48 protein-coding genes and 3 pseudogenes (1 of these 51 running past the window's edge) are annotated in these 57,671 nt (G+C 59.6%); 22 read left to right on the forward strand and 29 right to left on the reverse strand.

What is annotated here, in order from left to right; translation table 11 throughout:
• The 9 genes from QN222_RS17875 to QN222_RS17915 all read right to left on the reverse strand — a co-directional run.
• On the reverse strand, positions 1–171 hold a 171-nt coding region (locus QN222_RS17875; protein ID WP_283965337.1), incomplete at its 3' end, for a phosphoadenosine phosphosulfate reductase family protein.
• Positions 172–176: 5 nt separating this feature from the next.
• Entirely contained in the window at positions 177–938 is a 762-nt protein-coding gene (locus QN222_RS17880; protein WP_283965326.1) for a sulfotransferase, read from the reverse strand.
• A 223-nt stretch (positions 939–1,161) separates the two neighbouring features.
• The gene (locus tag QN222_RS17885; RefSeq protein WP_283965327.1) at positions 1,162–1,950 is read right to left on the reverse strand and encodes an ABC transporter permease; all 789 of its coding nucleotides are present in this window, start codon (positions 1,948–1,950) and stop codon (positions 1,162–1,164) included.
• A gap of 3 nt (positions 1,951–1,953) precedes the next feature.
• Complete coding sequence (nodI, locus tag QN222_RS17890) at positions 1,954–2,865, reverse strand: nodulation factor ABC transporter ATP-binding protein NodI (RefSeq protein ID WP_283965328.1); 912 nt, start codon at positions 2,863–2,865, stop codon at positions 1,954–1,956.
• Positions 2,866–2,869: 4 nt separating this feature from the next.
• Positions 2,870–4,579 (reverse strand): nodulation protein NodU, encoded by a 1,710-nt coding sequence (gene nodU, locus QN222_RS17895; RefSeq protein ID WP_283965329.1) that lies wholly within the window; start codon positions 4,577–4,579, stop codon positions 2,870–2,872.
• Positions 4,580–4,611: 32 nt separating this feature from the next.
• A complete protein-coding gene (gene nodS / locus QN222_RS17900; RefSeq protein WP_283965330.1) occupies positions 4,612–5,226 on the reverse strand; it encodes a nodulation methyltransferase NodS in 615 nt (204 codons plus the stop codon).
• A gap of 38 nt (positions 5,227–5,264) precedes the next feature.
• Positions 5,265–6,602 carry a chitooligosaccharide synthase NodC gene (nodC, locus tag QN222_RS17905; protein ID WP_336621033.1) on the reverse strand — a complete coding sequence of 446 codons (1,338 nt, stop codon included), beginning with the start codon at positions 6,600–6,602 and terminating at the stop codon, positions 5,265–5,267.
• Positions 6,603–6,615: 13 nt separating this feature from the next.
• Complete coding sequence (gene nodB, locus QN222_RS17910) at positions 6,616–7,275, reverse strand: chitooligosaccharide deacetylase NodB (protein WP_283965331.1); 660 nt, start codon at positions 7,273–7,275, stop codon at positions 6,616–6,618.
• Positions 7,272–7,862 carry a NodA family N-acyltransferase gene (locus QN222_RS17915; protein WP_283965332.1) on the reverse strand — a complete coding sequence of 197 codons (591 nt, stop codon included), beginning with the start codon at positions 7,860–7,862 and terminating at the stop codon, positions 7,272–7,274. The genes nodB and QN222_RS17915 overlap by 4 nt, the downstream gene beginning before the upstream one ends.
• 981 nt (positions 7,863–8,843) lie before the next feature.
• Between QN222_RS17915 and QN222_RS17920 the strand changes: the two genes are divergently transcribed.
• Positions 8,844–9,095, forward strand: a complete 252-nt coding sequence (locus QN222_RS17920; protein ID WP_283965333.1) for an acyl carrier protein — start codon at positions 8,844–8,846, stop codon at positions 9,093–9,095.
• Between the two features lie 8 nt (positions 9,096–9,103).
• Entirely contained in the window at positions 9,104–10,315 is a 1,212-nt protein-coding gene (locus tag QN222_RS17925) for a beta-ketoacyl-[acyl-carrier-protein] synthase family protein (RefSeq protein WP_283965334.1), read from the forward strand.
• 548 nt (positions 10,316–10,863) lie between these two features.
• Here QN222_RS17925 and QN222_RS17930 read toward each other — a convergent pair.
• Positions 10,864–11,436, reverse strand: a pseudogene (locus QN222_RS17930) (NodA family N-acyltransferase).
• A 311-nt stretch (positions 11,437–11,747) separates the two neighbouring features.
• Here QN222_RS17930 and nodD2 point away from each other — a divergent pair.
• The gene (gene nodD2 / locus QN222_RS17935; RefSeq protein WP_283965335.1) at positions 11,748–12,695 is read left to right on the forward strand and encodes a transcriptional regulator NodD2; all 948 of its coding nucleotides are present in this window, start codon (positions 11,748–11,750) and stop codon (positions 12,693–12,695) included.
• Between the two features lie 60 nt (positions 12,696–12,755).
• Here nodD2 and QN222_RS17940 read toward each other — a convergent pair whose 3' ends face one another.
• The 6 genes and pseudogenes from QN222_RS17940 to QN222_RS17965 form a co-directional block, all read right to left on the reverse strand.
• Complete coding sequence (locus QN222_RS17940; RefSeq protein ID WP_283965336.1) at positions 12,756–13,784, reverse strand: LLM class flavin-dependent oxidoreductase; 1,029 nt, start codon at positions 13,782–13,784, stop codon at positions 12,756–12,758.
• 256 nt (positions 13,785–14,040) lie between these two features.
• On the reverse strand, positions 14,041–15,174 hold the full coding sequence (gene hisC / locus QN222_RS17945; RefSeq protein WP_283965545.1) for a histidinol-phosphate transaminase: 1,134 nt from the start codon (positions 15,172–15,174) through the stop codon (positions 14,041–14,043).
• Between the two features lie 230 nt (positions 15,175–15,404).
• Positions 15,405–16,463: a LacI family DNA-binding transcriptional regulator gene (locus QN222_RS17950; protein WP_283965551.1), complete on the reverse strand. Its 1,059-nt coding sequence runs from the start codon at positions 16,461–16,463 to the stop codon at positions 15,405–15,407.
• A 742-nt stretch (positions 16,464–17,205) separates the two neighbouring features.
• Positions 17,206–18,246 (reverse strand): LysR family transcriptional regulator, encoded by a 1,041-nt coding sequence (locus tag QN222_RS17955; protein ID WP_283965546.1) that lies wholly within the window; start codon positions 18,244–18,246, stop codon positions 17,206–17,208.
• 62 nt (positions 18,247–18,308) lie between these two features.
• A pseudogene (locus tag QN222_RS17960) lies at positions 18,309–18,570 on the reverse strand (acyltransferase); the annotation flags it as partial.
• A gap of 412 nt (positions 18,571–18,982) precedes the next feature.
• Positions 18,983–19,477: a DUF2867 domain-containing protein gene (locus QN222_RS17965; RefSeq protein WP_283965547.1), complete on the reverse strand. Its 495-nt coding sequence runs from the start codon at positions 19,475–19,477 to the stop codon at positions 18,983–18,985.
• Positions 19,478–20,118: 641 nt separating this feature from the next.
• On the opposite strand from QN222_RS17965, the gene repC reads away from it, so the two are divergent.
• Positions 20,119–21,387, forward strand: a complete 1,269-nt coding sequence (gene repC, locus QN222_RS17970) for a plasmid replication protein RepC (protein WP_283965552.1) — start codon at positions 20,119–20,121, stop codon at positions 21,385–21,387.
• An 895-nt stretch (positions 21,388–22,282) separates the two neighbouring features.
• Here the strand turns inward: repC and QN222_RS17975 are convergent.
• On the reverse strand, positions 22,283–22,933 hold the full coding sequence (locus QN222_RS17975; RefSeq protein ID WP_283965548.1) for a hypothetical protein: 651 nt from the start codon (positions 22,931–22,933) through the stop codon (positions 22,283–22,285).
• A gap of 81 nt (positions 22,934–23,014) precedes the next feature.
• Here QN222_RS17975 and QN222_RS17980 point away from each other — a divergent pair, with 81 nt between their 5' ends.
• From QN222_RS17980 to QN222_RS17995, 4 genes and pseudogenes are all read left to right on the forward strand, one after another.
• A complete protein-coding gene (locus QN222_RS17980; RefSeq protein WP_284005517.1) occupies positions 23,015–23,614 on the forward strand; it encodes a DUF3991 and toprim domain-containing protein in 600 nt (199 codons plus the stop codon).
• Positions 23,615–23,687: 73 nt separating this feature from the next.
• Positions 23,688–24,293, forward strand: coding sequence for a DUF1419 domain-containing protein (locus QN222_RS17985; protein ID WP_283965550.1), 606 nt, complete (start codon positions 23,688–23,690; stop codon positions 24,291–24,293).
• Positions 24,294–24,305: 12 nt separating this feature from the next.
• Positions 24,306–24,706, forward strand: a pseudogene (locus QN222_RS17990) (DUF3085 domain-containing protein).
• Positions 24,707–24,829: 123 nt separating this feature from the next.
• The gene (locus tag QN222_RS17995) at positions 24,830–29,929 is read left to right on the forward strand and encodes a helicase-related protein (protein WP_284005518.1); all 5,100 of its coding nucleotides are present in this window, start codon (positions 24,830–24,832) and stop codon (positions 29,927–29,929) included.
• A 267-nt stretch (positions 29,930–30,196) separates the two neighbouring features.
• Here QN222_RS17995 and QN222_RS18000 read toward each other — a convergent pair whose 3' ends face one another.
• Positions 30,197–31,900, reverse strand: coding sequence for a phospholipase D-like domain-containing protein (locus QN222_RS18000; protein WP_283965301.1), 1,704 nt, complete (start codon positions 31,898–31,900; stop codon positions 30,197–30,199).
• A 397-nt stretch (positions 31,901–32,297) separates the two neighbouring features.
• Here QN222_RS18000 and QN222_RS18005 point away from each other — a divergent pair, with 397 nt between their 5' ends.
• The 7 genes from QN222_RS18005 to QN222_RS18035 all read left to right on the forward strand — a co-directional run bounded on the left by QN222_RS18005 (position 32,298) and on the right by QN222_RS18035 (position 39,568).
• A complete protein-coding gene (locus QN222_RS18005; protein WP_284005519.1) occupies positions 32,298–34,070 on the forward strand; it encodes a ParB/RepB/Spo0J family partition protein in 1,773 nt (590 codons plus the stop codon).
• 92 nt (positions 34,071–34,162) lie between these two features.
• Positions 34,163–34,624 (forward strand): hypothetical protein, encoded by a 462-nt coding sequence (locus QN222_RS18010; protein WP_283965303.1) that lies wholly within the window; start codon positions 34,163–34,165, stop codon positions 34,622–34,624.
• The gene (locus QN222_RS18015) at positions 34,621–35,505 is read left to right on the forward strand and encodes a hypothetical protein (RefSeq protein ID WP_283965304.1); all 885 of its coding nucleotides are present in this window, start codon (positions 34,621–34,623) and stop codon (positions 35,503–35,505) included. The genes QN222_RS18010 and QN222_RS18015 overlap by 4 nt, the downstream gene beginning before the upstream one ends.
• An 838-nt stretch (positions 35,506–36,343) precedes the next feature.
• Positions 36,344–36,931 carry a hypothetical protein gene (locus QN222_RS18020; protein ID WP_283965305.1) on the forward strand — a complete coding sequence of 196 codons (588 nt, stop codon included), beginning with the start codon at positions 36,344–36,346 and terminating at the stop codon, positions 36,929–36,931.
• Positions 36,932–37,219: 288 nt separating this feature from the next.
• On the forward strand, positions 37,220–38,143 hold the full coding sequence (locus tag QN222_RS18025; RefSeq protein WP_283965310.1) for a zincin-like metallopeptidase domain-containing protein: 924 nt from the start codon (positions 37,220–37,222) through the stop codon (positions 38,141–38,143).
• 629 nt (positions 38,144–38,772) lie between these two features.
• Positions 38,773–39,081, forward strand: coding sequence for a DUF736 domain-containing protein (locus QN222_RS18030; protein ID WP_283965306.1), 309 nt, complete (start codon positions 38,773–38,775; stop codon positions 39,079–39,081).
• Positions 39,082–39,403: 322 nt separating this feature from the next.
• On the forward strand, positions 39,404–39,568 hold the full coding sequence (locus QN222_RS18035) for a hypothetical protein (RefSeq protein WP_283965307.1): 165 nt from the start codon (positions 39,404–39,406) through the stop codon (positions 39,566–39,568).
• A gap of 436 nt (positions 39,569–40,004) precedes the next feature.
• On the opposite strand, the gene QN222_RS18040 is transcribed toward QN222_RS18035, so the two are convergent.
• The gene (locus QN222_RS18040; RefSeq protein WP_283965308.1) at positions 40,005–40,298 is read right to left on the reverse strand and encodes a WGR domain-containing protein; all 294 of its coding nucleotides are present in this window, start codon (positions 40,296–40,298) and stop codon (positions 40,005–40,007) included.
• Positions 40,299–40,676: 378 nt separating this feature from the next.
• Positions 40,677–40,955: an HU family DNA-binding protein gene (locus QN222_RS18045; RefSeq protein ID WP_283965311.1), complete on the reverse strand. Its 279-nt coding sequence runs from the start codon at positions 40,953–40,955 to the stop codon at positions 40,677–40,679.
• 260 nt (positions 40,956–41,215) lie between these two features.
• On the opposite strand from QN222_RS18045, the gene QN222_RS18050 reads away from it, so the two are divergent.
• Positions 41,216–41,443 carry a hypothetical protein gene (locus QN222_RS18050; RefSeq protein ID WP_283068065.1) on the forward strand — a complete coding sequence of 76 codons (228 nt, stop codon included), beginning with the start codon at positions 41,216–41,218 and terminating at the stop codon, positions 41,441–41,443.
• A gap of 4 nt (positions 41,444–41,447) precedes the next feature.
• Here the strand turns inward: QN222_RS18050 and traG are convergent, their stop codons facing one another.
• From traG to traC, 3 genes are read right to left on the reverse strand one after another with little or no spacing between them, the layout of a single operon-like run.
• Positions 41,448–43,364: a Ti-type conjugative transfer system protein TraG gene (gene traG, locus QN222_RS18055; protein WP_284005520.1), complete on the reverse strand. Its 1,917-nt coding sequence runs from the start codon at positions 43,362–43,364 to the stop codon at positions 41,448–41,450.
• Complete coding sequence (gene traD, locus QN222_RS18060; RefSeq protein ID WP_283966076.1) at positions 43,357–43,572, reverse strand: type IV conjugative transfer system coupling protein TraD; 216 nt, start codon at positions 43,570–43,572, stop codon at positions 43,357–43,359. The genes traG and traD overlap by 8 nt, the downstream gene beginning before the upstream one ends.
• Before the next feature lie 4 nt (positions 43,573–43,576).
• The gene (traC, locus tag QN222_RS18065) at positions 43,577–43,870 is read right to left on the reverse strand and encodes a conjugal transfer protein TraC (protein ID WP_283966077.1); all 294 of its coding nucleotides are present in this window, start codon (positions 43,868–43,870) and stop codon (positions 43,577–43,579) included.
• A 258-nt stretch (positions 43,871–44,128) separates the two neighbouring features.
• Here traC and traA point away from each other — a divergent pair, with 258 nt between their 5' ends.
• Genes traA through QN222_RS18085 form a run of 4 tightly spaced genes read left to right on the forward strand, consistent with a single transcriptional unit; the run spans position 44,129 to position 49,781 of the window.
• Complete coding sequence (traA, locus tag QN222_RS18070) at positions 44,129–47,440, forward strand: Ti-type conjugative transfer relaxase TraA (protein WP_283965805.1); 3,312 nt, start codon at positions 44,129–44,131, stop codon at positions 47,438–47,440.
• Positions 47,437–48,003 (forward strand): conjugative transfer signal peptidase TraF, encoded by a 567-nt coding sequence (gene traF, locus QN222_RS18075; RefSeq protein WP_283965801.1) that lies wholly within the window; start codon positions 47,437–47,439, stop codon positions 48,001–48,003. Before traA ends, traF begins: the two co-directional genes overlap by 4 nt.
• Entirely contained in the window at positions 47,993–49,156 is a 1,164-nt protein-coding gene (locus QN222_RS18080) for a conjugal transfer protein TraB (RefSeq protein WP_283965802.1), read from the forward strand. The genes traF and QN222_RS18080 overlap by 11 nt, the downstream gene beginning before the upstream one ends.
• Positions 49,157–49,172: 16 nt before the next feature.
• Positions 49,173–49,781: a TraH family protein gene (locus tag QN222_RS18085; RefSeq protein WP_283965803.1), complete on the forward strand. Its 609-nt coding sequence runs from the start codon at positions 49,173–49,175 to the stop codon at positions 49,779–49,781.
• A 498-nt stretch (positions 49,782–50,279) separates the two neighbouring features.
• Here QN222_RS18085 and QN222_RS18090 read toward each other — a convergent pair whose 3' ends face one another.
• The gene (locus QN222_RS18090) at positions 50,280–50,984 is read right to left on the reverse strand and encodes an autoinducer binding domain-containing protein (protein WP_283965804.1); all 705 of its coding nucleotides are present in this window, start codon (positions 50,982–50,984) and stop codon (positions 50,280–50,282) included.
• A gap of 965 nt (positions 50,985–51,949) precedes the next feature.
• On the opposite strand from QN222_RS18090, the gene QN222_RS18095 reads away from it, so the two are divergent.
• Entirely contained in the window at positions 51,950–53,203 is a 1,254-nt protein-coding gene (locus tag QN222_RS18095) for an ATP-binding protein (protein WP_283963102.1), read from the forward strand.
• Positions 53,204–53,347: 144 nt separating this feature from the next.
• Here the strand turns inward: QN222_RS18095 and QN222_RS18100 are convergent, their stop codons facing one another.
• A complete protein-coding gene (locus QN222_RS18100; RefSeq protein ID WP_283963139.1) occupies positions 53,348–53,596 on the reverse strand; it encodes a helix-turn-helix transcriptional regulator in 249 nt (82 codons plus the stop codon).
• A gap of 200 nt (positions 53,597–53,796) precedes the next feature.
• Here QN222_RS18100 and QN222_RS18105 point away from each other — a divergent pair, with 200 nt between their 5' ends.
• Positions 53,797–54,117: a transcriptional repressor TraM gene (locus QN222_RS18105; protein WP_283963103.1), complete on the forward strand. Its 321-nt coding sequence runs from the start codon at positions 53,797–53,799 to the stop codon at positions 54,115–54,117.
• Positions 54,118–54,120: 3 nt separating this feature from the next.
• On the opposite strand, the gene QN222_RS18110 is transcribed toward QN222_RS18105, so the two are convergent.
• From QN222_RS18110 to trbG, 4 genes are all read right to left on the reverse strand, one after another.
• Entirely contained in the window at positions 54,121–54,825 is a 705-nt protein-coding gene (locus tag QN222_RS18110) for an autoinducer binding domain-containing protein (RefSeq protein ID WP_283963104.1), read from the reverse strand.
• 338 nt (positions 54,826–55,163) lie between these two features.
• Positions 55,164–56,465, reverse strand: a complete 1,302-nt coding sequence (gene trbI / locus QN222_RS18115) for an IncP-type conjugal transfer protein TrbI (RefSeq protein ID WP_283963105.1) — start codon at positions 56,463–56,465, stop codon at positions 55,164–55,166.
• Positions 56,466–56,476: 11 nt separating this feature from the next.
• Positions 56,477–56,914, reverse strand: a complete 438-nt coding sequence (gene trbH, locus QN222_RS18120) for a conjugal transfer protein TrbH (protein WP_283963106.1) — start codon at positions 56,912–56,914, stop codon at positions 56,477–56,479.
• Between the two features lie 2 nt (positions 56,915–56,916).
• On the reverse strand, positions 56,917–57,671 hold the 3' portion of the coding sequence (gene trbG, locus QN222_RS18125) for a P-type conjugative transfer protein TrbG (protein ID WP_283963107.1). Its footprint extends 58 nt past the window's final position; 755 of the gene's 813 nt are visible here — the last part of the coding sequence; the start codon falls outside the window, past its right edge — the gene reads right to left on this strand; its stop codon occupies positions 56,917–56,919.

The raw sequence follows: 57,671 nt of genomic DNA on the forward strand, positions 1-57,671 counted from the left end.
GAAAGGGAAAGGTGGCTTGGATGGAAAAAACGCTTTCATCGCCAGATGCAACAAGACGGAAGAGTCTTTTCCGATGGAATAAAGTACAACCGGATTTGAGAACGTCGCAACAACTTCGCGAATGGCGTGAACTGCTTCAGCTTCAAGTCGCCGAAGATGGGAAAGAGACATATCAATTATCTCTGCGGGACTATAGCGTCATCAAGCTGGAAGAACCTCGCGTAAGGTCCGCCTGCGAAGTGACGCCGCAACTCTTCGAAATTCTCTACTGTTTCGTCCAGTGGCCGCATTTCCAGGCGCTGAAGGGTAGCGCGGCCAGAAAGTTGAAGCGCCTGAACGCCCAAAAATTGCAAAGCGGTTTCCAAGCATGCTGCGGGTTCAAGAAGAAGCCTCTCGTACTCGATCTCAAGCAAGCTGGTCGAAGCATAGGAGTGCGCGACTCGCGTGCGGAAATCATCGGCGGCCTTGAAGTAGTCCTCGCAGGAGGCGATCGGCAATTTTACGCGTGGCGGCGGAGCCGTATCGTCATCCGAGCTAAACTTGAGCCATTGCCGGCTTTGTCTTGCCTGCACCAGCGAGCGCAGCGACTCCAATGTGTTTCTGCGAGACAAGAAGATGACCTTGAGCCCCGGCCAACGCGCCAGCTCGTCAAAAAAGCCTGGACGTTCCTGAAACTGAGGTTCGTTGATTTTGCACCCGACATGCGTGAGCTTCTTGTCGCTCCGTCTAGGGAAGCGCAAATATGCGAGATCGAGGAGTTCGCGATCGCTATGTAACAGGCGATCCTTATCGGGCCAATTGGCATCATACGTGTTGAGCAACTCACCGTTGCTCAACACGTTCGGATGCTCATTTAGCAACTCTTCGAGGTAGTGCGTTCCAGTCCTTGGCATCCCAAGGATCGCAAATGGCGCAGGCGCTGGTGCGGAGTGGGTCATCGCATGTGTTCCCAACAGAAAATAGTTCACGAAGGATTGGGGGGCGTCACCAGTGCAGGAAACTGCGGTCGCTTAAGATCGGCGCGCGTTCGCCGGTCTCAACCCCCCGATGACTCGTTAGGCAGTTTCCAGAGATGGTCGAGCACGCTTATCTTCAGACACCGGCGCGCCCAGTTCGCGAGACAGCATCGCGTTCCTCCTTCTCGTCTGGTGGTGAATAGCGTCAAGACATCAGACGCCGCCGAAACAATGCCGCCGACAGGAAGAACGGCAATACCGCGTAGATGCAAAGCGCGCCGATATGCAGGCCGATGCTGCCTGCCGGTCGGCCAAGCATCGCCGGACGAATAAGGTCGATTGCATGTGCCAGCGGCAATAAGCGCGCCGCCTCTTGAAACGTGCCGGGGAGTTGATCTATCGGAAACACCGCGCCAGAAAGGAAGAGCATGGGCGTGAGAACGAGCGTCTGGTAGAACACGAAATAGTCGTAGCTCGGCGCAAGCGCCGTGACGATCATTGCGAGACTCGCGAAGGCGAAGCCCGTAAGCGCGATGACTGGCAGCGCATAGAGAATGGACGGCCACGCCGCATAGCCGAGAATGGCCGCAACAATCATGATTCCCGTACCGGCTAGAAAAGCCTTGGTGGCTGCCCACGCCAACTCCCCGAGGACAATGTCGCCTAGTGTAAGCTTGGTGTAGAGGATTGCTTCCCAGGTACGCTGAGCGTGCATGCGCGCGAAAGCTGCGTAAATAGTTTCGAATGTCGCAGCGGTCATCGCACTTGTCGCGACCATGCCGCCTGCCAAAAACGCCACATACGAAGTACCGTCGACGCGCCCCACCACCATACCGAGACCAAAACCGAGTCCGAACAGGTAGATCATTGGATCGGCGAGGTTCCCGAGAAGGGAAGCAAGCGCGACTTTCTTCCATGCCAGATAGTTGCGGCGCCACACTGCGATCCAGTTCCAAGCATTGGCGGGCAGAGCCGCCGCACAATCTTCACCCATCGGTCACTCCATCTCGCGCCCGGTCAGCCGCAAAAACACATCCTCAAGATTCGGCGGACGCTGCAGGACACGCAGACCTGCGCGCTCGCGCAGCCGCACGCGCACCTGCTCCGGATCGGGCGCGTAGCAAAAGAGCGTTTCGCCGCTCACTTCGATGCGATGGGCATATGGTCTAATCAGCGATTGCAGTTCATGCGGGTCGCCGCCGTAAATCTCGATGACCTCGCACCCGATCAGTTCATCGATCAGCGCATGAGGGCGACCTTCGGCGATGTTTCGACCTCTTTCGAGCACGCACAGCCGATCGCACAACCGCTCAGCCTCTTCCATGAAATGAGTGGTCAAGATAATCGTCTTGCCGCGCGCCAACAGGGAACGCAGGCGCTCCCAGATCAGGTGGCGCGCGTGCGGATCCAGGCCAGTGGTAGGCTCGTCCATTACGAGCAGCTGCGGGTCGTTGATCAACGCACGCGCCAGGGTCAGGCGCCGCTTCATACCGCCGGACAATTCGGAGACACGTGCATGCGCCTTGCTCTCAAGTCGGGCGAACTCGAGAAGCGACGGTATGACCGCTTCGACTTCGCGTGCGCTCATGCCAAAGTAGCGCCCGAATACCAGCAGGTTCTCGCGGACCGTGAACTCAAGGTCAAGGTTGTCGAATTGAGGGACCACGCCGATGCGCTCGCGCGCCAAGCGAGCGCGTTCCGGCACTGGCACACCAAGGACCGTGATCTTGCCCGCATCGGGCGATGTCATGCCCAGGACCATACGCGCAATCGTGCTTTTGCCCGCGCCGTTCGGTCCCAGCAAGCCGAAACATTCCCCCGCCGCAACGTTGAACGACAGTCCATCGACAACGATCCGGTCGTCATATGCCTTGCTTACGCTGGTAAGGTCGATTGCCACCTTGGACATGCGTTCATCTACCCGTGAAGGCGCTGGCGACTGACTTTTGGTGAATTGCCTGCGTTTTCGTCAACAGCAGGCCGTCGCACCATATGTGTTCAATGCGTCCCCACTCGCAGGCTGCCGCTGCATCCGGGAAGAAGCCACGTCCATGGTAATTGGCACTCGTGTTGCAAAGCAGCGGAATACCCGTGAGTTTTTCATATTCGACGAGTAGCTCGGCGACTTTGTGCTGAGAGTTCCTGGATATCGTTTGCAGTCGCGCAGATCCGTCAAGATGTACGACAGCGGGGATTTTGTCCCGCCATTCCATCCGTGTCTGATGATCGAACAACATGTATGGATCGGGCGTTCCGGGGCTGAATATATCCGGCGCGCGGTCCTCCAGGCATATAGGCGCCACCGGCCGGAAGTGTTCGCGAAATTTTACTTCGTTGAGGAAATCCTTCATTTTCGGCGAGGTCGCGGCTGCAAGAATGCTTCTGCCTCCCAACGCCCGCGGTCCAAGCTCCGCGCGCCCGGCAAGGAAAACCACGGGCTTGTTACTGGCGAGGATGGTGGCAAGTTCCGACATATTGCACGGCGTGGCTTCCCATCCGGGCGGCACATCACCAGTTTTCAGGGTCGGTCCACCGTATACTGACCACTCCAGCGGCACGAAGCCTTGTTGCGCCACCATCGCAGAGCAAGCGGCGCCGATTGCAGAGCCGCTGTCATTCGGGAAAGGCGGCACCCAGACGTCTTCAAACAGGCCCGTCTCGCGAAGTGCACTGTTCCATTTGATGTTCAGACCGCACCCTCCGGCTACACACAAATTGTGCGACCCTGGAAACGAGTGGCGCTGCAAGGCCATCGTCATTTCGTGGACAACGAGGCGCTCAAGGAAGACATGAAACGATGCAAGCACATCTTCGGGTGACTTGGCCTCCAATCGCAGTACGCTGGCATCGAAGAAATCATGCACCGCCGCGAGCGAGGACTCGGCGTTATTGATGTTCGCGCGGTAACGACTGGCAAGGTCAGTATCGGCCGCAAAGCGCTCATCGTAAAGCTCCTGAAACACCGCGACGATGTCTTCGTCAACGGACCCCAGCGCGATATAGGCCATCAGCTTGCCGGCGATCCCTAAATCCCAGCCTCCCTTGCTCGCCTTCCTATAGGGTCCGAAATAATGGCCCGCGGCAGCGTAGGCTTGGCCTATCACCGGGAAGAGGCATTCGAGGAATCGTGCGTCTTGGCCGTCCACATAATAAAGGCGCGGGAAGATGCAGCCGTCCCAAACCAAGCAGAACGCGGGTTGTCCGGCCTTCGCGAACGGGCTGGTGCAGTATGCGGAGGTCACATGGCCCGTTACATGGGCATAGCTCTTATAAGGAAAAGCCCAATCATCGAGTATCAGGCCGGAGCCGTCCAGGCAATCGAGAAGGCCCTCGGCATGGCGTTCAACATAAGGCGCGCCTTTGAGAGTTAACGGAGCCACCCCACTGAGCACCTGGAACTGCGACTCGTCCTCACCGTCCCAGCCGTCGATAACGAATTGATCAACATCGCGCGGTTTCAGACCGTGTTCCGCCAAAGCGGCGACAACTGCGTCGAGATTATCGATGGTTTGATATCGCGGATTGTTGTCCCGCTTCTCCTGCTCAATACAGAAGACGAGCCGTCCATCCTCGACAAGCGCGATCGCCCCGTCATGGGTCAGCTTGATACCACAGATGCGCATGGTGTCTCCAATGCATAACGTCGACAATTCATTCATAAGGACCCGGAAACCGGATTCCGGAAACGAGCGAGCAAGCAGTCTTCGTTGACCGACTCACCCCGGCACTCAAGCCGCTCTACCTCGATCAAAGGTTCGTTCAGCATGGCGATGACCGTCTCGGCACCAGCAACGTGACCCCAGCGCCGGCAATTGGCATCGCGCGCCGATCCGAAAACCAGATGCCCACCTGGCGCAAGCATCCGCACCAGATTGCGGACGGCCGCGCGCATCTCGCTTGTGTCTCCGAGGTAGTAGAGAACCTCCGCCACAACGATCAGGTCGAACAGCTCATCAGTCGAAAACTGTCGAACATCACAGACTATCCAGCTGATGTGCGGCGGCTCCTTCATCCGTCGACGCGCTCGAGCAATTGCTTGCGGCACGACATCGATCACGGTGAGCCGTTGGCAGTGGGGCGCCAATTTCTCAGTAAATGCGCCGGCAGCACACCCGACTTCGAGCGCATGTGTGATAGAACCTTCGGCAAGCGACAATCGGAGCATTTGCGCGTAACGCTCCTGCTCGAACGGGTTGCCGTCGAGCCGCCACGGATCGTCTGCGGCCAGTTCCCGATTCAGCAATTGATAATTTTGTGTCAACTCGTCCACCTCGGTAAGGTCGCTATCACTCGTCGCTGCAAATGCAGTCAGACATCACTAAACCTCGAAGAATCGCGCGCGAGGTTGAGCCTTCGAAGCGGCGTCGCATGTGCCGAAAATTCTGTAGCGCTTGGTTCCGTGGCCGGACTTTGGATGGGGGCCTGTTTCCCCGCCTTGTTCGACGAGTTGCCGGCGGAGCCGCGCGACAGCCAGTCGCTATTGCTCAATGTACACAACGCATAGGCTTTCAACGGCAGTAGCAAAAAGATGTTGATGAATGTGTGCAGAGAGAAGCCCAGAAATCGAAGTTGGCGGGCCCGAAACGCCACAATGCTGCAGCGAATCCCGGTCATGGCTACGATCATCAGGATCGTCCACCAAGGCGCGGTGCCAGTCAGTGCAAGCTGTGCGAAACCCGTTAGTACCGACAGGGCGAGAAGCAGCGGTCCGAGATTTTGTCCGACCACGTCCAGCGTCAGAAAGCGATCAAGGCCGGGCAGTAGGCGAAGCCCCAGTAACGTATCCCGGAACGTGCTCCGTGCCCAACGGAGTTGTTGGCGCAGATACGGCCTTAGTCTGTTCGGAACGACCGTAGCCGCGATGGCGTCCGGCACGTACTCAGTCCGAAAGCCTGCCTTCAGCATGAGAATAGTAAGATGGCGATCCTCACCGAAGTCGCTCGGCTTACCGCGAAAATATTGCGACTCGTACTGGTCCAGCAGCATAACGAGCGCAGAGCGGCGATACATAGCACATGGGCCGCAGCAACACATAACGGCACCGAAGCGACCCTGTGCAGCACGCTCCTCGTTGCAAGCCAGCCAGTACTCCATGTCGATCAACCTGGTCAACCAACTGTCGTCTCGGTTGCTGGCCGTCAACTGCCCCATGGCCGCCCCGACCGCTGGATTTTGCATCTTTGGCACAAGCTTCGAGATGACGTCCGACGCTAGTATCGTGTCGGAGTCGACGTTTAACACCAAATCTCCATCTGAGCGGCGTATCGCGGCGATCTGCGCCTTGCGTTTTCCGACATTCTGCGGAAGCAGAATGATATTGAACCTCCGGTCGCGCGCGTAGGTCTCATGCACAGGTCGCAAGACGTCGCGATTTCCAGAACCGTCATCAACCACGTAGACCCGCAGTTGCCCCGCGTATTCCTGGTTCGCAATGGAAGCCAAGCAGTCTGAGAGCGTGCGCGGGTCCTCGTTGAAGCAAGGGACGATGACATCTACGCTCGGTAGTCTGTCGAAGCCAACCAGGCCCTGCGGCGCCGATGAATCGTATGCCGGCACAGAGTAAACGGCCTGCATGCTCTTATAGGCAGTCGAGAGCAGCGCATAAAGCGAGATGGCGACAGTGCTGGTTGTGTCAAGCAAATTCATGGGAGTCTCGTCTTCAGTGATCTTGAGGAAGCGAGCGGAATACAAAGCCGCGGCTTTGCAAGGATGGAATTATGCTGGATAACGCCATGATCGTCTGGTAGCGCAGACCCCGGTCAGTGCCGGGTTGCAACTCGCTGGGAGGGCATCCGTCGTGCAGGAGCACAATTGCGCCCGGCTGTACAGAGTCGAGCACTTCATCGACAATGGCGTCGACCCCGGGACAGGACCAGTCTCGCGGATCCACAGACCAGTGGATCGCGTTCAGTCCAGCGGCCGCTGACGCCGTGAGCACTTCTTCGGTCCAGCTCCCATACGGAGCGCGGATGTGCCGCACCGAGGCTCGCGCGGACGCCATTGTGATGGCTCTGTTCGCCTCGAGTATTTCACGCTGTATTTCGCCGGGTGTGCATTTGGACAGGTCTGGATGCGTCATTGTGTGGTTAGCGACGTCATGTCCTTCGGCAATCATTCGTTGGATCAGCTTGGGCTGGTCGGCCGCGTACTGACCGATGACGAAGAATGTCGCCGGCACCCGGTGTTCAGCCAGAACATCGAGGATTTCCGGTGTGCAAAATGGATGAGGACCGTCATCGAACGTCAAATAAACGCTGTGCTGGCCGGTACTGTCAGTGCACCCACTGTGCATTTCGGAAAAGCAATTAACGTGCGTCATAGCTCTGGTCCGTTCCGATCGATTATTGTACCGGCGGGCCAGTCTGACATCGGCCGACCGACTGGTAGAACGATGACAAGTGCATCTTCGATGCGCGTGGGCGGCTTGTCGAGGAGCGCCACTGGTAGCGTGGACCGCACCTGAATCCCCGACAGAATGGTCACCAGACCGTATCGGCCGAACCTCTCTACATGCTTGCGCAGCGCGTGCCTAACGGTGCCGAAAGCGAATGGAACGCCAAGCTCCTGCAGTACTGGAAGCATGACATGGATCGAATGGGCAATTCCGAGTCCCTCAAGGTCCGGGCGCACCCCGTACAACCCCAGTTCAGCAACTAATTGATCGACCTCGCCGACCTTGATGAAACGGCGCAGGAAGCCCATGTGCGCAGCGATACCACGAGAATCGTAGGCGATTGCGCGCAGCTCGGGCCTGGCTCCAGCCCAACTTCGGCTACCCTTGAATGGTTTTGCGTTGAACGCCCCAGTAGGCCCATAGGTCTCCCGAAAGAAATCGGTGAGCTCAATATGGTCGGACAGTTGCAACTCATTTTCCCAACGTAGACTCCACCGCACCTCAGAGCGCATGCAAAGCCCTCCTTATTGTCTTGCCGTTTGCTAGAGGCGCCGATCACGCAATCGAAGCTGTGGGCGAATGGCCGATGTCAGAGGCTGCCGTCAGCGGTCGCAATGACATGTAATCGGAGCGTTCGAACCCTTGGTAGGAGCACGTTCCAGAACTGATAGGCTTACTAACCACTTCCGGTCCCTTCCTGCGCCACTCGCAAATGTGCCGTCGATGACCTTGATTTCCGTCAATTGATGTCGTTCTAATGCAGTAGGCGGGTAAATTCGTAAAATCGATTGTTTGGATAGCACCCATCCACGGTATGAATGAGCTGGGGACTTGATATAAATCTTATGGACGCTCTGACGAGCAAGCGTAATCGCGCGGGCGGTGGGCGCGACAGGCCGCCGCGGCTATGCACCTATTTCCAATATGTTGACAATGAGTGCGGTCCCCAGATCGAATACTAAAGATCCTACATCGCCGCGTCACTACATAGGATGGCACTAATAGCCATCGGTGGATGTGAAACGTTGTTCCCTCTCAAGAGATCGCCAAAGCCAAACGCTCGAACGTCGGCAATTTACAGAAGTCCAGCATGTCTGCGGCCGATCCAAAATATGCATGCGTGGCATCCAAACAATTGATTTTACCAGTGTTGCGGAAAGCTGCATGGATGAAAGCGCGAATACTCGTGCAACAACACCTCGAGCCGTCGCGACTGATGTTATTTTCTAAGATAGACGCTAGGAGATGCAGCCGCTAACACAAGACAAGACAATATTCTTTAAGGTGGGGTTCCACTTCATACGCCGGACCTCACCCGAGCTTCTTTGTGATTGTGTGCGTCCACTTGGCCTTAGTTGCCACTAAAGCAAAATGAAAACTGACCAATAGTTGCTACTGAACAAGACAGAGTTGTCCGCAACGACGGCAGAGATAGCTAGTCCGCTCAGCTTAGTTTGCGCAGGGAATTGAACCATCTAATTTGGGTAGGGGTAATGGCCGATCAACTGGCAACCGAGATCATCGAAAAGATAAAAGCTCATGCGGAGACCGACAAAGAAGTTACTATTGACTCCGAGCTCGGGGCTCTTGAAATCCATTCGCTTGAACTGACCGAAATCGTATTCGATCTCGAAGCCGCTTACGGCATCCAGATCGAGATGGACACTTCAGAGGCTTGGAGCAACCTTAAGAACGTCGGCGACCTCATCGAGGCGACACGCGCCTTGATTGCAGCTAAGGATTAGCATTCGTCATGGCTCGTTCCCGGATCGTTATAACCGGCATCGGCGGCATCTGCGGCATGGGCGTCGGCGCGCCCACCATATGGGAGGCGATGCGCGCAGGCCGATCGGCGATCGGCGAGATCACCACCGCACCCCTCCATCAGTCGAGAATCCGCACAGGCGCAGAGGTCAAGCAGTTGCCCGAGGTCGAGTTCGACCGCAAGCGCCTCACCACGATGGACCGCTACAGTCTGCTGGCTGTTCTTGCTGCCGGCGAGGCACTGCGGCAATCCGGGCTCGTGGTGGACAAAGCCAACACGGGTCGTATCGGCGCGGTTGTCGGCACCGCCATCTTCGGAGCGGAGACACTGGAAAAGAACTATCGCGGGCTGTTCATCGACGGAAAATCACGCACCGATGTCTTCGCGGTGCCTCGCGCCATGCCAGGCGCGCCGGCCAGCCAAGTCAGCATGGTCTATGGTCTGCGCGGGCCGGTATTCGGCGTCACCTCGGCCTGCTCGTCGTCAAACCACGCTTTCATATCAGCGATCGACCAACTAAGGCTCGGCAGGGCTGATGTCATGCTGGCTGGCGGCACCGATGCACCGCTCGCCTGGGGTGTGCTGAAAGCTTGGGAGGCGCTGCGCGCTGTCGCCCGCGAGACCTGCCGACCGTTCTCGGCCGACCGTAACGGCCTGGTACTGGGCGAAGGTGCGGGCGTGGCGGTCCTCGAGACCTATGAGCACGCAGTGGCGCGCGGCGCTCCAATGCTCGCCGAACTTGCCGGCACTGGGATGTCCGCAGATGCGTCCGATGTCGTCGCTCCGACCGTCGAAGGCCCGGTCGCCGCAATAAAGGCCTGCCTTGCCGATGCCGGGCTCCTTCCTGAGGACATTGACTATGTCAACGCGCACGGTACAGGCACCAAATACAACGACCGGCTCGAGACACAGGCAATCCGCCGCGTCTTTGGCAAGCACGCCGATGGTGTATCGGTGTCCTCGACCAAGTCAATGCATGCCCACTGCATGGGGGCATCCGGCGCGCTCGAACTGATTGCCTGTGTGATGGCGCTCCGCGACGGGATCATTCCGCCGACTGCGAATTATCGACAGAAGGACCCAGACTGCGATCTCGACGTGACCCCCAACATCGCCCGGCAGCGCAAGGTTCGAGCAGCGATCAGCAATGCCTTCGCCTTCGGCGGCACCAACGCCGTGGTGGCGATTACGGCAGCCTGACGGCTGAGGCGAAAATCATCGAACTGAAGCCAGAGAACATTCTGCCGCAACATGTGAGCGCCTCGAGAGAGCTATGTTCTGAGCTCACGCAGGCCCCCGCCTGACAGGAAGAAAGGCACTGCGTTTGTCGCGAGCGCAATCATGACATAGGCCCACGCAACAGGCGCTCTGCGTCCCGGATAACAGAATTCCCAAAGCTGAAGCACTGCTCGAGCTGCGTCCTGATGAGTGTAATCAGACGCCTGATCAGCCAACAAAACCGAAAGGCGCGGAAATAAATTTGAAAGTTTCGGGTATAGAAAACTTAATGGATCTCACGCTTTAATTGATCAGAGCTCGGCCAGATGGGACAAGCGGTAACCAACCGCAACAAGCATGCGAAATTCATGCCTCCAACCATTTTCTGGATTCGGCTGGTCGGCCGCGTACTCGGCGTTTATGAAGAATGTCTCCCGCAGCCGGCGTTCACCAGCAGAGCGAGGATATCTGGCCTGCAAAAAATGCCCGTCGTCGAAATAAATGCTGCACCTGTCGGTACGTCAACGCATTCACTGTGCACTTCGAACAAGCAATCGAGGTGCCTCATAGATCGACGGTCCAACTGGTAGAACGATGACATGTGCATCTTCGGTGCGCGTGGGCGGTTTGTCGAGACGCGCGTCTGGCGCGTGACCGCACGCGAGACCCCGACAGAACGGCCATTGGACTATGTCGGCCGAACCTCTCAAGATGCCGCTGCAGCGCGTGCCTGACCGTGCCGAAAGCGAGCGGGACGTCAAGCTCCTGCAGTGTTGGAAGCATGACGCATATTGAGTGACTGATTCCGAGTGTTTCGAGATCCGGACATCCCCAACAAGCCGAGTTCAGCCACCAACAGGTCAACCGCGCCAACCTCGATGAAACGGCGCAACAGGCCACATGAGCCGCTACACCGCCCGAGTCATAGGCGATTGCGCGAAGCTCAGGCGCTCCACTCCAACTTCGACTAGCTTCGAATGGTTTTGCGTTAAACTCCCCGGTCGTCGACCCATATGTCCTTCGAAAGAACTCGGCGAGCTCGATGTGGTCGGAAAGTTGCAAGTCATTTCTCACCACAGCTTCCAGCGCACCCCAGAGCACATACAATGACCTCTTCCCTCTTCCTATTTCTCGAAGCAGGCTGCGCTATGGAGAGCAACGCTCGATTGGTACGAGTCGGACCCGGTCGCGAGCAATTGCGACGCTAGCCAGTCGAGTTCGCAAAGTCCTCGTGGGACCATCTCCCGGAGTTGAGGGCTATCCGACCACGTTCAGTGTCTTCCTGCGCCACTCGCAATTTGCCGTCGATGCCCTTGATTTCTATCGATTGATATCCTTCTAATGCAGAATGCCGTTAAATCGGTGAAATTGATTGTTTGGATGGCGCGCATTCACGCCATAGATAGATGAAGACATGCGGTTCAAGGGCCTTGATCTAAATCTCCTGGTTGCGCTCGACGCTCTGATGGCCGAGCGGAACCTCACGGCAGCCGCACGCAGCATCAACCTGAGCCAACCAGCGATGAGCGCTGCCGTCGCCCGATTGCGCACCTATTTCAACGATGAGCTCTTTACGATGGCTGGCCGCGAACTGATCCCAACACCGCGTGCGGAACAGCTCGCGCCCGCGGTGCGCGAGACTCTGCTGCGCGTTCAGCTTTCGATCATTTCCTGGGAGCCGTTTAACCCGGCCCGGTCGGATCGTCGCTTCAGGGTCATCCTTTCCGATTACGTCACACTCGTATTTTTCGAAAAGATCGTCGAGCGTGCGGCGCAAGAAGCTCCCGGCGTCAGCTTCGAATTTCTGCCTCTCGCCGACGACAATGACGACCTTCTCCGGCGCGGCGACATCGATCTTCTGATTCTGCCGGACATGTTCATGTCAAACACTCATCCTCAAGCGAAACTGTTCGACGAGGTGCACGTGTGTGTAGGCTGCCGCTCAAACGAGCACCTGTCAGAGCCACTTACATTCGACAGATACATGTCGATGGGGCACGTTGCCGTCAAGTTCGGGAATATCCGACAGCCCACCATCGAAGGGTGGTATTTGCGCGAGCACGGTCTCAAGAGACGTGTCGAGATCGTCGTCCAGGGGTTCAGCATGATTCCGCCCATGCTGGTGGGGAGCAAGCGTATAGGAACCATGCCCCTGCGGCTAGCGCAGCATTTCGCAAAAACAATTCCGCTGCGGATCGTTGAGCTTCCGCTGCCACTTCCCCCATTCACCGAGGCCGTCCAATGGCCCGCCCTTCACAATAGTGATCCGGCGAGCCTGTGGATGCGTGAAATGTTAGTACAGGAGGCGTCCCGTATGGGTTTGCCCCAAGCTCACGTGACGTCTCGGGCGTTCCTGGAATAGATTCAAGCCGCGTCTCACCACTGTACTTGGTCGGAGCCTGGAGGTTGGCGGATTTCGCCGTTAGCCAACTCGATCCATAATTTCGGATTGAATGGTTGTTGCGGTGTAGAGCGAAGCCTCTAATGGCAGATTTCCAAATGCGAGTTGACACAGAAGATAGTTGGCGCCTGCCGCTTCCAGCTGACCAAGAAGAGCTTCTCGTACGGAAGTCGCCGTTCCTGCTACACACAGTTCACTTTCAATCGCTGCGTCGAAGGTCAAGGGCAGGTTTGGTGGTGTCGGGATTTCATTGAGGTCGTAGAGAAATTTGAAACTCTTTAGCCATTGTTCGTAAGCAGGCACCGCGAGCGAACGCGCTTCTTTCTCAGTGCGTCCAACCACGACCATGCGGAGCAAACCGAGAAACGGCGCTTGATCGTCCACGTCAATGCTGCGTTCTCGATGGGCTCGGTAGGCGTCAGTTATCTTGCGGACTGTCGAGGACGGCCCAACGCACGCGATATTTGCGCCATTCGCAGCGGCCCAGCTTGCGGACTCGGGTCGGTTGGTGGCGATCCATGTCGGCGGATGCGGACGCTGATGAGGCCTGAGCGTCAACGGAACGCTGTCCAGCTCAAAATAGTGACCTTGATAGGAAAGCGTTCCGCCTCTCATCGCATCCATAAGTATTTTGCTGGCTTCCGCATAGCGTTCCGGTACCGCGTCCGCACCAATTCCGAAGTAACCCAATTCGATCGGGAGGGAGCCGCGCCCGAGGCCCAGCTCAAGCCTGCCACCGCTCAATTGGTCCAACATGCAGATCTCTTCAAACGCGCGTAGCGGATGACAAAGGCTAAGCAGCATTACGAGCGGGCCGACCCGAAGATGGCGGGTACGCTGTGCTACGCTCGACAGGAACAGATTTGGCGCCGGGCTTCTCCCGTGAGGGGTAAAATGGTGCTCTGCAAGATGATACGCATAGAAACCGAGCCGGTCACACGTCTCAGCTAACGTCAGGCGATCCGCGTATTGTCGAGCGATATCGCTGCCATCCTCGTCCAGGTGATCGAAGATGCCGACAGCGAGTTTTGAAGAAGAGGCGTTTTTCATTCAATTATCTCCAACTCTGGCGCGGAAGCTTCGGCCGCTGCCCAAGCGACCACCGGCATTGATGTCTTTCTGGTTCGAGATCGTCTTATTCCTCAAGTTGATATTGTCCCTCTCAGTGCGCCGTCGGCAGCGCGGTCTTGAAGCGGCCGCCGTCAACTCGCACCGCTTATACCCGCAGGAGCTTTGCTGAGCGGCTGCAGCGACAAATGACGCCCGTTCTTCGTTCGCAGCTTTACAAACGAGGATGTGGGCTTGCTTAAGTTTGAAGATCAGTGGAAGGGCGACGCGCATCGGAGTCGTTTCGAAGCCAGCCACAAATATCGCTGACAGCTGCGAGAAATGCGTCCATTTGGGGTTTTGTACCGATGCTCACGCGGATGCAGTTTTCCAGACCATCTTCAGGGAAGACGGCAACGAGTATCTTTCGCCTTTTCAGGGATGCTTGCCACCAAGTTCCGTCTTGTCCCGAAGGCACTTGGGCCAGCAAAAAATTGGCGTGGGAGGCTGTCACAGAGAAACCAAGTTGCGACAGGGCGACGCTTACTCTCTGTCTTTCACGTTTGATATGTCTGTGGTTCTCTTCATAGGCGACGCGATGAGAGAGAATGCTGATGCCAACCGCGTGGCCGATCACGTTCATGTTGAAAACATTCTGAAGATTGCGCAGCCTTCCAATAATCTCGGGATGACCAAAACCGAAACCTACGCGAATGCCGGCGGCGGCATAGCTTTTCGAGAATGTTCTCAAGACCAGAAGGTTCGTATAGCGATCGAGAAGGCGTAGCGCATTATCCGGTGCAAAGTCGACGTAGGCCTCGTCGAGGACGATCAACCGGTTCGATTGTGATACAAGGCCCTCAACATCGGCCACCGGAACAAACGTTCCGGTAGGGTTGTTCGGATTGGCTACCAGAATGAACTTTGCATCTTTGGCGGGACCGAAAAGCAATTGCTCTGTCGGCAGCGAATAAGCTTCGCTCAACGGGACCTCAAGAAATTGAGCACCCTGCAACGTGGCTAGTTTGCGGTTAAACGAAAAACCTGGCGAAACCATCGCCACGGCGTCACCCGGACTAAGGAAAGCCTTATAGATGAGCCCTAACAATTCAGACGATCCGTTACCGGCAATCACCTGATCCCTGTGGAGGCCATAAGCTTTGGCGGCTGCTTCCCTCAAGCTGATGTTATCATCCTGCGGGTAGAGATACTGGCGTTCTAGCGCCGCAACGGCGCTTTGCATCACGGGTGGCGGTAGCGCAAATGGATTCTCATTCGTGTCAAGCTTGACACAGCGCGCATCAGGCATCGGCCAAGTGGACGGCAGAGCATTTAACTCACTCGCCTGCTGCGAAAGAGATGAAAGCACGCTCTGCAATTTTGCGTCAGGCATTTCTTTCTCCGTTTCAGTCTACCCGTGCGAAGCACCGCCGGTAGTTGAGTGTTAAGCGGAGCGAGTGACGCCTAGCTAGGCGTCACTCTCTGGAGCGCGGCCGAATCTTCTGCATCAGATCGCCGCGCCGTAGAAGCACGCTCACGAGATCAGATTGAAGGAGGGCGGTCAACCAATCCTCCGAGATAATGATAGGAATATATCATTAATCTATCATGATGATAGATTCCTCAGCGTTCGCGGATCTCCGTCGGATATGAAATATTTTCTGGCAAGTAGATATCGAACGGCAGGTCGATTTGCCCTGAAGGATCTGCCGTTCCGGTTTCGATTACCCGCGCCATCAACGTCGCCAGCTCGCAGCAAAGCCGCCCTAATGGCGTGGCGATCGCCATCGTGATGACACCATCTGCGAGCGCCGCCCGTGAATCCGGCGTAATCTCATTGACGATCGCGACAAGATCCCGGCTTTCGCCCCTGTCGCGTAGAGCCGCGATGGCTCCCTCCATGGCGCCACCGAGCACATAAAATCCGACGAGCTCAGGTTCATGGTGAATGAGGTCGAGAGTGGCTTCATAGGTGAGCTGCCGTGCATCAGGGCTCACGAGCGTATCGAGCACCTCGAAGGTCCGCGCGTTCTCACGGAAATACGAACGAAATCCGATTTCCCGAAGCTCCTGCCCCTGGGAACGCTGACTCGCAACAAAGACCACCACTTTGCCCGGCCGTTTTGCGGCTTTGGCCACCATCCAGGCCGCCGTCCGCCCAACCTTCCGGTTGTTGAGCCCGATATAGCCCGCGCGTGCACCCGCAGCGAAATCGGAAAGTAGAGAGAAGACCGGGATGCCCTTTACCTTCAAATCTTCGACTGCTTCCGTGATCGCCGGGTGGTCCGGAGCGACCATGGCAATCGCATCGCAGCGTGCGCCCAAATTATTGAGTAGCACGACCAAGTCGCCGGGCGCATTCGACGTTACGAACTCGATGGAGGAAATGCCATGAAAAGATGGTGCGGCATTCACTGCCGCCTCGATTTCGCGTGCAAAGGTGGCAAAGAAGGGGTGTGCCGGCTTCTTGAGAATAAAACCCAGCCGATAGTGAGGCAGATTGCGCTGCCTCCTGTACTCCATGAGGCGAGCGGTAGGATAGCCGAGCGCGCGGGCCGCCTCGTAGACGCGCCGCGCGGTCTCTTCCCGTACCGGATGGCGGGCGTTCAAAACCCGATCGACCGTCGCAACGCTGACTCTGGATTCGCGTGCGAGATCGCCAATTGTGGGACGCTTGGTCATGGCTCTATTTGATAAATCGTCATCAAAAAAGATGCAAAGGCATGATGTAATTTGATGGATATCTGTCAACTCATCCACGGCTTTGATGCTGATTTCCGACCGACGGCCGAGCACGAGAAATGGGAGTAAATGAGTAGAGGAGATTTCAACCCATCATTGTGCATCAACGTTTTCCCTGAAACGTCAGTGCATAACTCCACTCGGCGACGCCGGTACAATTGCCTCGTGCAACGGATCCGCGGCGGCGAAACAGAGCCGCCCGATCGCGGTCCAGCGGCGCAACAAGGTGGTCATCCCGGTAACCTGGCCGCACGCAAGCCTTCGCGAAGATCCATGGCAATACGGAAATGCATGTGCCGGGCATCATACCCAACGACACTTTCCCGATCGTCGCTGTGCCTGATCAGAATGCATGGGACCGGTGCGGGGCTGGGTTCAGCCCGATGACAGCTGCCATGTGCTCCGAAGAGCGCGTAGCGCCGCTTCGGCGACAGTCATCCGCTCGGCGAAGAGGAGAAATGCGTGACGATTGTCGGCCACCCTCGCTGCCATCCTGAATGTCCATGATTGCGCCTGAAGCTGGGTACCAGCTAGGAGGCCGCTCGTCGCAGCCGCGCGCCAATCGTCGCACAGTGCGTCCGACCAAAAAGCCGCAGCGGCTTTAGGACAACGACACGTGTAACCGGCAGAGCGTGCGCTTTATGGTCTCCGCACGCGTATCAAGCTGGAGCCATCGCCATTGTTAGATGGGGACACCGCGAGTGGCTCCCTTTACCCGCGAACGCGCCGCAGCGTTCGTCGTCGCGGGGCGATCCGGACAGACATCCCCTCGCGATCCAGGCTCGCTGAGCGGCTCGGCCATGGCAAGCGGCGAAACCATACTGGACGCCTCCTGGAATAGCATTTCGCGCATCCACCGGCTTGCCGGATCATTATTGTGAAGCGCGGGCCATTGAACGGCCTCGGTGAACGGTAGGTGTTGTGGCAGCGGAAGCTCGACGATCTGAAGGGGTGTTGTTTTTGCGAAATGCTGCGCCAGCCGTAACGGCATGGTTCCTATCCGCTCAGTCCCCAACAGCATGGGCGGAATCATGCTGTAGCCCTGTACGACAACGTCGATACGTCTCTTCAGATCGTGCTCGACCAAATACCGTTCCTCGATGCCTAGCCGCAGCGTATCCCCGAATCTGACCACAACGTGCCCCATCGACATGTATTTCTCGAGTGTCAGTGGCTGCAACAGCTGCTGGTTCGAGCGACAGCCGACACACACGTGTACATCACCGAACAATTTCGTCCGAGAACGAAGGTTCGACATGAAGATTTCCGGCAGAATCAGAAGATCGATGTCGCCGCGCCGAAGAAGGTCCTCGCTGTCGTCTGTGGGGGGAAGAAATTCGAAGCTGACGGCGGGCGCTTCCCGCGCCGCACGCTCCACGATCCTTTCAAAAAACACGAATGTGACGTAATCGGAAAGGATGATCCTGAAGCGACGATCCGACTGGGCCGGGTTAAACGGCTCCAAGGAAATGATCGAGCGCTGAATGCGCAGCAGAGCCTCGCGCACCGCGGGCGCGAGCCCCTCCGCACGCGGCGTGGGGATGAACTCGCGGCCAGCCATCGTAAATAGCTCATCACGGAAGTAGGTGCGCAACCGCGCGACGGCCGCACTCATCGCTGGCTGGCTCAGGTTGATGCTACGTGCCGCCGCCGTGAGGTTACGCTCGGCCATCAGAGCGTCGAGCGCGACGAGGAGATTTAGATCAAGGCCCTTGAACCGCATGTCTCTTTATCCACCGTGTGGATGTATGCCAGTCGAACCATCGATCGGCTGCTTCATTGGAAAAGATCCGCACGAACCCCATACAAGCCTAGTTCAGCCACCAGCAGGTCGACTCCGTCAACCTTGATGAAACGGCGCAGTAAGCCCATGTGGGCCGCACGAAGCTCAGGTCTTGCTCCGGTCCAGCTTCGACTGCCTTTGAACGGTTTTGCATTATAGGGCCCCCCGTCGATCCATAGGTCTTTGGAAAGAACTCCGTGACTTCGACATTAAGACCTGTAACTCATTTTCCCAGCACAATTTCCACCGCACGTTAGCGCGCATGCAAAGACCTCTTTTTTCTGTTCCGTGGAGTTGGGGTATCGACCTTGGCGCCACCCAATTGACAGGCCCTCATGATCGCCGATGGTATAGGGATCAGAGCCTGCGATGACGCGGAGCATAGCGCATTTCTAATTAGGTCGTATTTCGATGAAGTGACAATCCGTGTGGAATATCTGCCAGCCTACCCTCAAGGCAGGGTCACAGCCGCGCGACCAGCGAATGGCGGGCGCGTTCGAGAAAGTGCGCGTCGCGACACAATCGTGCGGTGATCCAGGAGGCCTGTCGGATCAGAGGAACAGGATCGCCTCCCAACATCGTGGCCCGTCGCCAGAAGGGGCAATATTTTGGATCATGGTAGATGCGAGCATTCGAGAAAACCGCGTGCAATGGGTGTTCAATCATGCATTGTACTTCACCGTTCCCTCGAAACACCATGTACGGGTCGCTTCACTCCCGTCAGCAAGGCTGGGACGATCGCCATATGCAAAGGTATGGCGGCGGCAAAACAAAGCCGCCCGAACGCATTCCTGCGGCGCACCAAGGTGGTCATGCCGATGACCTGGCCGTCAGCAGGGCCTTCACGAACATCCACGACAATGCGAAAATGCAGGTGGCGGGCATCATAGCCAACGACGGCTTCGCGATCATCGCTGTGCAGGAGCGGAAAGGTGCCGATCAGGCCTGAATGCGCCGGGAGCGCGGTTTCGCTCAGCCCGATTATGGGCGCGAGGCGGTTGTGCCATGTCACAAGACTTTGTACCCAGCCGGACGCGCTCCCAAGCGCTCGCCGCGCCGCCTCGGCCGCAGTCACCCGCGCGGTGAAGACAAGAAGCTCGTGACGGTCCGCCCAGTCTGCTCCGGGAAGCCAAGGATTTGGCAGGCTGATGGCCACCCTTCGTGGTCTCATGAACGCTTCCTTTCACCTTTGCTATCGCGTCGCCAGGGCGCTCACCGCAGCACTGAATGGTTCATGATTGCGCCGCAAACCGGCATCAGGTAGGTGGCCGCTTGTCGCAGCCGCACGCCAATCGTCGCACGATGCATTCGCTCAAGGAACTGCAGCGCCTTTAGGGATATTTCATCAAATCGCAAAGCGGTTCGCATAAGCCTATAGGAGCGCAACCGCTTGGGCGCAAAGATAGCATCGGTAGACGGACTGCCTGGCTCGAATGCAAATCTGGTGGCAGTCGCGTCCCTGCATAGCGAGGCCGGCAGCCACATGGCCTTGCAGCGACTTCGAGTCGCTCTTTCAGCGGCACGCCTCGATTGTTGCGCCAAAAAGATCATTCGGTTTATGGTCGCGCAACATTACGCGGGGTCATTTCGATTCCGAGTGATGTATTCCAATCTTACAACGGAGAAAAACTGACCGGACCAGAAAAGAAAAACCGCCCCCGAAACGAATCTCGGAAACGGTTTGCTAATAATCAATTTCGCCAAAATTTGAGTAGCAAACCTCACTTCCTCTGTCAACTTAAAAAACACCGTTTCGGTGAACGGCGTTGCTTTGTCTGGTCTCCAACAAAGGAGACGACAGTGCGAAAACCGATGCCACCAAAGCGGTCGATCGGCCGTAGACAGACGCCCGAACGTGCCGAATTCCGACGCTTGGCACTAGCGGCTGAGATTGGGACCGTGACACGCGGACAGCTCGCCGTGCTCGCGCAAAATCTGCCCTGCACGGGGATGGTCAATGCGACCGAAGCTTACCTATTGACCACACTGATCAACACGGCTCCTGCGGACGCGTTCGAAAGGGGCGGCCGGCCAATAATCTTCAAGTCGAACCAGCAGCTCGCTTTCGAAATCAACCGTTCGGCCGGACGCGTGAGTCGGCTGCTGTCTAGCCTTTTTGACGCCGGTCTGATCACAATGCAGGACAGCGGCAACTACAAGCGCTATCCCACCCGAAATATCGAAGGCACGGTTGTCGACGGTTGCGGGATCGACATGCGAATACTCATCACTCGTTACCGCGAGCTTGATGAACTTGTAAGGCAAGCCAGAGTCGAAAAGGCCGCCGCAAATGGCGCGCTGCGGCGGTATCGTGGGGCATTGCGTAATCTCCGTCACGCGCTCGCGTCTGCTAACTGCATTCCGCAGCGCACGCGGGAGCGGCTCGAGGTGCGTGTTGAAAAAGTCATCGCTTTGGTCGGCATCGCGAGGAGGGCACCGAGCGTACTTTTGCGTCGCGCGACCGCGCTTTTTGAATGGTTTGTCGAGCGGACTATGCAGCTCCCACGACGGCCTGAAGTTACGTTAGCGCCACAGGATTCGGCATGCAGGTGTGCCGGAAGCGACACGCACAAACAGACTACAAGCCCTAATTCACATGAAGGGAGTAATGACGACCGACGTTCGGCCACCGCCGAACCATTGACATCAGTTAGCGCTGGCTCCGCCAGCGAATGGGCTTGTGAAGCAAGCCTGAGGCGACGCAGGAGCGGAATCAAACAACCACGTCGTTCGCGGCAGGAAATGGTTGCACTGCAGGACATATTGCGAGCCATACCAGCACTAAGCACTTACGGTTTCGCGCAGCCCCGCAGTTGGGCCGATCTGGCCCGAATCGCTCCGCAAATGTGCCGAATTGCCGGTATTTCGGACGATGCGCGGCGCCGCGCCGTCGATCAAATGGGCGAGCAGCAGGCCGCCATTGCCATTGCCATTACCCTGCAGAAGCTCGACCGCCAGGAAATCTCTTCGCCAGACGGTTATTTGCGGGCAATGACTGGGCGTGCGGTCGCCGGCGAACTTCACCTTTCCCGTTCGATCTTTGGGCTCGCGGCGCGCTACACCATAGAACGGCTGGCGTAAGTTCTAAGTTACATCGCTGTAGAGCCGCGTGGCTCTGCCGCCGTCGAGGGTGTCTCGGCGGGGTACCTCTATTTCGCGCGCTTGATCCCAAGCAAACTCATCCAGGGAGGATTGCAAGCTCGGCGGCCGGGGACGAGACCCCTTCGCCGCGGAACGGAATGCACGCGCCGTTCAAAAGCGCGCCCCTTCCGTTGTCGTATGCCCGACAATGTCGGACAAACATCGCGTCGGAACTAATGTAGCACGGTATTTCTAAACGACTTTCTCTTTGGCACGCTACATGCAGGACTATCTCCAGCCGCGTCACACGCTAGGGAGAACGGCTTTGTCGCAAACTGATTGGCAACGGCAGGAGTGCTCGTCGTTTTTCACACGCTGTTGGCGTGAACGCTCCCTTGCGCGCCGCGCTTTGCAAAGAGCGAGCTGCGAAAGATGCGGCGGGCAGGCGGCTGCTCATCATGGGCAGCATTGGTCACAAACAGGCGGCAAGGCGCGGCGCACCGAAGGGTTCATTGCTGCGACAGATGCTCGTGGCGGTCCCACTCGGCCGACACGGTGGCGCACCTATCAGGCCGGACAGATGGCAGCATCCGACAACGTGCTACCGGTCCAAAAACTGCTTGCGTCTTGCGGGACATCCACCGATGGAGAGTGGACCGAAATGGCTAAATGACGGTGGCCGGTGTTTTGGCGCGATCAAGCGCGCCAGACTTCTTGAGGACGATGTAAGCTAGGGTGCAGGGCGGAGCCGAAGCTCGCAAGTGCGGCACGTCAAACCGTAAAGGGTCCCTGAGCCAAGCTGCGGCCGCTTCCGAAGGGGCCCCTCAAATGTCGCGCGATCTTTCTCTCATACAGTCTCGCGCCTTCCAGCTTTCCCGCGACCTGATGGTCCGGGTCATCCTCTCGACATGAACAATACGGCGTTCTCCCTCGATGAGATCGACCCCGACGACGATCTCGCGATCGTGCGTGAATATTTTCCCAAGGCCGGCTCATTGAGCCGGCCTTGGCCTTTGCGTGCCGCTTGCGTGCGGCAGGCCGCAAGGGAAGCTGCGCCGCGGCCGACGTCAGCATTGCATAGTCCGACAATTGCCACCCGCGCCCTTGCGGACTTTGCTCTTCGCGGTCTGCCGAAAGGCGCCCACCAAACGACGGCCAAGGAAGTGTCATGGAGGGCGATCGCTGCGCGATCGCAAGCAAAATGAAAAGAAGAGAGATAGAGGCGTTGCGCAGCCAAGTGAGCTGCGCGATCGTGCTCGAACAGGCGAACTTCGCAATCGATATCAAGGAAAGCACACGACGCGCCGTCAAGTTTCGCCGCGGCGGTGAGATTATCATTGTTACGCATGAAGGACGCGGATGGTTCGATCCGCTCAGCGACGCGAAAGGCGATGTGTTCGGGCTTGTCGAGCATCTCGACCATGTCGGCTTTCTCGAAGGCGCCGAAAAGGTTGCAGATCTCGTCGGTCTTAAGACCACTGAGCCAGAGTGGCGGGATCCAACGTTTAATGGAGGGTACGAACTCTCCCTTCATGATCGTTGGCATGCACGCCGCCGCCCGTGGCCCGGCTCGTCGACATGGCGTTACCTCCAAGGCGAACGCTGCCTTCCGGCGGCTTTGCTCCGGGTGGCAATAAAATGCGACCTTCTTCGGGAAGGCCCTTATGGCAGCATGTGGGCAGCGCACAGGGACCATGCCGGCGTTGTGACCGGATGGGAGGCGCGAGGCCCGCAATACCGGGGCTTCGCCTCCGGAGGAACCAAGGTTCTCTTCTGCCTTGGATCTGGAACTGCGTTTCGCCTGGCCGTCACGGAAGCCGCAATCGACGCTTTGAGCCTTGCGGCGATCGAAGGATTGCGTGAGGGCACGCTCTATCTGAGCACCGGCGGCGGATGGTCTCCGACCACGAAGGGGGCGTTGCGGGAACTGGCCTGCCGGACGGACATCCAACTGGTCGCAGCAACAGACGCCAATTCACAAGGTGACATGTTTGCCGAGCGACTGCGGTCACTTGCCAACGACGCCGGCTGCGATTGGATGCGGCTTCGCCCACCCGAGGAGGATTGGAACGAGACCCTGAAAGTCAGGAAGAAGGAATTAGGCAAAAGACGGAAAGAGGAAGAGGCGTGCCGCATGCGCGCCGCCCGCGTCAAGGAAGGCTTCGCCCGGCTTAAGCCGGCCCTTGACCCGGCCGGTCGCGATGTCGGCGGCTCGGAAGGGTCATGAAGGACTGAAGAGGATGGCAAGGTCGAGAGGACTGTGCCGCGCTTCGGTCCGGTAAACGCGCAAGGAGCCGCAGATGACCTCTTCACCCGCAATCCGCAAGGTGTTCCAGGGCGTCGCAAGCCGCCAGCAGATGTTCCGCATGTTCGATCGCCACGCGCAGCGACCCAACCGTTGGGAAGGAGACGCAACCCGGCTCCACGCCGGCGAGTGGTTCGAGATCGCCGAGGCCGAACACGACTACATGTTCGAAGTCCTTCCGCCGCTCTGGATCCGCGGCTCCATGTTCGCCATCCGCGAGTTGCTGATGGGATCGGTGGCCAGCGTGTTCTTCGCCCTCCGGATCGACGAGGCAACCCGATATTTTCACGGCTATTGCGACCTTTCAGATAAGGCATTCGTTGAGGCGATGCGCGGTGCGATTATCGAGCGCGAGAGCCGTCCGATGCGTGCCATGACGCGGAAGGAGCGCCTCGAGCATATCTGGAGCAGCACGGCGGACGACTATCGCGGCTATGCCGGTGAGTGCTGGCCGGAGGCCTCTCGCGGCAAACGCACCGTGATGCTCTATGGCGGGGAAAAGGGGACCCTTCTGAAGCTGTTGGAAGACCTGACCGACGACGAGATCGCCGCCAAGCTGCCGGTTCATCTACGCTACCTTCCCTCACCGATCGCGGCATGAGGAGGTGCTGTCATGCTCACGTTCCCATTCGCATCCGTGCGCAAGGTGATCGCGCGCGGCCGCCCCGATGCCGAAGCCAATGGCGGCTTTCGTAACCGCTATTACGGACTTCTGCCCGGCAAGGATGAGCAGCCGGGCCTCTGGCTGGTCGGAGATCATGGGGTTTACATTTTTCGAACAATAGGCTTGCCGACGGCGCGAAAGCCCTCATGGTCTTTGCCGAAGAGTGCAATCCGACCAGTAACGACGACTGGTTTGACGCCAAGCGTCGGACATTCGGCGGCAACGGTGGTATCGACTTTATCGATGCCGAGCGGCTGGAGGCGATGATCGCGACGAGCCCCAATGCCACGCACCTTCGCGTCGTTTTCTTGGTCGACACCATGCAGATTTCGGTAGTCGAGCGCGCCTAGCGTTTCGCCGGCCATAGCCGCACCGCCAGCCATAGATGGCTGCCCTTTCCACCCCTACGCGTCCGATCGGCTGTCCCTTGCGACAGGACGACGACGCTCGCCCCCTGACCAAGGAGCCTTTCGATGAGCAATGATCCCTTCACCCTTGATATGTTCGGCGGCTGCGCGCTGTCGTCGGGTCTTGGGTTCGGAGTTACCGCGTTTGGCGGTTTCGCCGCTAACGACGACGATCCCGACCCCACACCCCCCGCCCCTGCCCCGGCGCAGCCGCTCGCTGCGGCCAAGCATTCAACGCGGCGCAGGCAGGGCCATCGCGCCAATTTCTATCTCGACGATGGCGACCGTTGTCTCGCCGCGACCTGGAAGGAGCGCGCGCGAATGAATGTCGCCGCCATCCTGACGGCCAGCGAAATCGAAAAGCGGAATCGCCCCGCCACACCCGAGGAGCAGGCAAAGCTGATCCGCTTTGCCGGTTTCGGAGCATCCGAACTCGCGAACGGCATGTTCCGCCGTCCCGGCGAGACCGATTTCCGGGACGGCTGGGACGAGCTCGCCGGTTCGCTGGAAACGGGGGTCAGCGAGACCGATTATGCTTCGCTGGCGCGCTGCACCCAATATGCCCACTTCACGCCCGAATTCGTGATCCGGGCGATCTGGGCAGGCCTGCAGCGGCTCGGATGGCGCGGCGGCCGCGTGCTGGAACCGGGGATCGGGACGGGCCTGTTTCCGGCGCTGATGCCAAAGCGCTATCGCGACGTGAGCTACGTCACCGGCATTGAACTCGATCCAGTCACGGCGCGTATCGTCCGGCTGCTTCAGCCGAAAGCGCGCATCATCAACGCAGATCTCGCATGCACCGACCTTAACGCGATCTACGATCTGGTGATCGGCAATCCGCCCTTTTCCGATCGGACGGTTCGTTCCGACCGGCAGTACCGCTCGCTTGGTCTACGACTGCACGATTACTTCATCGCGCGGTCGATTGATGTTTTGAAACCTGGCGCACTGGCTGCCTTCGTCACCAGCGCCGGTACACTCGACAAGGCCGACAGCAGGTGCCGAGAGCATATTGCCACATCCGCCGACCTAATCGCCGCCATCCGTCTACCTGAAGGCAGTTTCCGGCGAGATGCGGGTACCGACGTTGTGGTCGACATCCTGTTCTTCCGCAAGCGCAAGGCTGGCGAACCGACACGCGATCTCGCCTGGCTCGATCTGGAGGAAGTCCGCGCTACGACCGAACGGAAAGGGCCGATCCGCGTGAACCGCTGGTTTGCACGCCATCCGGATTTCGTGCTCGGCACCCATGCGTTCACTGTCGGGCAGTTCGGTGAGAGCTACACGTGCCTGCCGTGCTGCGGCGAGGACCTCACTGTGGCTTTGAATGCCGCCATTCAATTGCTTCCCGTGGGTATCTATGACGGCGAGCCCGGCGAAATCGACGTCGATCTCGAAGGCGAGCTGTCCGAAATCGTCGACCTGGAACCTCAGAGCACGCGGGTGCGCGAAGGCAGCTTCTTCATCGACAACAGGCACGGTCTCATGCAGATCGTCGACGGGGCGCCTGTGGCGATCACGGTGCGCAAGGGCCGCGGCACCGACGGAATCCCGGAAAAACATGTTCGCATCATCAAGAAACTGATCCCAATCCGCAACGCCATGCGCGAGGTGCTGAAAGCGCAGGAGATGGACCGACCCTGGCGCGACCTGCAGGTGCGGCTGCGTATCGCCTGGTCGAGTTTCGTGCGCGACTTTGGAGCGATCAATCATACGACGGTGTCGATCAGCGAGACCGAGGAGACTGGCGAGATCCGCGAGATCCATCGTCGCCCAAACCTTGCACCCTTTCTTGACGATCCGGATTGCTGGCTGGTCGCCTCGATCGAGGACTACGATCTCGAAACCGATACGGCAAGGCCAGGCCCGATCTTCTCCGAGCGCGTAATCGCGCCCCCCGCGCCGCCTGTGATCACCAACGCCGCCGATGCGCTCGCCGTGGTGCTCAACGAGCGCGGCCGCGTCGATCTCGAGCATATCGCCGAACTCCTGCATCGCGACACCGATGCCGTTCGCGGCGAGCTTGGCGACACGATCTTTCGCGATCCAGCCGACGGCTCCTGGCAGACCTCGGACGCCTATCTCTCCGGCGCCGTGCGCACGAAACTCGCCACCGCGAAGACCGCGGCGGAGCTCGATCCCGCTTATGAGCGCAATGTCCGTGCACTTCGGGCCGTGCAGCCCGCCGATCTACGCCCGTCGGATATCACCGCACGGCTTGGCGCACCCTGGATACCGGCGACCGACATCGTCCAATTCGTGCACGAAACGATGGGTGCCGAGATCAGGATCCATCACATGCCGGAACTCGGCTCATGGACCGTCGCGGCGCGGCAACTCGGAAGGACGGCAGCCGGCACATCCGAATGGGGCACCGATCGCCGGCACGCCGGCGAGTTGCTGGCCGATGCGCTGAACAGCCGCGTGCCGCAGATCTTCGACGTGTTGAAGGATGCCGACGGCGAGCGGCGGGTTCTCAACGCCGTCGACACCGAAGCGGCGCGCGACAAGCTGCAGAAGATCAAGGTGGCCTTCCAGAACTGGGTCTGGACCGACCCTGATCGTACCGACCGGCTGGCGCGGGTCTATAACGATCGCTTCAACAATATAGCGCCCAGGCGTTTCGACGGCTCGCACCTCAAGCTGCCCGGCGCCTCCGGCGCCTTTGTTCTTTATGGGCATCAGAAACGCGGCATCTGGCGGATCATCTCGTCCGGCTCCACCTACCTCGCCCACGCCGTCGGCGCCGGCAAGACATTGACGATGACAGCGGCGATCATGGAGCAGCGCCGGCTCGGACTGATCGCCAAGGCAATGCTGGTCGTACCGGGCCATTGCCTTGCGCAGGCGGCCCGCGAATTTCTGGCGCTTTATCCGAACGCCCGAATTCTCGTCGCCGACGAGACGAATTTCTCCTTAGCCAAGCGCGCTCGTTTTCTGTCGCGTGCGGCGACGGCGACGTGGGACGCGATCATCATCACGCACTCCGCTTTTCAATTCATCGCCGTGCCTTCGAGTTTCGAGCAACAGATGATCCAGGATGAACTGGAACTCTACCAGGATCTTCTCACCAAGGTCGACAGTGACGATCGGGTCTCGCGCAAACGGCTCGAGCGGCTGAAGGAGGGCCTGAAGGAACGGCTTGAGGCCCTAGCGACCCGCAAGGACGATCTGCTGACCATCTCGGAGATCGGCATCGACCAGATTATCGTCGACGAGGCGCAGGAATTCCGCAAGCTTTCCTTCGCCACCAACATGTCGACCTTGAAAGGCATCGATCCGAACGGATCGCAGCGTGCCTGGGATCTTTACGTCAAGTCTCGCTTCATCGAGACGAAGAACCCCGGCCGTGCTTTGGTTCTCGCCTCCGGCACGCCGATCACGAATACGCTAGGCGAGATGTTTTCGGTTCAACGCCTGCTTGGCCACGCCGCACTGGCAGAACGCGGCCTGCACGAATTCGACGCCTGGGCGTCGACCTTCGGCGACACCGCGACTGAGCTCGAAATCCAGCCGTCCGGCAAATACAAGCCGGTCAGCCGTTTTGAGTCATTCGTCAACGTGCCAGAGCTGATCGCCATGTTCCGCAGTTTCGCGGACGTGGTGATGCCTGGGGATCTCCGAGAATACGTTAAAGTACCTGATATCTCGACAGGCCGGCGGCAGATCCTGACCGCCAAGCCGACGCAAGCCTTCAAGAACTACCAGACGATCCTCGACACCCGCATCAAGGCGATCGAGATGCGCGAGGGACCTGCGCATCCCGGCGACGATATCCTGCTCTCGGTCATCACCGACGGGCGCCATGCCGCCATCGACCTGCGCTTGGTCGATCCAGCCAATGACAATGAGCCGAACAACAAGCTCAACCTGCTGGTCCAGAACGCACATCGTATCTGGCAGGAGACCGCGCAAAGTACCTACCTCCGACCGGACGGCAAGCCGTTCGATCTGCCCGGTGCGGCGCAAATGATCTTTTCCGATCTCGGCACCATCAATGTGGAGAAGACCAGAGGTTTTTCGGCCTACCGCTGGATCCGCGACGAGCTCATCCGCATGGGCGTCCCGGCGTCCGAAATCGCCTTCATGCAGGACTACAAGAAGACCGAGGCGAAGCAGCGTCTGTTCGCCGACGTTCGCGCCGGCAAGATCCGCTTCCTAATCGGCTCGTCGGATACGATGGGAACTGGTGTCAATGCCCAACTCCGTCTCAAGGCGCTGCATCATCTCGACGTCCCCTGGCTGCCGTCGCAGATCGAACAGCGGGAGGGCCGCATCATCCGCCAAGGAAACCAGCATGACGAGGTCGATATCTTCGCATACGCCACCCAGGGTTCGCTCGACACCTCGATGTGGCAGAATAACGAACGCAAGGCCCGCTTCATTGCCGCGGCGCTTTCCGGTGATACTTCGATCCGCAGGCTCGAAGACCTCGGCGAAGGGGCCGCAAACCAGTTCGCCATGGCCAAGGCGATTGCGAGCGGCGACGAACGGCTGATGCAGAAGGCGGGACTCGAGGCCGACATCGCCCGCCTCGAACGGCTGCGTGCCGCCCATGACGACGACCAGTATGCGGTGCGTCGGCAGATCCGCGATGCCGAACGCGACATAGAGATTTCGATCCGGCGCATCGCCGAGATCGGCAGGGACATCGAGCGTCTCATTCGGACGGCTGGCGATGCCTTCGTCATGACGATCATGGGCAAGGCTTACGACGAGCGCAAGCTTGCCGGACGCGCGCTGATGAAGGAGATCCTGACTCTCGTTCAACTCCAGCAGGAGGGCGAGGTCGTCATCGCCGCGCTCGGCGGATTCGATCTCGTCTATTCCGGTGAGCGGTTCGGCAAGGGCGACGGATATCGCTACACGACTCTGCTTCAACGCACCGGTGCGGACTACGAGATCAATCTGGCGGTAACAGTGACGCCGCTCGGCGCCGTCTCCCGTCTCGAGCACGCGCTCGACAGTTTTGACGAGGAACAGGAACGGCATCGCCACCGATTGCAAGACGGCCACCGGCGTCTTGCCTCCTATCGCTCGCGCCTGGTCGGCGCTTTTGCCTTTGCGGAAGAACTCACCGCGAAGCGCAGGCGGCTTCGGGGCATCGACGAGGCACTGGCGGCCGCGGCACGCGAGGAAACGGCAGGCGCATCAGAAGTGGCTTAAGGCACCGCCAATTCCTGACATGGGTCCGCGACATGGCTTTAGAAGCAGCGCAGCATGCGCATAGCTGCATTGCACAATAAATGTTTACCGCCTGATCAAAAAACGTCCATACTGCACACAGCTGATGCACATGGCGGCTTCTCCTCCCGGTGCCGCCGCAACAGCTGTTCCCCTCTGGAGGTTTTATTGACCTTCACACCTCATGGGCCGCGGTTTCCGCTGGCCCATTTTTTTATTCCGGTCGCCCTCCCTCTTCCAGACGTAGCCTCAAGCGTCAGGACGCCAGAAGGCCAGCATTCGCTTCGTCTCGCCAGTGGTACGTCGGCGCTGCCACTTGGGATCGCGCGACAGATATTGAAACGGATCCCTGTCTTCCCGTTCGGCTTCTTCCAGATAAGCCCGCCAGCGATAATGGTTGTAGGTCTGCACCGCATTGATCGCGTAGTGCATCGCGATCTCCCTGTGACCGCGGATCACGATAAAGTTCTCGTCGTTGTTGCGGCTCGCAGACTTCGAAAAGTTGTGCGATCCCGTGACCACGATGGGATCGTCGCTGAACGGGTCGATCACCAGCATCTTGGAGTGCGTGATCGCATGGCCGATGCTGTTCCTGAACTCGTTCGCGGTTCCTTCGACCGCCCAACGGCCGACGGACATGTCCACGCCCGTTGCCTGGGCGGTATCGAGGAAGAATTGCTCGGGTACCTGCTTCAACAGCTTGAAGTCTTCGAGCCCGTTGCTCGTCAATTGCGTCGCCACCCCGCGAACATAGAGATGCTTCTCGCTCTGCATGCGAAGGAGAGTGCGCACAGGTTCGTTGCCCGGCTGGAACATGACGAAGAACACGCCCTGACGCGCGCCCTTCACGAGTTCGATCAGTTCCTTGATATCGATCTCTCTGCTGAGCTTGGAAAACCAGCTGTCGACCTTGGCTGCACCGAGAGCAATGTCGCGCTTCGGACTGTTGTTGGAGTTCAACAGCTCGTCTGTGAACCCGTTGCCGGCGCCTTTGAGGAGCTCGAACTGCGCCTCGAACCGCTGAGCGAGCTCAACATTCTCAATAAGGATGCCGTTGTTCAACTGCGTGCAGAGGCCAGTCGGCGTCCAGTTGAAACTGCCGGTCCATACCTTTGCGGCATGAAACAAGCCACCCTCCCGCTCGCCGATGACGACGAACTTGTTGTGCGCAAGGCCGTTCGGCGCCAGGAAGCGGTCGTGTATGACGCAGCCCGCACCGTTCAAACGCGCGCGAGCGTCGGCGTTTTCGTCGTCGCCATCCTGCTTGACGCTCCCGTTCGCAAGGACGATATGGGCGCGCTCGCCGATCGCGACGAGGCCATCGAGCAGTTCCTCATCGCTCAGTTCATAAAGCGCCGCGTGCAGTTCGAGCCGGGGCGTGCGCTCCACCTCGCTCATCATTGCAAGGACGGTTTCGCGGAGCGTCCCGCCAAGAAAATTCCGAACGCTCCGGTCCACTTCATCGCTGAGGATGACCGCTTTTTCCTTCAGCTCCTGAAGGGTAATTCCCTTCTCCTTCATGTAGCGCGCCATGAACTGGGAAAGGACAAAGCCTCGATTGAAATGGACGCTGACCCCGTCGCCGCAATCGGCCGTCAGCCGCAGTGTTGGCGACCAGTCGCTTGCCGGTCCGTCCGTCAACTTTCCATCAGTTCCGACGACCCGCGCGATGACGCGGTAAGATATAACGTCTCCGAGATCGGCGGCATGATCGGTCCAGTCGTAGCGCTGAAACGGCCATATGTCGGACGGGCGCGACCTGTAGCGTTCTCCATGCGGGTCGAGTTCGACATCGTCTTCAAATCCGACGCGATTGGACAGGAGTTTCGGCTCCCCATCGCCTCGCTTGCACTGGATTGCGAAGCCAAGGCACCCAGCGATGTCTTCCTGATGTGACCACACCAGGTGAACATCGTCGGCATTCGAAAATACCTTCAATGCGATTTCTGACATCACATCCCTCCCCTTGTTCGACCCTCAAGCCGGATCGCACGCACCATCGTCACATCATTGTATAGGCAAGGAATAGTTGTACGCGTGTGACAGTGCATTACTTCGAAGCGGATTTGAAGAAAGAAAATTCATCGAGGAGAGAAGAAGAAGCGGGGAAAAGTGAAACCCGTCGCAGAGCGTTCAGCCGGGTGCCGCTGAAGCTCAACCGCGCCGCTCGCAGTCCCGGCCACTCGTCCTTCGCAGGGCTGTCAGCCCCGCTCATCCATCGCGGCAGCGATGCTCCGCCGCAGTTGCATCCGGCAGCCCGCTCGGCGCTGCGGTTGGTGTCTTCGGAAAGAATGAAGACGCGAGAAGGACAGGCAGAGGGCCGTGTCCAATCCCCGAGAAGGAGCAACCCATGCAACTGATGAAGGTCGATCCGCGTGCGCTGACGGGCAATCCCGACAACACGCGCCAGTCGAAGTCGACGCCGCAGGCCGACGCCCTGCTTTTGGCGACGATCAAGGCCGTCGGCGTAATCCAGCCGCCGGTCATTTTCCCTGAAGCCGGCGGCAACGGTTATATCATCGAAGCCGGTCACCGGCGCACCCGTATGGCGATCGCCGCCGGTCTTGAGGAAATCGACGTGATCGTCGTGGAGGCGGCCAACGACCATGGCGCCATGCGCTCGATGATCGAGAACATCGCTCGCGAGCCGCTCAATCCCGTCGATCAATGGAGGGGCATCGAGCGGCTGGTCGCGCTCGGGTGGACCGAGGAGGCGATCGCCGTGGCGCTTGCCCTCCCCGTCCGCCAGATCCGAAAGCTTCGTCTGCTCGCAAACGTCCTGCCGGCCATGCTCGACCAGATGGCGAAGGGCGATATGCCGAACGAACAGCAGCTGAGGACGATCGCGGCCGCCTCGCCCGACGAGCAGAAAGAGGTTTGGAAAGCCCACAAGCCGAAGAAGGGCGACACGGCGGCTTGGTGGCAGATCGCCAACGGCCTCTCGAAAACCCGCATGTATGCACGCGATGCGAGTTTTGGCGACGATCTCCGCAAGGCCTACGGCATCGAGTGGGCGGAAGATCTCTTCGGCCCGGCCGACCAGGACAATCGTTACACCACCAATGTCGAAGCCTTTCTCGGCGCGCAGCAGGAATGGATGAGCAGCAACCTTCCGAAGAAGGGCGCGATCGTCGAGGTCAACAATTGGGGCCAGCCGGAACTGCCGAAGAAGGCAAGCCAAGTCTACGGCAAGCCGGCCGCGGGCGATTGCACCGCGATGTACCTCGATCGCGACGGCAAGGTGCAGAGCGTGCACTACCGGATGCCGGAGCCGGGGGAACCCGACGAGCGATCCGGTTCGGCCGGTCACGCTTCGACTGAAGCCGATAACGATACGATTGCCGCAGGGAAGACGCGACCCGACGTCACGCAGAAGGGCCAGGACATGATCGGTGATTTCCGCACCGATGCGCTGCACGAGGCGCTGGCCCGCGCGCCGATCGAGGACGACATGCTGATGGCGCTGCTGGTGATGGCCTTCGCGGGCACGAATGTTCGGGTCGATTCCGGCGCCAATGATACCGTGTTCGGGCCGAAACGATTCCAGCGTCATGTCGCGCGCCTGTATTCAGCAGACGGCAGGCTGTCGTTCGACATGGATAATGTGCGCGTCTCGGCCCGCGCTGTCCTCATCGATGTGCTCTCATGCCGGCGTGGCATGTCGAACAGCGGCGTGGTCTCGCGCATTGCCGGTGAGGCGATCGGTGCGGACGGCTACCTGCCGAACATGGGAACAGAAGACTTCCTGCTGTGCCTGTCGCGTCAGGCGCTGGAGGATGCCGCGAAGGCGGCCAATCTCATGCCCCGGCCGCGGGTTCGAGAAACCCGGGCGGCGCTGGTCGACCACTTCGCGGCCGATGCTACCTTCGTTCTTCCCGCCGCACTGTTTGCGCCGGACCCGAAGGATGTCGCCGATCTCGTGAAGCACGCCGATGAGCTCGAGGAGGAAGATGCATCCGCCGATGATGCCGCCCGCGATAGCAGCGAAGGTGCGCAGCCCGAGAGCACCGACGCCGGCAGCATCGATACGCCTGATCTGGGAAACGACGATCCTGACGCCGGTTCGGCGACTGATAATGCCTCCGACGAGGAAGAAACCGCCTACGGGATTGCGGCGGAATAACCGCACCCTCTTCTCCACTTTATCTCCGCCGCCGGTCGCCTCGGTGGCGGTTTTGTTTTCACCACCCCGCAAAATTTGAAGGAGGATGCGCGATGTCCGCGTCTCTGATCTATGATCTCGCCCCGATCGGATCCATTATTGCCTGGTTGGATGGCACCCCGCGACCGGCAGAGCGGTTCAAGAAGAAGCTCGCCGCCTGGAAGACCCGCAACAGCAAGGGCCGGTTGATCCGCAAGGAAGGCAATACCGGCCTGTCGCCGTCCTTCACGCTTCACGAGGGCGATTTCGGCGCAGATGGCATCATAGCCATCCGCATCCACCGGACGTTTTCGCTCGAAAGCGAGCTGACGTTCAAGGTGATCGAACGTCCCGCCCTCGGATCGTTCCGCGTCTTCGATCGCGCCGGCGCCAACGCTGAACTCGTCCACCTGGCAGCTAATCGGCAGGCGGCCGAGGAATGGCTCACCCGGCATGGTTATCCCAATGCCGTTATCGAGGAGGTGACCGCCGACGAGATTGCCGCCGGTCACGTCGAGGGGAGGACTGCGGCATGAACACGCCCCGTTTACAATCCTCTCAGCTCTCCACCCCTGACGCTTCTGGGTTGGAGTTCGGCCGAAGCGCCGACGGCATGGCTGTCGCGCGTGTCGGCGATCTCGTCTTCGCCATGGTTCCGGCCCGTGATGGCCGATATTTCCTCGCTAGCGCCTGGCGCGTGTCACGCTCCCTTGCCGGGCTGAAACGCGATGATTTCTATGCCCATCATGGCTCTATCGATGGCGAAGCGGCTTTCCGGGACCGCATGACCGAACAGGCTGAACACCGGCGGGAACTTGGCACACTTGGGCGCCAGACGGTCCGATTGAACTGCAGCACGCCGTGGGGCTCTTCGCAGGGCGCCACCGTCTACGCCGACGGGATTGTCTCCCACACGACGGCGGGTCATGGCGGCTTCAAGCTTTCCGCCGCGCGCAATGCCAAGGTGCATCCAATGCTCAGGGCAGACAGCGGTTGGTACGAGGAAGATGCCGCATGGGCAATCGTTGCCCTGACCTTTCGGCATCTGTTCACGACCTACGAGCGGAAGTGCGCCGACAACACGATCCGTGACAGCTGGCCGGAAGCCTGGGAAATGATCTCCGATAGGTCACTCGCACCCGGCGAATCTTACGAGAAGGATCGCCGAGTGTTCGCACAGGAGCATGCCGGGGACTGGATCGTCACCGCTGCGCTGCGTTCGGACCATCGCCCTGGCATGACCGAGGTGATCGCCACGATCGGCGGCAACCGCAGCGAGCGAGCGGAAGCGCGCCGCTTTCTGGTGCCGAGTGACGATTATGCGGTTGGCCGGTTCGGCTTCGTCATCGATGAGGCGAAGCATGCCTCCTATGACGGTCCTTCCAGCTTCGCCTGTTGGCGTGGGAGGGCGGCGTGATGTCCAATTCCGAAGGCCGCCAGCTCACCCGCATGGATGCGGCGTTTCGAAAGCTAACCAGTTCCGGCGCGTCTGGGAGGCCTGGGGCCATGAGCTCCATCGGAGACTTAGCGGACAGTCGGTATCGGCGCATCGAAGGCCTAGTGAACCGCATCCTGGCGGCAGTTCCATCACGTCGAAGGCGAAGACTACCTCAACGCCGGTGTGACGGAACTCAGGCGATTTATAGCTCAGCGAAGCACAGCCGGATGCCAGGCTAAAGGCGCGCAGCCCGTCGTGCTCGCGAAACACTGCCGTCTCAGACGGCCGAACAGGAAGCGACGCTTCAGGTGCATGCCGTCAGGTATGGGCGCGCTGGAAACCGCAGCAACGCCTGAATCGGCGGGCCGCCCCACGATGACGGCCTTTTAGGGGTCTGCAACTCGCACGGTCCTATCTGGCTACAATCCTGGCGGTTGCCCAAGCCAGCCAAGCCAGGCGCGGAGCGTGAGCGGGCCGGAATGCGGAGACAGGCGGCAATGCCTGTTGTCCATTCAAGCTCTCCATTCTCTTCCCGCGCCGGTTCGCCCTTCGGTTTTTGCTGCGGTCTGAACCGGCAGTCGTCCGCTTCAAGGCCGCTCGCGCGCCGCCGTGCGGCCGGACCCCACCGCCCTTCACGCAGCAGGCTCGCGTACTTTGGCGAGGGCAGGCTGCCCTCTGCACGCAAACCGGCTCCGCTCGTCCTGGTGTGGCCGGACCCTGAAGCGCCCGTCTTCCGCCGGTTCTGGGTGACCGCACCGAAGGGCAAGCCGGCATGAGGCCGGAGCCGCTTCGGACAACCTCGAAAGGAAACGCGACCATGGCCAAGCCTGCTACCTCCTCTCGCCAATCCGCGCGTGCCGTGCAACTGCGCAAGGGCGCCACCATCGAGATGGTCCGGCTGACCTGCCCCGACGCCGCCCAGGCTCTAAAGATCGCCGAGAGTTTTGGAACCGCCGTCATCGACAGTGACGGCATCCGGCAACTGCACGAACGCCTCGTCATCGAGACCGCCGATGCGCTTGGCGAGGGACTTGGTGAGAAAGCCATGCAGATCCACCTGCAGCGGATCGTCGGCGCCTTCATCGGCTCCGCCCACGGCGCCGGCCAGTTCTACAGCCGCGCCGTCACCGAGGCGCGCGACGCCACGGCCAAGGCCGCCAACGATGCCCGCGACGAGGACCTCGACGGTCCCGTCGGCTATGATAGCGCCGCCCAGCGCAAGCGCGAATTCGCCGCAGACATGGGCGTGCAGGCCCATTCCCTCAGAATGGCGGCCGAAGGCGCCGTCACCGCCTATGCCCAGGTGATCGGCGAGACCTGGAAGCCCTTCGAGCGGCCGGTCGAACAGCCGGGCAATTCGCTCAACCGCAAGGCCGCCGAAGCGCAGATGTCGGCCTTCGACTAGGTTCCTCCGGCGGGCTCCGGCCCGCTTTTTAGATGAACGCGAGAACGGCCGGTTCCATGGCAGAGCCGGCCTGTTTGCGTATCGCCTTCGCGGCGAACGGGAAAACGATGGCGCGCCGGCGCGACCCGTCCCGTTCGTCGGACCTGCAGGAGTCGCCGGCAGATGCAACGGCTGCGCCGTCCTCCACTCCGTTACGGCCGTTCCGGTGCATCCGCCGACTGGCCGCCTCCTGCTTCATCCCTCCGCAACGGGCCGCGACGGGCGCGGCCCCAAAACGGAGGCTTAAACATGGGCAATAAAGAGAAACAGCGGGTCGATCTTTACAACCGCATCACCGACAGAATCGTCGAGGACCTGACGAAGGGGGTGCGACCTTGGATGAAGCCATGGAACGCCGCGAACACGACGGGCCGCATCACCCGGCCATTGCGTTATAACGATCAGCCGTATTCGGGCGTCAACGTGCTGCTTCTCTGGTCGGAAGGCATGGCACGGGGGTATACGTCATCCAAGTGGATGACGTTTAAGCAGGCGCTCGAACTGGGAGCGGCCGTCCGCAAGGAAGAGAGGGGCGCGACGGTTGTCTTTGCCAGCCGGTTGACCAAATCCGAAACCGACGGAAATGACGGCGAGGTCGAGCGGGAGATCCCTTTCCTGAAGGCGTACAGCGTGTTCAACGTTGACCAAATCGACGGTCTTCCCGCGCAATATCATCAGCGGCCGGCGCCGGTGCTGGATCCGGTCGAGCGCCTCGAGCACGCAGATCGCTTCTTCCGTAACACTGGCGCGGTGATCCGCCATGGCGGAAACCAGGCCTTCTTTGCGCCTGCTGCCGATCTCATTCAGATGCCGGTGTTCGAGAGCTTCAAGGACGCGGCAAGCTACTATGCGACTTTGAGCCATGAGGCCACGCATTGGACGGCGCCGGCGCATCGCATAGGCCGTGATCTGAGCCGCTATGCCAAGGACAAGACGGAGCGGGCGCGAGAGGAGTTGATCGCCGAACTCGGCAGCTGCTTCCTGTGCGCCGATCTTGGCATTGCTCCGGAACTCGAACCGCGTCCCGATCACGCCTCTTACCTTGGCTCCTGGCTCAAGGTCCTGTCAGACGACAGAAAGGCGATTTTCCAGGCGGCTGCCCATGCGCAACGGGCCGTGAGCTTCCTGCATGCCCTACAGCCCGAACGCGCCGACGACCGGCTTGCCGCGTAAGGCTGTTCAGCGTCGGTCGTTGTCTTCGTCAGCGCCCGACGACTCTGTCGGCTTTCTCACGGTGAGCGCGTTGGGATCAGCTGTGAGGTCCAGTTTGCCCTAGATCGAGATCTTCCGGTCGGCTGGTTTGAGCTTCCGGGACGGCTTGATTTTAACGATAAACGGCTTTGTCCGCCGACACATAGTTCCTCCAGGCGACGAATCGCAGGCACGACGATAGCGCGATGAATGGAGAGAGCGAAACGCCGTGTGCTCAGCTGTTCTAGGACGCCTTCTTTTTTGACATTTGGTCAGGGCAGCGGACCGACGTCGCGAACTTTCGGCGCGAGAGCCTCCAACGGCGGCCATCGCCAGTTTTCCTTTGACCACTGCCAGGCCACGTCCTTCGCGGGCTCGATGAGGCGTGTCTGATCGAAGACCGGCTTCGCCTCGACCGGTTTCCCGCAACGGCCCCCGAAACTTTCTTCCCCTGAGCGCCGTGCGCTCATTCCTCGCGGAACAACAAAGTTTCTCCTGGCCGCCCTCCATTTCATTCCGGCCCTTCGGGTGCGGTCCGATCGTCCCCGATCCTTGCGACAGCCATCGAGGCCGCGATGGGCGCGGCCCGAAACAGCGAAAGGAATACGACAATGGCAACCATCGGCACCTTCACCACCTCCGAAGCCGGCTTCAACGGCTCAATCCGCACGCTCGCCCTCAACGTCAAGGCCCGCATCGCCCGCATCGACAACCCTTCCGACAAGGGCCCGCACTTCCGCATCTACGCCGGCAATGTCGAGCTCGGTGCGGCCTGGCAGAAGCGCTCCGAGCAGGACCGCGACTACCTCTCAGTCAAGCTCGACGACCCGAGCTTCCCCGCTCCGATCTACGCAACGCTCACCGAGGTCGAGGGCGAGGACGGCTACCAGCTGATCTGGTCCCGCCCCAACCGGGATTGAGACCCGAACAGGCCCCGCCGCCCAGGCGGGGCCAACTAGCCGCAAAAGGCAAGCCGGCAGCAGGCATCGAGCCTGTCGCCGGGCTTTTTCGGCGAGATCCGGAACCGGAGAATGTCTGCTCAGATGAGACTATTGTGCCGGGAGGAAATGCTGGCCTCAAGGACGAGCGGTTCCCCCAATTTCGCCTCCGCTCCGGTCTCCTCCGCTTCGACAAAATCGGCACCCCCTCTCGCCGGCTCTGCCGGTCGCTTCCGCGCTCCCTGATCCCGTCATGTCCTCCCGCCGTCGGCTGCCATCTTTCTCAAACGTCAAGGAGATGATGATGACGATCGAACAGCACATCGAAGAGCTGCGCCGCGAACTGAAGACTGTTTGCGATCCCACCGAGCGTCGGCAGATCGAGGCCGAGCTCCAACTCGCCCAGGCCGAACTGATCGTGACGCTTGCCGAACAGGCGGGCGGGATCGAGGCCGAGCCGCCTTTCTGAGGCGGCATGTCGCCAACACGCGCCCGTTCTCCCCTCGACTGGCCGTCATCTGCATCGGGGATGTCGCAGCCTGTTCGTCACGACGCAACCTGCCGCCGCCTGAAATTTTCCCGCCGTTTGAACGGCTCCTCTCGCTCCAAAATTCCGTCGCCCGCAGGTCCTCCGCCCCTTCCGGCCATGAAGGTGCGTCCCTCATTTCCGTTCCGACAACTATCCTCGCGACGACCGCAATTCGAAGGGAGATTCGCTATGCGACAGCTCGCTCAATTGCTCGGCAACCGGGCATCGGCCCCGCGCCGTCCGCCGAGTGCTCCGTCATTTCTTCCGCAAGCGAAAGCTCGCGATCAAGATCCGATTCTTCGTGAAGATCGAGGTGTCATTCGAAACCGACTGGACCAGCGCCAATGAGGCGTGAGACCGCTTCGGCGGGCCCCTTTTATGTGGTCACGAACGCCGGCGGACGATAGCCGCGCTTTCGTTTCTGTCTGAGTAGATCGAGAAACAGCTGCACCGCATCTTCTTCCCGGTCGAAATGATGGATCATTTGCTGACCCGAGGCACCGATGCGCCCCCACCGCCGCGTTAAACAGGCATCGCCGAACAAAGTCGGCTCAATCGACATGGCATAATAACGGGCCATGTTCTTCGAGTCGTCCGTTCGTTCGACGTAGAGCTGATAGGGCTGAGCGATCATACCGACAGAATCGGAGATTTTCCCGTCAGCGTCCAATGACACTTATGAATCGGTCGCCAGTGATCGATTCACAACGGTGATATGTTGGTGCCGGAACAGTGGCGCCTGGATCAAGTTCTGGCCGTCATCTGTCTGGCCGGTCGTGAAGTTCCTTCCCATGACTCCCGTTGCAGAATCGCCTAGCTTTTCGCCAAGTGCCAGCAGATGCAGCGCATCATCAAGAGAGTCGACCTGATCGTGAGCCGAGCCGTTCCCGGCTCGGCCTCAGAGACGTTCGCCAGGCCTGATGTGAGACTTTTACCAAATACTCTGCTCGGTAACGATTCCCGACCGATGTCGGCCGCCTCCTTGCGACACGGAGGCGACCCTGTTTGGTTTTTGGTAAAGCCGTGCCGTTTCCCTCACCGGCGCAGATTACTTGTTCATCGCGTCCTTGAGCGCCTTTGCCGGCTGAAATGTCAACTTCTTCGCGGCAGCCACCTTGATCGTCGCGCCGGTTGCGGGATTACGCGCATCGCGCTCCGGCGTTTCCTTGACCTTGAACTTCCCAAACTGGGGGATTGAAGTCTCGGCGCCCGACGTTGCTGCAGCAGCAACCGCCGCGAAAACAGCCTCGACTATGGTCTTGCTCTGCGACTTCGTCAGACCGTAGTCGGTGGCGATCTTGTCGGCGATTTCATTGGTGGTGGTCATGATTGAGCCCTCGTTATGTCCGCGTAAACTTTTCCACCGGATCCGTCCATTGTCACGGCTCGGCGGGGGCGCGATCCGCACAATCGTATTCATTTTCCACAGCTTGCTGACCGGCAACGGTTTTTCCGGCAGCTGTCGCTACCCCACACGCGTTTCGGGACTTCCTTGAAGCAGCGGCACGAGGCGTGCGGCGAGGCTCACGCACTGGTATTTATCCCCGCAAGCATGTATGGCGCGTGAAAGACATTCGAAGGTTCATGATGGAAGAGACGGTCCAAATCGGAAGCCGTGGCGACTTTGGTCTCTGGGCGATTGAAGTTGCCAAGCAAATTGTCGGCGAGCAAGGCTTCGACCTTGCCAAGGCGGCGCGTGACGGCACGGAGGATGATGTCCGTGCTGCCGGCAACGCTTTGGGTCAGGCGATCACAAATGCGTTGCTCGAAGTCTATGATGGCCTGCTGCAGGAAGCTCCCGCGGACGCGACTTAAGACTTCACCGCTTCTCGGCCCTTTCCCGAAATAACGCTGGCTTAACGCACGCCTTCATGTCCTCACGCCGAAACCAAATCGCACGCCCGCACCGGAGCGGCGCGTTTCCCGCTGTGAAGACGATTTGTTCGTCGGCGCGCATCCGCAGTACCTCATGCGGCTGGATCAGCGGTCTGGCCGCAAGTTGCTTCGAGCGTGTTCGTGACGAACCTTTCGACTGGAAACTGCGGCTGACCTGATCGATCTCGACCGTGGTCATGCCGCAGCGCCTCGAAATATAATCAGCCGTTTCAGGATCGTTGATCGCGGCAAAGGAGATCCAGCTTGCGCTCTCGAACCATTTGCTAGCGGCGTCGCGGCCGCCATACGTCTCGCGGAGCTGACCGATCGACTGGTAGATCATGGTGAGCGTGATCCCGTACTTGCGGCCGGCATCGCGGGCGGTCTCCAGGATCCGCATGTAACCGAGACGCGCCACCTCATCGAGGAGGAAGAGCGCCCTGCCCTCCATCTCGCCATTGCGGTTGTAGATTGCGTTCAGGAACGCGCCGATGACGACGCGCGCCAAGCCGGAATGTGTCTCCAACGTCTTGAGGTCGATGTTGATGAAAACGTCTGTGTTTCCTTTAGCGATATCGCTTGTCGTGAACGTCGTTCCAGAAACCAGTGCGGCGTAGTTCGGGTAGGAAAGCCAGTGTGTTTCCTTCACCGCATTGGCGTAGACGCCCGAGAAGGTTTCGGGGGTCATGTTCACGAAGACTGCAACGTTTTCCTTCACGAAGTCCGAGTTCGAATTGTGGTAGATTGACTGGAGGCGTTCGCGCAGCTTGGGTTCCGGCTCGGAGAGATTCTTGCGCACCTGGCGCAGCGTCTGCTCGGGCTCTCCGGTGTGACCGGAGAGGCAAACATCAGCGATGAGTGCTGTCAGCAACTGCAGAGCCGAGGCGCGGAAGAAGTCGTCGCGCACGCCACGCGCGCCGCCGCTGTCGCTGATGATCCACGATGCAACGGAGGCGATATCCTCTTCCTTCGTTCCGCCGAAACGGCCGATCCAGTCGAGCGCGTTGAAGCCGATCTCCGAGCTCTTCGGATCAAGGACGAAGACGTCGCGGTTAGCGTCGCCACGGTGTTTGGACACCATCGGCGCGACCTCGTTGGATGGATCGAGGACGACAAGCGCGCCACCCCATTTGAGTGCCGTCGGGATTGTGACCGACGTCGTCTTGAAGCCGCCGGAGCCGGCAAAGACAATGCCGTGCGAGGAGCCGAAGGAGCCGTCGAAGCAAAGGAGCGGCGACATGCCGCCGGCGCCCCATGTCTCGGCGCTATCGGTGCGAAACGATTGCGCCGCGATACTGTCCTTGTCGACGCGGTAGCGCTCGCCGATGACGATGCCGCCGCTCTCGGGAAATAGCTGTTCCGATTGCGCCAATCTCATCCAGTCGGCCTCGCCGTGCAGCGCCCGCTTGCCGCGGACGCGTTTCAGCTCGGCTTTTGCGAAGGCTGCGTTGCCAGCGATCGCCACTCGCAAGCCGAACAGTGCCGACAGAAGTGCGGCGGCGGCCCCAATCGTTGTCGCGGGATCGAGATAGTTGAAGATCGACCTGCCTTCCGGGATCTTTTCGGCGAATGCGGAGAGCCTTGTTGCTTCACGTAGAGTTGCAATCAGGAGCGTCACTATCGCTCCGGCGACAACACCCCATCCTGCCGTCCGGATCCTCACCGAGCCGGCGCTCGCAAACAGGAGGACCATGCCGACCAGCGACGCGACGATATAGGGCAGAGCGATACCGGCTCGGCCGAGCGTCTGCCGCGCAGCTTCCGACTTTCCGAAGGCGGACAGCCAAAGTTCGATCCCGGTATTGATGGCCGTAAGGATCATCAAAGCGCAGGGCGCGAGAAACAGCATGCTTCTAGTCATCGCTCTCACCAAAAGCCCCTGCACCGATCGCGATGAGCCGTAAGCGCTCGTGCTCGTCGTCCTTCAGACGTTGGGCGGCATCGATTAGAAGCCCGAGCAGCAGCGCCCGCTTCTCATAGTGCAGCCCTGCCTTGACGATCAGGCCGCCTAGTTCGATCTTCTCGCGCGTATCCTTCTTGCGGGCGTCGGACATCGTGGTTCTTCGCATGCGCTCAAGCCTCGCCAGTCCCGCCTTGAGCCGCGCCAGACGCGTTCTGCGTGGATGGCGGGTTGCTCTCGCCAGCGCCTGCCCTCCTCCCTCCGATCGAACGGGTCCCACCTCCGCGAAATCGTTTCGCCAGATCCTCAAACGCCGCCTGCAGCGCCGTCTCTTCGAGTTCGATCTCGCCAAGTCCGGCCTTCAGTGCGATGCGGCCGATGCGCTCAGCCTCGCGGGTCTCGGCGAGCTTGAGCTGCTCCTGGAGTTGCGCGATTTCGGCGCGGATCTTCGAGGAGGGCTTTTTCATTGCGACTGTCTCCTTGGGTGCGAAAGCTTGTCTTTCGCACACAGTTTTCCGGACGACAGTGCGGAACGCACTACTGTGAATCCTACAATCGCCATGAGCGATGCTTTCGTGGATCATCCCGGCCGCTCGACACGAGCGGCTTCCAAGGGCGCAATTATACGTCGCTGGCGCGACGTTCTTCCTTCTCGGGAGCGCCTGGCGGGGCCGACCTCGCTGTCGAACATGTTGATTTCGCTCGTCACAGGAAAGAATTACGCCGTGGCCCTCCCCCATTTCTCCGTGAGCATCGTCGCCCGCGGCTGCGGCCGCAGCGCCGTCCTGTCGGCGGCCTATCGGCATTGCGCCAAAATGGATTACGAGCGGGAGGCGCGGACGATCGACTACACGCGCAAGCAGGGCCTGCTTCACGAGGAGTTCGTTATCCCGGCCGATGCGCCACAGTGGCTGCGAACGATGATTACCGATCGCTCTGTCTCTGGGGCCTCCGAAGCCTTCTGGAACAGGGTCGAAATGTTCGAGAAACGCGTCGATGCGCAACTTGCTAAGGATGTGACCATTGCGCTGCCGGTTGAACTTTCGACCGAGCAGAATATCGCACTCGTCAGAGACTTCGTTGAACTGCAGATCAGCTCGAAAGGCATGGTGGCCGACTGGGTCTATCATGACGCGCCGGGCAATCCGCATGTGCATCTGTTGACGACGCTCCGGCCGCTCACCGAAGACGGATTCGGCGCGAAGAAGGTTGCCTTGCTCGGGCCGGACGGCAAGCAGATGCGCAACGACGTTGGCAAGATCGTCTACGAACTGTGGGCGGGAAGTCTCAACGACTTCAATGTCTTTCGCGATGGCTGGTTCGCCTGCCAGAACAGGCATCTTGCGCTCGCCGGCTTCGACATCCGCGTCGACGGCCGATCATTTGAGAAGCAGGGAATCGAACTCACGCCGACCATTCACCTCGGTGTCGGCGCCAAAGCGATTGAGCGGAAGTCGGCCGAGGCCGACCGAGACATTTCTCTAGAACGGCTAGAGCTTCAGGAAGAGCGTCGCGCCGAAAACGCCCGCCGCATCCAACGCCGTCCTGAGATCGTGCTCGACCTGATAACGAGAGAGAAAAGCGTCTTCGACGAACGCGACGTCGCCAAGATCCTTCACCGCTATATCGATGATGCAGGCCTCTTCCAAAGCCTGATGGCAAGGATCCTGCAGAGTCCGGACACGCTCCGCCTCGAGCGCGAATGGATCGAATTTTCAAGCGGCGTTCGAGTGCCGGCCAAGTACACGACGCGGGACCTCATCCGGCTCGAAGCGGAGATGGCCAACCGGGCAATCTGGTTGTCTCAACGATCCTCCCAGGGCGTTGCCGATGCCGTGCGTAAAGCGACGTTTGCCCGTCACTCGCGCCTGTCGGACGAACAGAAGTCGGCGATCGCACACGTTACCGGCGGCGAGCGCATCGCCGCGGTAATCGGGCGTGCCGGCGCCGGCAAGACGACGATGATGAAGGCCGCACGAGAAGCCTGGGAGACCGCAGGATACCGCGTTGTTGGCGGCGCGCTCGCCGGCAAGGCCGCCGAAGGCTTGGACAAGGAAGCCGGTATTCTCTCCCGAACGCTGTCATCTTGGGAGCTGCGCTGGAACGAGGGTCGCAATCAGCTGGACGACAAGACAGTGTTCGTCCTCGATGAAGCGGGCATGGTGTCGTCGCGGCAGATGGCGCTGTTTGTCGAGGCGGCGGCCAAGGCCGGCGCCAAACTCGTTCTTGTGGGCGACCCCGAACAGCTCCAGCCGATCGAAGCGGGTGCTGCATTCCGGGCCATTGCCGACCGGATCGGCTATGCGGAACTCGAAACCATCTACCGCCAGCGCGAACAGTGGATGCGCGACGCCTCGCTCCACCTGGCCCGCGGCAATATCGGCAAAGCAGTGGAAGCTTATCGCGCGCAGGGCCACGTCGATGGCGCCGAGCTCAAGGCAGATGCAGTGCAGGAGTTGATCCTCGACTGGAGCCGCGACTACGATCCAGCCAAGACATCGCTGATCCTGGCGCATCTGCGTCGCGACGTCCGCATGCTCAACGAGATGGCACGCGCAAAGCTTGTCGAACGTGGCCTTGTCGCCGAGGGATGTGCATTCCGGACCGCCGACGGACACCGGAAATTCGCAGCCGGCGACCAGATCGTGTTCCTCAAGAACGAGGGTTCGCTCGGTGTCAAGAACGGCATGCTGGCGAAGGTCGTTGACGCAGCGCCCGGGCGTATCGTTGCGGAAGTCGGAGAAGGCGAACACCACCGCCAGGTCACGGTCGAGCAACGCTTCTACGCCAATGTCGATCATGGCTATGCCACCACGATCCATAAGAGCCAGGGTGCCACCGTCGACCGGGTGAAGGTGCTGGCGTCGCTTTCGCTCGATCGCCATCTCACCTACGTTGCCATGACCCGCCACCGCGAGGACCTTGGCCTCTATTACGGCCGTCGATCCTTCGCGAAGGCGGGCGGCCTGATCCCGATCCTGTCGCGGAGGAACGCCAAGGAAACGACGCTAGATTATGCGGGCGGCCGCTTCTACCGCCAAGCCCTTCGCTTCGCAGAGACCCGTGGCCTGCACCTCGTCAACGTTGCGCGCACGATCGTTCGCGATCGGCTTGAATGGACCGTCCGGCAGAAAGCGAAGCTCGCCGAACTCGGCGCACGTCTGACGGCGATTGCCGGCAAGCTTGGTCTCTCCGCCGCTGCCGTCAGGACCTCTCAATCGCACACCATCAAGGAGTCGAAACCAATGATATCGGGCATCACCACGTTCCCAAGATCGCTGAAACAGGCAGTCGAAGACCGGCTGGCCGCCGACCCCGCCCTGAAGAAGCAATGGGAGGAAGTCTCGGGCCGCTTTCACATCGTCTACGCTCAGCCGGAAGCGGCGTTTAAGGCCGTCAATGTCGACGCGATGCTGAAGGAAGAAGACACGGCGACATCGACCATCGCCAGGATCGGTTCCGAACCGGAAGGCTTCGGTGCGCTGAAAGGTAAAACCGGGATCCTCGCGAGCCGCGCCGACAAGCAGAGTCGAGACAGGGCCATTACCAATGCGCCTGCGCTCGCCCGAAACCTGGAGCGCTATCTGCGTCAGCGGACTGAGGCCGAACGCAAATATGTAGCTGACGAGCGCGCCGTGCGTCTGAAGGTCTCGCTCGACATTCCGGCGCTATCGCCGGAGGCAAAGCAGACACTCGCACGCGTGCGTGACACCATCGATCGCAACGATCATCCGGCAGGCCTCGAATACGCGCTCTCGGACAAAATGGTGAAAGCGGAACTCGAAGGGTTTGCGAGAGCCGTGTCGGAGCGTTTCGGCGAACGCACCTTCCTGCCACTTGCCGCCAAGGACACGAACGGTCGGCCCTTCCAGTCCGTGACATCAGGCATGTCGGCGCGGCAGAAGGCGGAAGTGCAATCTGCCTGGAACTCTATGCGGACGGTCCAGCAACTTTCCGCACATGAGCGCACAACCGAGGCATTGAAGCAGGCGGAAACGCTGCGGCAAACGAAGAGCCAGGGGCTCTCGCTCAAATGACGGCTGCAACTCGAACAGGAGCGCGGGCGTTCGCGCGGCGAAGGCAATCCGCCATCACCCCAGCGATTTCTGCTGCTGCCATCGCACTGGTTGCACTGACTGGGTTCCTGGGCGGCTATCGGATCAATCTCACGCCGAGCGAACCGCTGGGTCTCTGGCGCATTGTTCCGCTCGACCGTCCAGCTGATATCGGCGACCTCGTGTTCATATGCCCTCCAGACGCGGCCAGCACGCGAGAGGCGAGAGTGCGGGGCTATCTCCGCTCCGGCCTTTGCCCGGGCGGCGTCGCACCGCTCATCAAGACGGTCGTCGCAGTTGGCGGCCAGCGCATCGGGATCGCCGCCGCGGTGACGATCGACGGGCGCATGCTTCCTACGTCCACTCTGGCGGAGAAAGACGGCAAGGGTCGACCGCTGACACCGTTTTCGGGCGGCGTGGTACCGCGCGGACAGGTCTATCTGCATTCGGCTTTCGCCGCCTCGTTCGACTCCCGTTACTTCGGGCCTGTGCCGGCGTCCGGCGTTCTCGGTCTGGCGCGTGGGGTGCTGACCTATGCGCCGTGATTGGTTCCAGCCAACCCTGCTCATCATCGCGTCGGCTGGCGCCGGCACGGTAGCATGGAGCGGCCACGTACTGCTTCTGCCAGTGGCGCTCGGGTTTCCCGTTCTCTGGTCGCTGGCGCGAACGAGGCACACGGCAACACTCGTGTCTGCAGCATACTTCCTGTCAGCGTCGCGCGGCCTGCCGCAAGGCGTGGCAGCCTTCTATTCGTCCGATCTCTGGCCCGGCCTGCTGCTATGGTTCGCCGCCTCCGCAAGCTTTGTTGCGATGCATGCGCTGTTGTGGGCGAAGGACGCCGGCTATCGCCCGGCTCGCTATGTGCTGGCGGCCGTCCTGATGGCGATTCCCCCTTTCGGCATTACCGGCTGGGGGCATCCCGTCACGGCCGCCGGCGTCTTGTTTCCGGCATGGGGATACTGGGGACTGGCTGCCACGACAGCCGGCCTCGCGGGCCTCGTTTCCCGCCTATGGCCGGCTGTCGCCATTGCCCTCACAGGCTTTTGGCTCTGGTCCGCCGCATTCTGGACCGAGCCGAAGCTACCGCAAGCATGGCGGGGCGTCGATCTCGAGTTAGGTGCGTCGCTCGGACGGAACACCAGCATGCTGCGCCACCGTGATCTGATTGCAACGGTGAGCGAACGAGCCACGGACGGTGTTCGATACATTGTCCTTCCCGAGATCGCTTTGGGCTTTTGGACGCCGACAATCGAGCGCCTCTGGACCCGTTCGCTGGCGGGACAAGATGCAACGGTTCTCGCGGGTGCGGCAATCGTCGACGCGGACGGATACGACAATGTCATCGTCGCGATTTCCTTTGAGGGCAGTCAGATTCTCTACCGGGAACGGATGCCGGTTCCGGGCTCTATGTGGCAGCCCTGGAGGCTGCTCTTCGGCGGCAGCGCCGGTGCAAACGCGCATTTCTTCGCAAATCCGGTGGTGGCTCTCGACCCCGGCCGCGCCGCGCTGCTGATCTGCTACGAGCAACTGATCATCTGGCCGGTGCTGCAATCGATGCTCGGCGATCCCGACTTGATCGTTGCGGTCGGCAACGGATGGTGGACCAAAGGAACATCCATCGTCGCCATCCAGCGCGCCAGTACCGCGGCATGGGCGAAGCTGTTCGCAAAACCGCTTGTTCTTTCCTTCAACACCTGATGCCCGAGGAAACGCCATGCTCGACGCTGCTTTGATTAAAGACTGTGCCGACCCTTCTCTCACGCCCGCGATCGTCGAGCAGTTCGTGACGGCCGCCGGATCGGCCGATCCCCTCGCCGTAACCGTCAGATCGGGTGGGCGATTGATCCTCGTGCCGAAGGCCAGATCGGCCGACGAAGCGATGGCGATCGTGCAGCAATATGCCGGAAAGGCTGTCGTCCGTGTCGGTCTGACGCAGTTTCCGGCTGGTGTGGCCGTCAAGGATCCGGCCGGCCTTAAGACGGATCTGGTCGAGCCTTGCGAGAACCTACGCAAGGGAACGGCGCTGTTCGCCAAGATCCTCAGGATCGTCGCCAAATGGTACGGCAATCCAAAGAGCGACGACGTCTTCCCGCAGATCTTCGAGAACACCGTCTACGCATGGAAGACCGGCGAATTCGAGGGCGTAGGGATGTTCCAGGCGCCTGATCCGGGAGGGAACATCAGGTCAGAACCTGTGTCGCCTTGGGGCAAGGACGACAGCGGCGACAGCCAGGCCGGAGATACCACCGCCGGAACGCCCGACACCAACAACATTGGTTCGGCTGAGATGCGGATCGACCTGTCGAGGATCGGAGGAAAATGACGATGCCCGCGCTACAGCCGGCGTGTGATCTGCTCGGCTCGCGCAAGTCAGCCGGGTTTCGTCACGAGCGCGGCTGGCTCAACACTCAAAACCCTTGGCGATGTGGGCCGAGAACGGTGAAACTAACTGAAACATTCGCCCGCTCAATCACTCTGATTTAGCGCACTCAGCCCCGAGAGGCCTGCCAATTATTCCTGCGTGACCGATGCAGGTTGATCGTCATGACCTCCTTGAGGTCCATAGCGTTTCCGCAATCCTCGAACACCGGCGTCCTCTCACTGGCGATGAAGCTGTCTATGTTGTCTCTACGGAGAATGGATCCAGAAAATGGCTTCGCGCCTGCACTCGATCCCTCTGTATCAAGCGCAGTTCTCCAGAGCCCGCAGGACAACATCTCGCCGGTAGAAAAAGTGACAATCCCAGCAGGAAGAACTCGCTGGAATGGTCGAGGCGCTGAGGTATGTCCCTGATGTTCCCACGCAGGATGAGGACTGATGCTCAGATCAGTCCGCGGTCCTTGGCAATCGCGACAAGCTGGGGAACGCTCTTGGCGTCGAACTTTCGCCGCGCGCTGTCCAGATAGTGCTGCACCGTCCTCGCATTGATGCCCGTTAGCATCGCGGTGTCCGGCGCGCTCCTTCCCTTCATCGCCCACATGAGGCACATGGCCTCCCTCGGTGAAAGCATCCGCCTTGGCGCGACGAGCGTCGTAGCGCCTATAATCTTCAAGCGGTAATGGATGGCCATGACCGCCTGCATTGCCTTTCGGCCGCCCCGCAGTTTCGAAATATCCGCCTTCCGATCCGATGACGCCAAGGTCAACATCATCGTCGAGCCATAACTTCCTTCGACCGGAATCGTAACACCGCTATAAATTCCGTGTTCGACCGCCTGGTCGCGAAATCGCCTGAGGTCGGAAGATCCGCAACCTGGCCAGTCGTCGGCCGTCCAGGCAAACATGTCCATGCGGCGCTTGGCCTCCGTGACGACCGGGTCGAGGCGAGCGTAGTGACGGGTGAGATAAACGCCCTGCCACGCCTTGGGATAGGAATTGAAGGTCCGGACTTCCGCGCCTTCGGTTTGCAGATAGGCAAAACGCTCGAATCCGCACGCCCGCGCGAAACTCTTGACCGCGTACTTGATCATACGTTCATCGTGCGCGGCTTCCGCCATGTCGATGAGAGAGCGAAAGTCTTCGTCCACTGACTTTTCTCCTTTATGTTGAGCCAAGAGGGTTTCAACTTCGCCGCGATTGTCACGGCCTTCACTCTAGGGCGCAACCATGCGGCTAGCCGAAGCTGCATCAATCGTGGATCGCGACCGTACACTCATGCCGCAGTCGCGAACCGAGGTCTAAACACGTTCTACGCGCATTCAAGTCAATGTTGATCTAAAACATGACTGGAAAATATAAGATTCCATCGGCGTCGGCTTTGTAAAGAACTCCCTGAAATGACGAAACGCTAAGTGGAAGGAACGTTGAACGTGCCCATGCGACCCGTTTGGAGAAAGATTGCGTGGCATGCGGCCGGGCGTCTCCGCGACGCGATCCCACAGGAAGTCGCCGGATGTGCTCCCATCTGACCAGGAAGGTGTGGGCCAGGAGTTCGTCGGAAACAGCCTCAGCGTGCGAGCACAGATGCTCAACGACGTCGGCCATATGCTGTCGAACACAAACGCGGGCAAAGCGGCATGACTCGGCGCTCAGCCTTTCGTTTCGGTTGGCGCCAAAGTCGATTATCAGGTGAACGAGCGCGTCAGCCTTTTCCTCATTGCCAACTTCGATAAGTATTTCCGCGAGGAGAACGACACGACGCAGTACGACAGGTCGAGGGCCACAGCAACTGCCGGATGGAGCCAGTGAACTCGGCGAGCCGGTTCTCGACACGGGGACAGATAGGAATCGTTCGAACCCAGCGAATTGTTGAGGAAGAAGGGGGCGGTCGACCAGACGAGAGACGGCGGCCGCTTATCGAGAGGTCGGCGCTGGATTTTCCAGCGCCTTTGTCGTTTATTTGATCCAGACGGGTGCCAGTGCCCTCGAACGGCTCGCATCGCCGAGGCCGTAAGTCGCCGGAAATTCCAAAGACAAATTCAGACGGTTTCTCAGTTAAAATTGGTCGGTCGATGGCTTTAAATCGGACGGAGATTGGGCTAAAAATAGACGCATGGTAGACACCGTGCTTCGTAAACCACTGATCGGTCGTAAGGCTCATCCAGTAGTCGAGACCGCGCTTGCCGATACCCGTGTTGTCCTGATAGCTGGCCCCCGGCAAGCTGGAAAGACCACTCTAGCCCGCCAGTTCTCAGGCTCCGATCGCGCTTATGTCACCCTTGACGACGCGGGCGCCCTGAATGCCGCCAAAACGGATCCGGTCGGATTCATCCGGGGTCTTAACAGAGCCGTAATCGATGAGGTTCAGCGCGCTCCGGAACTGATATTGGCAATCAAGGAAAGCGTAGACCGCCAGGACGCTCCCGGCAGATTTCTCCTCACGGGGTCTGCCAATCTGGCGACTGTCCCTGCGATCGCCGATTCGCTTGCTGGACGCATGGCCGTGGTTCCCCTCCTGCCCTTCGCCCAGTCCGAACTCCGTTCCACTCCAGGTCAATTGCTGGATCGGCTATTCGCGGGCGAGGAACCTGAGACCGGTGATGGGACTGTATTTGGTGACGATCTCCTGGAGACTGTGCTGCGCGGTGGCTATCCGGAGGTCCTGCGCAGGGCGACTCCTGCCCGCCGCGTTGCCTGGTTGGAGGACTATGTCGCGCTGATTCTCGATCGGGACGTTCGAGACATTGCTAACATCGACCAGCTCGATCGGCTGCCGCGATTGTTAGATGTCCTTGCGGAACATGCCGGCCAACTGGTGAACCACAGCAGTTTCGGTGCCGCATTGGGGTTGTCAAGTGTGACCGCTCAGAAATATGTCGCCATCCTCGAGCGGCTTTTTCTGGTCAGGACGCTGACGCCGTGGTCGAACAACCGCTTGAGCCGGTTAATTAAGACACCCAAGTTGCATTTTCTCGACACAGGACTGCTGGCGAGCCTGCGGGAGGAGGAAGCCGATGTCTTGCGCGAAAACAGAACCCGCTTTGGAGCATTGCTCGAGAGCTTTGTCGTTTCCGAGCTTTTGAAATTGGCGTCGTGGTCGGAGCGTCGTCTCTCGTTCTCGCACTATAGGACGAAGGATAAGGATGAGGTCGATGTCGTAATCGAGGACCGGCGCGGTCGCATTGTCGGCATTGAGGTCAAGGCGTCAGCGACGGTGAAGGCTGAGGATTTTAGGGGATTGCGACAGTTGCAAGAAGCCGTTGGCGATCGTTTTGTCAGAGGGCTGGTCTTGCACGATCATGACCGTGTGACGCCTTTCGGAGAGAAATTGCAAGCAGCACCGCTGTCCATTCTGTGGACCATGTAGTTGCAAAGCGCGTCGAGCCTTTTCCGAACCGGGAGCACGGATCGAGTGTAAGATCGGTGTGCTGCGATTTTTGTCTTAAGCGTCGGGAAGCTACTCCTATCTTCATCGTCGCGAGTGCGGCTCACCCCGAGAGCTTGCGCCATTCTACCTGTCAAGCTCGACGGTCGAATTGACATGTTCGTCCGGAGACCGCTTCAGCAATTCTGACGCTTCAATGCCCAAGGCTGTCGCCAACCTGTCCACAACGTCGATGCTGGCATTGTACACGCTGCGCTCAAGTGAGCTGATGTATGTGCGATCAATATTTGCGCGATGGGCAAGCTCCTCCTGTGACAGGCCGTGGGCCTGCCGGGCTGCTCGCAGGTTTCGTGCAAAGACCTCTCGAATCTCCATGTTCGAGAGAACAGCGACTTGATGAGTATTCGACCACGGAGTATCTTCTACAAACGTTGTGGTAACAGAGTACCTGTGATTGACCGAACAAGGCAGTCCCGTTTGGTTCGAGCTTTTCTTCGTGGTTTGAACGGCAGCGCAGCGAAATGAGCCGATATATTGCGCAAGAAGCGGGGTTTCCCCGGCGAGAGGAGAAGCGGATGAACGATATTGTCCCATCCGAGGCGATCGACGAGAGAAAGGAGAAAGGAGCCCTTTACAGTTCGATGGAAACGTCAGAACTGGAGGCGCTGGCGGTCTCTGCGATCCGCGAACACCGCCGGCTTCTCGCCGCCGACGAAGTTGTCTATGAGGAGTGGACGCGCGCGACTGACGACGGGTCAGTCTCCACTGCCGTACTCAAGAGCCTGCAAGACCAGTACTTGGAACGCCAGAAGAAATCGGAAGCTCAGCAGGAACAGCTTTCGGAAATCATCGATGCGCTTGGCTATATCCCTGATGTCCCCTTGGGCGATGAGTGACGGTCAAACCAAACCGTGATCTTTAGCGATCGCGACAAGTTGCGGAACGGTTGCTGCATCAAGCTTTCGGCGCGCGTTGTCGAGATAGTGCTGCACCGTTCTTGGATTGATTCCCGTCACATCTGCGGTTTCTGGGACATTTTTGCCCTTTGCCGCCCACATGAGGCACATCGCCTCTCTTGGCGAGAGGAGGCGTTTCGGGGCTACAATCGTCGCCGCGGCTATGATCTTCAGGCGGTAGTGGATCGCCATGACGGCTTCTATTGCTTTTTGCCGGTCCTGAAATCTTGAGATGTCAGCCTGCTTCTCCGAGGATGCAAACGTCAGCATCACAGCGGAGCCGTAACTCCCATTGACGGGGATCGTCACGCCGCTGCGAATGCCGTGTGCGATCGCTTGCTCTCGAAAGCGCTTGAGCTCGGAGGTTCCACGCGCTGGCCAGTCGCAGGCTGTCCAGGAAATCGTTTCCATGCGACGCTTAGCCTCCGTAACGGCTGGGTCAATGCGGAAATATTGGCGTCCGAGGTAAATATCCTGCCATTTCTCGGGGTAGGAGTTGAATGTGCGGAGTTTAGCGCCTTCTGTTTGCAGATAAGCGAAGCGCTCAAAACCAAAAGAGGTCGCGAATCTTTTCAGACCGGTTTTGATAATACGTTCATCGTGCGCGGCTTCTGCCATGTCGATGATAGAGCCAAGATCTCCGTTCACTGACTTTTCTCCTGTATTTTCGCGCAGCTGCGAGCCTCCAGCTCTCGCAACTTGATGGCCATCCCATGGTGTGGTCGTCCAGCCAGTGCCCGCTTGAGACAATCGGCTCATGACTGGGAAAACACCGCACCTACCCTTTGGCAAATGAACGGCCATGGCCATGCTTCACCAAGCATGGCCATGGCCGTTGCACGGTAGCTGTACCCTCTCGTTTAACGGGTATTCAAGCCGCGTTCTTCTAAAAGAAGACTCTACAACGAAAGAATATACCAAGGTGTGACTGCGTCGTTGGCTTACAGATTGAATCAATACCGTCCGGCAGCATACGCAGGAACTGCTTAGCGCGACGGAACAGATTCGGGAAAAATGATATCTTGATCGACGAGAATGTTGAATTTGTAGCCTGGCCGAATGCGGATCGTCGGCTGGACGTTCAGGTTTTTCGAGATGGTCTGTTCTGCCACACGGCCGAAAGCCTCCGCGAAACTGCGCCTTGCCGCGTCCGACGCCGTATTCTGCGTCGCAAGCTTCGAGCTTTCCGGCATGGACACATCGATTCCGGTCCCGATCACGGCGATCAATGCGGCCGAACCGAATGTCCGCCAAAGATGGCGATCCACCCTGTCCTTGAGCCCGCCGTAGCCTTCAGCGTCGATGCCAGCCATGCCGCCGATCTGCAGTGTCGATCCATTCGGAAAGATGAGATCAGTCCAGATGACGAGAACCCGCTCTTGGCCGAATGAGATCTTCGAATCGTAGCGGCCCAAGAGCTTGGCGCCCTGCGGGATGAGCAGGCGATGCCCCGTGGCGCTGTCATAGACGTTTTGGCTGACCTGTGCGCTAAGGCGCCCTGGCAGGTCGGAATTGAGGCCGGTGATGAGGGTTACCGGAATGACTGAGCCCCGCTTCAGCTCATAGGACGACATTGGCGGTACGACCCGGTTCGGCAGATAGCCGAGGTCCTTGATGTCCTGGTTGAAGAAGTCCTCCTTCGAGGTCTGGGCGTTTGGATCGGCATTCTCTCCCATCAATCCTGACTTCATGGCAGCGGCGTAAAGATCGGATGCGCTGTTCGTGGCCATGCCTGTGTTCCGGCGAGCGGCGTCGTTGGTGTTTGCTGGAGCCTTCTCAGCATCGGAGATATCCACCTTCAGCGGCGAGTCGAGCGCGGTTGCGCGCGCCTGGAGCCGAGCCATTCGCTGGCGCTGCCGTTCACGGATATATTGCTCATCCTGCTCGCGTTTCAGACGCGCCTTCCATTCCTCCTCGGACTCCATCCGCGGCCGACGGTCTTGGCGCTCGACTGGCCGGCGCTCGACGACGACCTCTTCCTTCTCGACCTTCTGCTCGATGACAGGCGCCGGCTGAAACGCCTCGCGATAAACCGGCTCGCCGATGATGCCGTCGGTCACGCCGCGTTTGAGCTGGTCACCGAAGTTAGTCGCCGGCGTGCTCGAAGCGCTGTCGATATCGTTGCCACGGTTGAATGAAAGCCCTCGCCATGACAGACCGATCACGACCATCCCGCAGACCAGTACGATGAGGACGATCGCGAGCATGATCGGCAGGCGATTGAGGCGGCGCATGCCGTTCTGATCGTCGGCTGGGCTCGACGCGCCGAGCTGGAGCGATTGCACCATGGTCCCTCTTCCTAATCGCGCTGCATGATCGAAAGCGGGCTTGCCGGTGTGGCACCGGACCTAGTCAGCACATACGCTCGGGCGATTGCGATGAAAGGAGTTGTCAGCCGAGCGAGGATCTGCCCGTCGATGCCATCCATCGCGTAGGCAAGCTCCACCGGCTTGACGTCCTTTCCAGCCTTTCCGCCCGTAATGACCGTATAGCCCCAACCCTTCAGGGCAGCTTCGAGCGCGGTCGCAAACTCTGAATTGTCGTTTTCCATCTTGATCGTTGTCGTCCCGGCAGGGCCGATCTGCTCGGAAAGCCGGCTCGCCATGTCCCCAGCGATAGCGCTCGCGGCTGGTCCAGAAACAACGGGCGGCGTGGCGTCGGTCGTCAGTGCGTCACTGGCCGTCTGGCAGCCGGAAAGAAGCGTGGCACCGATGAAGACCACTAGCAGCGTGCGCATGGTCATCCTCCTCGCCGAATGGTCACTTTTTGCTGGCGCCAGCCGACGCCGGAAACGAGGATCGCCTTGTCGACCGCGTAGTCGACAATCATCATGTCGTCCTTCATCCGATAGTTGACGATGCGGTTCTGCCCGCCGGAGACGACGAAAAGGACCGGCGCATCCTGGCCGGAAATCAACTTCGGGAACTGGATGTAGGTTTTGACGCCATCCGAATAGACACGTTTTGGCCGCCATGGCGCACTGCCACTCATCGAATAAAAGAAGTTCAGCCTGTCGGGAGCTGTGCCGGGAATGCCGCCGATCTCCAGACGGGCGTTGATGTCAGCGAGCTTGGTCGAGGCATCCTCGGGATATTCGAAACCGATGCGGGCCATGTACTGGCTCGGATGAGACTTGAGCTGGATATGGTAGGTTCGCCGTGAGGTCGTGACGACCATTGAGGTGACAAGACCGGATTCGGAGGGTTTTACAATCAGGTGGATTGCCTGTCCGCCGGTGGCGCCAGACGTCGCGGGCTCCACCTTCCAGCGAACCGTGTCGCCCACGAGCACGTCGCGAACGATCTCGCCGCCTTGCAGTTCGATATCGCAGACCTGCAGCGGTGAGCAGACGACGGAGGGCTGGGTTTCCCCGAAGAGGAATATGACCTTTCCATCAGTGCCGGTGGTGACGAGGCCCGGCGTGCCCCGCCATTTGCGGGAAATGTTCGTTCCCTTCGCTTCATTCGTCGTCATGCTTTGCGCGTGAGCGATGC

Source organism: Sinorhizobium sp. 6-70, from assembly GCF_030124375.1.
Lineage (GTDB): Bacteria > Pseudomonadota > Alphaproteobacteria > Rhizobiales > Rhizobiaceae > Sinorhizobium.

Bases quoted from the DNA above. Each gene is read 5' to 3' on its own strand.
- QN222_RS17955 (WP_283965546.1), bottom strand. From the start codon at position 18,246: ATGCGGTTCAAGGGCCTTGATCTAAATCTCCTCGTCGCGCTCGACGCT.
- traC (WP_283966077.1), bottom strand. From the start codon at position 43,870: ATGAAAAAGCCCTCCTCGAAGATCCGCGCCGAAATCGCGCAACTCCAG.
- traF (WP_283965801.1), top strand. From the start codon at position 47,437: ATGACGGCTGCAACTCGAACAGGAGCGCGGGCGTTCGCGCGGCGAAGG.
- nodD2 (WP_283965335.1), top strand. From the start codon at position 11,748: ATGCGGTTCAAGGGCCTTGATCTAAATCTCCTGGTTGCGCTCGACGCT.
- traD (WP_283966076.1), bottom strand. From the start codon at position 43,572: ATGCGAAGAACCACGATGTCCGACGCCCGCAAGAAGGATACGCGCGAG.
- QN222_RS17915 (WP_283965332.1), bottom strand. From the start codon at position 7,862: ATGCGCTCTGAGGTGCGGTGGAGTCTACGTTGGGAAAATGAGTTGCAA.
- QN222_RS17885 (WP_283965327.1), bottom strand. From the start codon at position 1,950: ATGGGTGAAGATTGTGCGGCGGCTCTGCCCGCCAATGCTTGGAACTGG.
- QN222_RS18035 (WP_283965307.1), top strand. From the start codon at position 39,404: ATGACGATCGAACAGCACATCGAAGAGCTGCGCCGCGAACTGAAGACT.
- QN222_RS18105 (WP_283963103.1), top strand. From the start codon at position 53,797: ATGAACGATATTGTCCCATCCGAGGCGATCGACGAGAGAAAGGAGAAA.
- repC (WP_283965552.1), top strand. From the start codon at position 20,119: ATGCCACCAAAGCGGTCGATCGGCCGTAGACAGACGCCCGAACGTGCC.
- QN222_RS17920 (WP_283965333.1), top strand. From the start codon at position 8,844: ATGGCCGATCAACTGGCAACCGAGATCATCGAAAAGATAAAAGCTCAT.
- QN222_RS18005 (WP_284005519.1), top strand. From the start codon at position 32,298: ATGCAACTGATGAAGGTCGATCCGCGTGCGCTGACGGGCAATCCCGAC.
- nodU (WP_283965329.1), bottom strand. From the start codon at position 4,579: ATGCGCATCTGTGGTATCAAGCTGACCCATGACGGGGCGATCGCGCTT.
- QN222_RS17880 (WP_283965326.1), bottom strand. From the start codon at position 938: ATGACCCACTCCGCACCAGCGCCTGCGCCATTTGCGATCCTTGGGATG.
- nodB (WP_283965331.1), bottom strand. From the start codon at position 7,275: ATGACGCACGTTAATTGCTTTTCCGAAATGCACAGTGGGTGCACTGAC.
- QN222_RS17985 (WP_283965550.1), top strand. From the start codon at position 23,688: ATGACCTCTTCACCCGCAATCCGCAAGGTGTTCCAGGGCGTCGCAAGC.
- nodI (WP_283965328.1), bottom strand. From the start codon at position 2,865: ATGTCCAAGGTGGCAATCGACCTTACCAGCGTAAGCAAGGCATATGAC.
- QN222_RS18080 (WP_283965802.1), top strand. From the start codon at position 47,993: ATGCGCCGTGATTGGTTCCAGCCAACCCTGCTCATCATCGCGTCGGCT.
- traG (WP_284005520.1), bottom strand. From the start codon at position 43,364: ATGACTAGAAGCATGCTGTTTCTCGCGCCCTGCGCTTTGATGATCCTT.
- QN222_RS18045 (WP_283965311.1), bottom strand. From the start codon at position 40,955: ATGACCACCACCAATGAAATCGCCGACAAGATCGCCACCGACTACGGT.
- QN222_RS17965 (WP_283965547.1), bottom strand. From the start codon at position 19,477: ATGAGACCACGAAGGGTGGCCATCAGCCTGCCAAATCCTTGGCTTCCC.
- QN222_RS17925 (WP_283965334.1), top strand. From the start codon at position 9,104: ATGGCTCGTTCCCGGATCGTTATAACCGGCATCGGCGGCATCTGCGGC.
- nodC (WP_336621033.1), bottom strand. From the start codon at position 6,602: ATGAATTTGCTTGACACAACCAGCACTGTCGCCATCTCGCTTTATGCG.
- QN222_RS18050 (WP_283068065.1), top strand. From the start codon at position 41,216: ATGGAAGAGACGGTCCAAATCGGAAGCCGTGGCGACTTTGGTCTCTGG.
- trbI (WP_283963105.1), bottom strand. From the start codon at position 56,465: ATGGTGCAATCGCTCCAGCTCGGCGCGTCGAGCCCAGCCGACGATCAG.
- trbH (WP_283963106.1), bottom strand. From the start codon at position 56,914: ATGCGCACGCTGCTAGTGGTCTTCATCGGTGCCACGCTTCTTTCCGGC.
- QN222_RS18000 (WP_283965301.1), bottom strand. From the start codon at position 31,900: ATGTCAGAAATCGCATTGAAGGTATTTTCGAATGCCGACGATGTTCAC.
- QN222_RS18015 (WP_283965304.1), top strand. From the start codon at position 34,621: ATGAACACGCCCCGTTTACAATCCTCTCAGCTCTCCACCCCTGACGCT.
- QN222_RS17995 (WP_284005518.1), top strand. From the start codon at position 24,830: ATGAGCAATGATCCCTTCACCCTTGATATGTTCGGCGGCTGCGCGCTG.
- QN222_RS17950 (WP_283965551.1), bottom strand. From the start codon at position 16,463: ATGACCAAGCGTCCCACAATTGGCGATCTCGCACGCGAATCCAGAGTC.
- QN222_RS18025 (WP_283965310.1), top strand. From the start codon at position 37,220: ATGGGCAATAAAGAGAAACAGCGGGTCGATCTTTACAACCGCATCACC.
- QN222_RS18010 (WP_283965303.1), top strand. From the start codon at position 34,163: ATGTCCGCGTCTCTGATCTATGATCTCGCCCCGATCGGATCCATTATT.
- QN222_RS17940 (WP_283965336.1), bottom strand. From the start codon at position 13,784: ATGAAAAACGCCTCTTCTTCAAAACTCGCTGTCGGCATCTTCGATCAC.
- QN222_RS18020 (WP_283965305.1), top strand. From the start codon at position 36,344: ATGGCCAAGCCTGCTACCTCCTCTCGCCAATCCGCGCGTGCCGTGCAA.
- QN222_RS18100 (WP_283963139.1), bottom strand. From the start codon at position 53,596: ATGGAGATTCGAGAGGTCTTTGCACGAAACCTGCGAGCAGCCCGGCAG.
- QN222_RS18030 (WP_283965306.1), top strand. From the start codon at position 38,773: ATGGCAACCATCGGCACCTTCACCACCTCCGAAGCCGGCTTCAACGGC.
- QN222_RS18095 (WP_283963102.1), top strand. From the start codon at position 51,950: ATGGTAGACACCGTGCTTCGTAAACCACTGATCGGTCGTAAGGCTCAT.
- QN222_RS17975 (WP_283965548.1), bottom strand. From the start codon at position 22,933: ATGCCAACGATCATGAAGGGAGAGTTCGTACCCTCCATTAAACGTTGG.
- hisC (WP_283965545.1), bottom strand. From the start codon at position 15,174: ATGCCTGACGCAAAATTGCAGAGCGTGCTTTCATCTCTTTCGCAGCAG.
- QN222_RS18085 (WP_283965803.1), top strand. From the start codon at position 49,173: ATGCTCGACGCTGCTTTGATTAAAGACTGTGCCGACCCTTCTCTCACG.